Genomic DNA, 56,042 nt, shown 5'->3' on the forward strand with positions numbered 1-56,042 from the left:
CACCCGTTCGCCACTCGCCACCAGAGCAAGCTCCGTGCTGCCGTTCGACTTGCATGTGTAAGGCATGCCGCCAGCGTTCAATCTGAGCCAGGATCAAACTCTTCAGTTTAATCTCTGTTACTTTGCCCTTTTACAGGCACCATCATTGCTGATGGGTCGCTCACTCAAAAAACTGACAGGCCACTACTTTCGTAGCGCCTATTTCATTATTTCTTGTGAACATTTGATATTTTAAGTTAGACGCCAATCCGAAGATTGACGCTGCACTTACATCAAATGCCCACACTTATCGACTGTTAATTGTTAAAGAACTGTATTCGGTTACTGCTTTCGCGCTATCGACAAAGCGTTGTGTTTGTCAGCTGCGAAGAAGGAAGAGTATGAAGCATTTTGCTACGTCCGTCAACTCCTTCTTTTTTCTCACTTTACGCTGCATTTGCATGCGTCGTTCAGCGAGGGGGCGAATTATAGCCCTGCCCTGCGCACCCCGCAAGCGCTATTTTTCCACCCTCACCGCCCAGCAAGCATAGTCTTCACTTCAAGCGCCTTTTTGTGCAGCCTGTCGCAATCGGCTGGCGTAGTTCGTGGTCTTTAGGCACAGTGGCAACATCAGACTCTGACGCTACTCAACAAGGGGTTAAACTTGCCCGCTGCGTCGATTAACTCTTGTACTTGAAAGTGCCCTCATGCTTCCGATTTCCAGCCTGCCCCAATTGTTGAAAACCATCCTCGCTTGGTTGCAACGGGCATTCGACGCGACGACGACCTGGGTTACCCAACTGTCCTGGTGGAAATTCTTCCTGTTCGCTGCACTGGCACTGATCGCCGGCTCCATTTTGCAAGATGAGCTGTTCTCGTCCAGCCCGGACGAAGAAGTGGTCATCAAGTCGCATAAACGCAGCAGCAAGGGCTCGGGTGAAACCAATATCCTGATCGACGATACGGGCATTCACTTCAATCCCCGCAACAGCAAGAACCGCCGTAGCAGCTCGGCCGATCCAGCCGATGCGGCCGAGGCAGACGCACAAACCGGTGCCGTGCCGCCCGAACCGCCTGAACCACCGGCGGCCCCTGCCAAACCCAGCTATCCAGTAACGACGAATGCCTCGGGCGAAGAAGTCCATATTGAATTGCCGCCGCAAATCGGCGAAGAGTTGTCGAATGCTATTGAAGAAGCGGTCGATGATGCGGCAGAACAAAAAGTGTCGCGCTATCACCAGCAGGCATCGACCTGGTTCAAGAGCTTTGTGTCCTTGCTGGTATTGGCCCTGTTTGCCATGAAAGCCCTGGTTGGCGGCAAGAAACGTGCGGAAGCGGAAACTGTCACGGCAAACGAAGCAGCCGAGCGCGAATCCATGCAGCGCCAGCTCAGCGAAGCGAAGATGCAGATGATGCAGGCGCAAGTCGAGCCGCATTTCCTGTTCAACACACTGGCCTCCGTCGAACACCTGATCCAGGTCGATCCGCCGCGCGCGGCCAAGATGCAGCGCAGCCTGATCCAGTATCTGCGCGCCGTGCTGCCGCAAATGCGCGACAACGCCCTGATTACCAACCTGGGCCGTGAAGCGGATATGGTGCAAGCGTACTTGAACCTGCTGAAAATGCGCATGGAAGAACGCCTAACCGTCGATTTCCAGATTCCCGACGGCCTGCGCAGCGCCGCCTTCCCGCCCATGATGCTGCAATCGATGGTAGAGAATGCCATCAAACACGGCCTGGAAGTCAAACCGGAAGGCGGCACCCTGCGCATCGTGGCCGAAGTGGCGCACAGCAAGCTGCGCGTCACGGTGACCGATGACGGCCTCGGCTTTGGCGTAGTACCCAGCGATGGCACGGGACTCGGTTTGCCCACCATCCGCGAGCGCCTGAAGCTGCTGCATGGCGACCAGGGCAGCCTGACCATTACGCCAAATCAACCGTCCGGCGTATGCGCCGTGATCGAAGTGCCATATCAATTGTCCAAATAAGACAGAGTAGTTGATAAAAACGCTAAATCATTGAATAATCAATCTTCGCCCGTTCACACTTGAGACCTATGCCTACCGCTATTATTGCCGACGACGAAAGACTGATGCGCGACCAGCTGCGCCTGCGCCTGGGCCAAGCCTGGCCTGAACTGGAAATCATCGGCGAAGCCAAGAATGGCGACGAAGCGATCGAACTGGTGGAGCAACTCAAGCCGGACTTTGCTTTCCTCGATATCCGCATGCCGGGCAAGACAGGCATGGAAGCAGCGCAAGTGATTGGCGGCAAGACGCATATCGTCTTCGTCACGGCCTATGATACCCACGCCGTCGAAGCCTTCGAGCGGGGCGCCGTCGACTACGTGCTCAAGCCGCCCGAGCATGAGCGCTTGCTGGTCACGGTGGAGCGCCTGAAAACCCATTTGAACAAGCCGGCCCTGGACGTCAACAGCAGCGTCACGGCCATGCTGTCGCAACTGGCGGAAAAAATCACGGCCAAGCCCACGTATCTGCAATGGATACAGGCCAGCATCGGCCAGGACTTGCGCATGATCCCCGTGGAAGAGATTCTGTTCTTCCGTTCTGACGAGAAATACACCTGCGTGCAGACAGCCAAGTATGAGGCGCTGATCCGCAAGCCCGTGCGCGACCTGGCCGAAGAGCTCGATCCTTCGCTGTTCTGGCAAATCCACCGCGCCACACTGGTCAATGTGAATGCCATCGAAGGCGTGACGCGCGACATCCGCGGCCGCCACCTGGTGCTCATCAAAGGCAAGTCCGACAAGCTCGAAGTGAGCCGCAGCTTCCTGCACCTGTTCAAGCAAATGTAAGTCTCTCGCCGCCGCCCGGCCCAGGCCGGCGCGGCGCATCACTCCCTTCTTTCCCCGTCCTGCGCCACATCAAGCCGCGCCGTGCCAACAGGCATAGGCTAAAGTCCTGTCTGCCATTCCTGTCTTGCCTTCGTTCACGTTCGCAAGGAGAACCCCATGCCTGACCGAGGCAGTTCCACACTGCTGCGCATCCTGCCGCTGGGCATGGCGGCAGCGCTTTTGCTGTGCTTGTTTCCTCCCCTGAAAGCCCTCCGGCAACGGCAGGCGCGTGGCCAGGCCATCATCGATAGCGCCAGCGACGCCATCATCAGTATCGACAGCGGGCAAATCATCCTGCATGCGAACGCGGCGGCAGCCAGGTTGTTCGATGACACACCGGACGGCATGCGCGGCATGCGCCTGGGCCACTACATCCTGCGCGACTTGCGTACCCTTGACGGCCTGGGCAAGCACGATGGCGATCCGCCGTTTGGCGACATCAGCCAGGAGCTGCGCCTGACGGGCCGGCGTGCCACCGATTACACCTTGACAGGCCGGCGCAGCGATGGCGCCATGTTTCCCCTCGAAGGTTCGCTCTCGGCCATGCAGGAAGACGGCCATAGCGTGTTTACCATCATCGTGCGCGATATCAGTGCGCGCCAGCAAATGCATGAACAGCTGGCCCGCTCCTTTTCGCAACTGCGCGAATTGTCGAGCGCGCTGCAATCCATCCGCGAAGAGGAGCGCAAGCATATCGCACGCGAACTGCATGATGACCTGGGGCAGCTGCTGGCCACCTTGCGCGTCGACCTGACCCTGGTGCGCCAGCACACGGATACCACCGCATCCTTGCAAGCACTGCTGCACAGCATGGACGGCTTGCTGGTGACGGCCATCACCTCGCTGCGGCGCATCGCCAGCAACCTGCGTCCGCGCGCGCTCGATGAAGGGGGCTTATATTTTGCGCTACAAAAACTGCGGCACGACTTCCTGCTGCGCCGCGCCATCCATTTCGACTTGCTGGCCGACGAAGCCGACCTCGTGCTCGACGATGCGCGCAGCACGGCCATCTATCGCATCGTGCAGGAAGCGCTGACAAATATCGCGCGCCATGCCGAGGCCAGCCATATCACCATCGCTCTGCACCGCATCGACTCCTCGCTGGCCATCACCATCCAGGATGATGGCCGCGGCATTGCCGAACACGACCTGGAAAAAGCCACGGCCCTGGGCTTGCTGGGCATGCGCGAACGGGTGTGGGGCTTGAACGGCAGCATCCATATCGGCGCCGATAGCGAATTGGGCGGCACGCGCATCGACATCTCGCTGCCCATGCATGCGGAGGCGGCAGCAGCAGCGGCGATGCAATAAAAAAGGCGCCCGCAGGCGCCTTTCACTTCCTCACATCGAACGATGCTTAGAATTTGTGTGCCAGGCCGATCTGGTACGAAGTCAGCGATTTGACGCGCTCACGGCCAGCGTAAGCGTACACGTCGGTGCGCTTCGACAGGTGGTAGTCGTAGCCGACGCCGAATTCCTTGATGGTGTCCTGATCCTTGAACTTGTTGTTGCTTTGCTCTTGCTTGCCGTACGACACTTTGGCATCGCCGCCGCCAACCGTGTAGTTCAGGCCGATCAGGTAGGACTTGAATTCGCCGGTCGTGGCAACTTTGGTGTCGCCTTTCGAGTAGGCGGCCGTGATCTTGGCTGGGCCGAATTTATAGCCGCCACCGATGGACCACAGGTCAGGCTTGGCGGCCGTTGCCGTTGCTTGCACGGCTTTTTCGTAGCCGGCGTGCAAGCTGATCGGGCCATTGTCGTAGGTTGCCAGGCCGATCACGCCTGCGTCAGCGCTGTTGACTTCGCTCAGCACGTATTGCAGGCTGCCCACGAAACCTTCAAAGCTTGGGCTGTTGTAGGTCACGGCGTTGTTGACGCGCGATGTGCCGACGCCCGAACGCAGCAGGGTTTCATTGTTCTTGCCGACCACGCCGTAGGTGTTGAATGGATCGACGCGGGCGATGGTGCCATCGACCAGGTTCTTGGTGCGGCCCAGGATGGCGGTACCAAACGCGCCTTTCAAGCCCACGTAAGCTTGACGGTCGAACAACACGCCTTTTTGCGCGCCGGTATCGGCCAGGAATTCACTTTCCAGGTTGAAAATTGCGGACAGACCGCCACCCAGATCTTCCGTACCCTTGAAACCGAGGCGCGACGCATTGTTTTCGCGTTGTACCGTCGGCTGGCCAGTGGTCTTGGCAATACCGAGGTCAACCAGGCCGTACACGGTGACGTTCGATTGTGCTTGTGCCGTAGCTGCTGCGAAGGTGCCGATGATCAATGCTGCCAGAGTAATTTTTTTCACTTGAGATTCTCTACATTAGGTTGGACAAGAATGTTGCTGCTTAGCTGCTGAACCGAATCATGCCCACCAAATACTTCAACAATATGACATCGACAAGATGTTGTTTTTTGGCACAATGTCTTGTCAGATAAAAACAACAGGCGAAAAAAAACCGCCCGAGGGCGGCTTGTGGCGGCAGTCCGGCCTTACTTCAGGCGGCAGCTCAGCAGCCAGTAGTATTCCAGGCGCTTCATGCGGATTTCGCGGGCCGAATGGGCAAACTTCTTGCGCAGGTGGCTATCCGACGGGAAATTCTTCAGCACTTCATAGCGCTCGCCCCCATCCGTCGTGCGGAACTGGTGGGTATTGCCTTCCAGGTCGGTGCGCGCGATAACGGTGCTGCTGCCATCGACATAGGAATTGTCGATCAGTACCAGCAGGATGTCCTTGCCCAGCTTGCTGCGCAATTGCTTCAGGTATTTGTCCTGGTCTTCACGCTTGACGTGCGACCACCAGAAACCGGCAAACACGGCCGTGAACTTGCCCAGCAAGTCGTCCGGCAAGTTGAACGCATCGAGCTTGGCGAAGGTGACGTTGTCGGGCAAACCGCGCGCCTGGGCCAGCGCCAGCATTTCATCGTTGATATCGGTGGCCAGGACGGACTCGGCCGACTCGGCGACCACCTCCGTCCAATAGCCGGTACCGCAAGCCAGTTCCAGCACGGTGTGGCCTTCCAGCACGTCGGCGACCTTGTCGCGCAACACTTCCAGGTCTTCCTGGCGTTCGGGCTTGTCATAGACGCGCTCGTACTGCTGCGCGATGGTGGCGTAATATTTGGCAAGCTGATCGGTAATCATTATTTCTTCTCTTCTTAAATAATCTTGGCCAGGCACCTCGCCCGGCCGACTTCATGCATTGTTATAGTTCGTAGTGCTCTTTATCACCGCTCATCGCTTGCTCGATGAGCTTGCGGTTCAGGGTCGGCGTCAGCAACTCGATAAAGGTATAAATATAGCTGCGCAAATACGCGCCTTGCTTGACAGCCACGCGCGACACATTCATGCCGAACAGGTGGCCGACAGGGATGGCGCGCAAGCCTTTGTCGCGCTCGGCATCGAAGGCCATACCCGCTATGATACCAATCCCCATGCCCAACTCGACATAAGTCTTGATCACGTCCGCATCGATGGCTTCGAGCAAGATGTCAGGCTTCAGGCCGCGCAGCACGAAAGCGTGGTCGATCTTGTTGCGTCCGGCAAACGCGCTGTCATAGGTAATCAGGGGGAAGGCGGCGATTTCTTCCAGGGTCACGGACTTCGATTTGAGCAGCGGATGGTCGACCGGCACCACCACCACGTGCTCCCACTGATAGCAGGGCAAGGTGATCAAGCCATCGATAGCGGCGATCGATTCCGTGGCGATGGCCAGGTCGGCCTGGTCGCGCTGCACCATTTCGGCGATCTGACGCGGGTTACCTTGCAGCAAAGACAATCTTACCTTCGGAAACTTCAACATGAAGGCTTGCACCACCTTCGGCAAGGTGTAGCGCGCCTGCGTATGCGTGGTGGCAATGGTAAAGCTGCCGCTGTCCTGCGCCGCGAATTCCTTGCCGATGCGCTTCATGCTGTCGATTTCCTGCATGATCAGCTCGACGGACTCCAGCACCAGGCGGCCCGGCTCCGTCAAGCCGCGGATGCGCTTGCCGTGGCGCGTAAAAATATCCACGCCCAGCTCTTCCTCCAGCTCGATGATGGCTTTCGATACGCCCGGTTGCGACGTAAACAAGGCCTTGGCGGCGTCCGTCAGGTTGTAATTCTGCCGGACCGCTTCGCGCACGAAGCGCAATTGATGGAGATTCATTGCTGGTTTGCCCTAGATTGCCGTGATTTGCCGAGTTTCCGCCCCACCCATGATTTTACGTTCATGCATATACGCATATCGCATATAAGCAAATGCGTACTTAGTAGTTTGGAATAAACACTAAGTTTATTACTATTGCGGGTACTTTGGGGGTGCAAGCATGACTTTGTCTTATATAGTCTCAGGATTTGCCGTAGGATTACTCGTAGGAATGACCGGCGTGGGCGGCGGTTCGCTGATGACGCCGCTGTTAACCTTGCTGTTTGGCGTGCCGCCTTCCGTGGCGGTGGGCACCGACCTGGCGTTCGCCTCGATCACCAAGAGCGCCGGCACCCTGACGCACCGCCTGCGCGGCACCATCCGCTGGGATATCGTCAAGCGCCTGTGCATCGGCGCCCTGCCCGCCGCCGTCATCGCGACCCTGGCGCTGAAATCGTTCGGCACCCTGTCGCCGGAAATCGGCCAGATCATCCGTTACTCGATCGCCGGCTCCGTGCTGCTGACCGTCGTGGCGCTGATTTTCAAGGGCCGCATGCTGGCCTGGATCAATGCACACCCCGAGAAACAATTGCAAGGTAACAAGCTTGCCGCTGCGACCATTATTTCCGGCGCCGTGCTGGGCGTGCTGGTCACGGTGTCGTCGATCGGCGCCGGCGCCATCGGCGCGACCCTGCTGGTGATGCTGTATCCACGCATGAGCTCAGCCGAAGTGGCGGGCACCGATATCGCCTACGCCGTGCCCCTGACGGCCATCGCCGCCCTGGGCCACTGGTGGCTCGGCTCCATCCACTGGGAATTGCTGGCCTCCTTGCTGGTCGGCTCCCTGCCCGGCATCACGCTCGGTTCCTGGGTCGCCCGCTCCGTGCCGGAAAAGTTTTTACGAGTGCTGCTGGCGATGACCTTGACCGGCGTGGCAGTGAAGCTAATCTATTAATTACCGAACAAGTGACAAGAGCAGTATCAAGAACATAATCCCAGGCAATCTTCCAGCACCCCGGCTTTTTTAGGAATTGATATGTACCACTACGATCAGTACGACCACCTCATCATCAAAGAACGCATCGCCCAGTACCGAGACCAGGTTGCGCGCCGTATCGCCAATGAGCTGACGGAAGAGGAGTTCATTCCGCTCCGCCTGCAAAACGGCCTGTACATGCAACGCCACGCCTACATGCTGCGCATCGCCGTGCCGTACGGCTTGCTGTCGTCGAAGCAGATGCGCATGTTCGCGCACATCGCGCGCAAGTATGACCGCGGCTATGGCCACTTCACGACGCGCCAGAATATCCAGTTCAACTGGATCGAGCTGGAGCAAACCCCCGATATCCTGACGGACCTGGCATCGGTGGAAATGCACGCGATCCAGACTTCCGGCAACTGTATCCGTAATACAACATCGGACCCGTTCGCCGGCGTCGCCGCCGATGAAATCATCGATCCGCGCCCGTACGCGGAAGTGTTGCGCCAATGGAGTACCTTCCACCCCGAGTTCATCGCCCTGCCGCGTAAATTCAAGGTCGCCATCAATGGCGCCGAAGAAGACCGTGCCGCCATCGCCGTGCACGATATCGGCTTGACGGCCGTGCGCAACGAAGCTGGCGAAGTGGGCTTCAAGGTGATGGCCGGCGGCGGCATGGGCCGCACGCCGATCCTGGGCAGCGTCGTGCGCGAATTCTTGCCGTGGCAGCACTTGCTGACGTATATCCAGGCCATCATGCGCGTGTACAACCTGCACGGCCGCCGCGACAACAAATACAAGGCGCGCATCAAGATCCTGTTGAAAGCCATCGGCGTGGAAGAATTCACGCGCCAGGTGGAAGCAGAGTGGGTCGACTTGAAAGATGGTCCGGAAACCTTGACGGCCGAGGAAATGCAGCGCGTGGCGGACTTCTTCAATCCACCCGCCTACCTTGCCCTGCCGGAACTCGACTACAAGGCGGAGCACGCGGACAACAAGGCGTATGTGAACTGGCTGGCGCGCAACGTCAAGCCGCACCAGCGTCTCGGCTACGTGGCCGTGGTACTGTCGCTGAAGAAAACGGGGGTGCCGCCAGGCGATGCGACGGCCGAGCAGATCGACTTCGTGGCGGATCTGGCCGACCGCTACAGCTTTGGCGAACTGCGCGTGACCCACGAGCAAAACCTGGTGCTGGCCGACGTGGAGCAGTCGAAACTGTTCAAACTGTGGCAGGAAGCCAAGGCGCATGGCTTGGCCACGCCGAACATCGGCTTGCTGACGGACATGATCTGCTGCCCCGGCGGCGACTTCTGCTCGCTGGCCAACGCCAAGTCGCTGCCGATCGCGGCCGCCATTGCCGAACGCTTCGACAGCATCGACTTCCAGCACGACATCGGCGAGATCGAACTGAATATTTCCGGCTGCATCAATGCCTGCGGCCATCATCACGTGGGCAGCATCGGCATCCTCGGCGTCGACAAGGATGGCAGCGAATGGTATCAAGTGTCGATTGGCGGCGCGCAGGGCAACAACGCGGCCATCGGCAAGATCATCGGACCATCGTTCTCTTCCCTGCAGATGCCTGAAGTCATCGGCCGCCTGCTGCACGTCTATGTGCGCGACCGACACGAAGGCGAGCGCTTCGTCGATACGGCCCAGCGCCTGGGCGTGGCGCCGTTCAAGGAACACGTATATGCAACGCCGATCACGGTCGGCAACCTGGTGGGAGAGGACGAATATGTTTGAGGTACGCGAAGAAATCATCAAGAACGCCGCCGTGGTGCCAAATACCTGGGGCTTGCTGCGCCTCGATGAAAACGACACGCCGGAAACGGTCGTCGTGCCTGCAGGCAAGGTCATCGTGCCCCTGCTCGTATGGCAAGCCCAGCGCGAGACCCTGGCCGCCCGCCTGCCCGATATCGGCGTATGGCTGGCCAGCGACGAGCGCCCGGAAGAACTGGCGGCCGACGTGGCGCAACTGCCCGTGATCGGCGTGGACTTCCCGAAATTCACGGATGGCCGCGGCTATTCGATCGCCTTCAACCTGCGCGCCCGTCTGGGTTTCCAGGGTGAGTTGCGCGCCATCGGCGACGTGCTGCGCGATCAGCTGTTTTCCATGCACAGGGTAGGCTTTGACGCTTATGCCACCCGGCCCGACCGCAGCATCCACGACGCCCTGAAAGGTTTGTCGGTCTTTTCGGAAACCTACCAGGCCTCGTGGGATCAAAAATCACCGCTGTTCCGCCGCCACCAGCGCGAAGGCCAGAATCCTGACCTCGACAACGCGGCCGGCATCTGAGGGCCCATCATGAGCAATTTGACTTCTTTGATTGACGCCACCGAGCAAACGCTGACACGCATCGCCGCGGATTTTTCGCCGGCCGTGTTCGCGTCCAGCCTGGCAGCCGAAGACATGGTGCTGACCGACATGATTCTCAAGGCGAAGCTGCCCATCGGCATCTTTTCCCTGGAAACGGGCCGGCTGCACCAGGAAACCCTGGCCGTGCTCGACAAGGTCAAGACCCGTTACGACCACGACATCACCTTGTACCGCCCGCAGCCGGAAGCGGTGGCTGCCTACGTGGAACAGAACGGCCTGAACGCCTTTTATAACAGCGTCGAGATGCGCCGCGAATGCTGCCGCATCCGCAAGGTCGAACCGCTGGGGCGCGCGCTGGCCGGAAACAAGGCCTGGGTGACGGGACAACGCCGTGCGCAGTCCACCACGCGCGCCGAATTGCACGTGCAGGAAGACGACGCGGCGCACGCGATGACGAAATTCAATCCGCTGGCCGACTGGTCGGAAGAAGACGTGTGGGCATACATCCGCGCCAATGACGTGCCCTACAACGCGCTGCACGACCAGGGCTACCCGTCGATCGGCTGCGAACCCTGTACGCGGGCCGTCCAGCCGGGCGAAGATGTGCGCGCCGGACGCTGGTGGTGGGAAAACCCGGACTCCAAGGAATGCGGCCTGCACATGGTGGATGGCAAATTGATACGCATCAAATCCGTGGCAGCCTGAACAGACACAACAGACTCAGCAGAATAAGAAAGCACCCATATGAGCAATATTTTGAACCAGCGTCACCTCGACAGCCTTGAATCGGAAGCCATCCACATCATGCGTGAAGTGGCGGCCGAATCGGCCAGTCCTGCGCTGCTGTTTTCCGGTGGCAAGGATTCCGTCGTCCTCTTGCGTTTGGCTGAAAAAGCCTTCCGCCCGGGCAAGTTCCCATTTCCCCTCGTGCATATCGACACGGGCCACAACTTCCCGGAAGTCATTACTTTCCGTGATAAAAAGGTGGCGGAACTGGGCGAACGCCTGATCGTCGGCTCCGTGGAAGACTCGATCAAGCGCGGCACCGTGCGTCTGCGCAACCCGGCCACGGATTCGCGCAATGCGGCGCAAGCCGTGACCTTGCTGGAAACCATTGCCGAACACGGCTTTGACGCCTGCATCGGCGGCGCCCGCCGCGATGAAGAAAAGGCCCGCGCCAAGGAACGCATCTTCTCGTTCCGCGACGAATTCGGCGCCTGGGACCCGAAAGCCCAGCGTCCGGAACTGTGGGACCTGTATAACACCCGCGTGCATCCCGGTGAAAACATGCGCGTGTTTCCCATCTCGAACTGGACGGAGCTGGACGTGTGGCAATACATCGCCCGCGAGCAACTGGAACTGCCGCCGATCTACTTCGCGCACGAACGCCAGGTGATCCCGCGCAACGGCTTACTGGTGCCGCTGACGGATCTGACGCCGCCACGCGAAGGCGAAACGGTGGAAACGCAAGTCGTGCGCTTCCGCACGGTGGGCGATATCTCGTGCACCTGCCCTGTCTCCTCCGATGCGGCGACGGTCGACGCCATCATCGCCGAAACGGCAATCACGCAAATCACGGAACGGGGGGCCACCCGCATGGATGACCAGACTTCCGAAGCCTCGATGGAAAAACGCAAGAAAGCAGGGTATTTCTAATGAACGCAGCAATCCAGAACACCAACCTCACCGACAGCCTGGAGCGCGGCATGTTGCGCTTCATCACGGCCGGTTCCGTCGATGACGGCAAGAGCACCCTGATCGGCCGTTTGCTGTTCGACAGCAAGGGCATCTTCGCCGACCAGCTCGACGCCATGTCGCGCTCCAAGCACAAGCGCACGGTGGGCGACACGGTCGACCTGTCCCTGCTGACGGACGGCCTGGAAGCGGAACGCGAGCAAGGCATCACCATCGACGTGGCCTACCGTTACTTTGCTACGCCGAAACGCAAATTCATCATCGCCGACACCCCGGGCCACGAACAATACACGCGCAACATGGTCACGGGCGCTTCCACCGCCGATGCCGTCATCATCCTGATCGACGTGTCGAAGGTAAAACTGGGCGACGATGGCAGCGTGGAATTGTTGATCCAGACCAAGCGTCATTCGACCATCGCGCACTTGCTGCAGATCGAGCACGTGGTCGTGGCCGTCAACAAGATGGACCTCGTCGACTACGATGAAACGGTGTACAAGCGCATCGTGGCCGCCTACCGCGAATTTGCCCAGTCGCTGGGTTTGAAGGACATCACGCCGATTCCCCTGTCGGCACTCACTGGCGACAACGTCGTCGAACGTGGCGACAAGCTGGGCTGGTACACGGGCCCGACCCTGATCGAGCTGCTCGAATCGCTGTCCGTCTACGATGAATCGCACGACACGCCATTCCGCTTCCCGGTGCAGCTGGTGGCGCGCCACAATGGCCACGAAGCGAACGACTTCCGCGGCTACATGGGCCGCATCGAAGCGGGCAAGGTCAGCATCGGCGACACCCTGGTGGTGCAGCCATCGGGCCAGACGGCAACCGTCAAGGATATCGTCACCCTGGACGGTTCGCTGCCAACGGCCGTGGTAGGCCAGTCCGTGACCCTGCTGCTCAATGAATACCTCGATATCTCGCGCGGCGACTTGCTGGCAAGCAGCGAGCGTCCTGCCACCCTGCTGAAACAGGTGGTGGCCGACGTGTGCTGGCTGTCGGAAGACGCGCTGGATCTGCGCCGCAAGTACTGGATCAAGCACGGCACAAAGCAGACGGCAGCCAAGGTGACGGCGATCGAATCGATCCTCGACATCAATACGCAGCAGCGCCATCCGGCCGAAAGCTTGAAGCTCAACGATATCGCCCGCATCAGCCTGAATGTGCAACAGGCGCTGGCGGCCGACGCGTATGCCGATATCCGCGCCACCGGTGCCTTCATCCTGATCGATGAAGTCACCCACCAGACGGTCGCGGCCGGCATGGTTCGACTCTAACTCCACAGCGTCCAGGAAAGGCAGCCACATGAACAGCTCCCCATCTCTCCCCGGCAAGGTCTACCTGGTCGGCGCCGGCCCCGGCGCGCAAGACCTGATGACCTTGCGCGGCGCGCGCCTGCTGGCGCAAGCGGACGTCGTGCTGCACGACGCGCTGGTCACCGAGGAGATGCTGGAGCTGTGCCCGCAGGCGAAGAAAATCCTCGTAGGCAAGCGCTGCGGCCAGTTGTCGACGGCACAGGCCTTCATCAACAAGCAACTGGTCGACCATGCGCGCAAGCACGCCGTCGTCGTGCGCCTGAAAGGGGGCGACCCCATGCTGTTCGGGCGCGCCGACGAGGAATTGCGCGCGCTGGAAGAGGCGGGCATCGCGGTGGAAGTGGTGCCCGGCATTACCACGGCACTGGCGGCAGCGGCCGCCACACAGCAGCCGCTGACCAAGCGGGGCGTGTCGCGCAGCGTGGCCTTTTTCACGTCCAGCACGGCGCCGGGCGAACCGGACCAGACGCGCATTCCCGACTGCGACACCCTGGTGCAATACATGGGCGGCCGTGAAGCCATCGCCACGGCACAGCGCCTGCTGGCGCAGGGCCGCCGTGCCGACACCCCGGTGGTGGTGATTGAAAACTGCAGCCGCCCGGACCAGCGCATCGTGCGCCTTCCGCTGAGCGCCCTGGCGCATGGCCTGGGCGATACCCACGGCCCCGTGCTGGTGATGCTGGGCGACGCCATGGCCGCGCGCGCGCACCAGAGCACCGAAGAAGCCGCCGCCATGCTGGCCCGCCATGCTTGAATAAACACACCGTATTTTACCGACTTTAAAGTCAGTAATCGACGTCTTCAGAGGAAACATGATACGATGCGGACGCATCTTTTCTCGAGAAGTTGTTGTGTGATAGCAATAAATTCACGCTTCGCCCCGCCATAGCGCTTGCCATGCGGTCTCCCGGCTGACGGAACCACTGGCAACCTCCCCGAAAAAAGCTGCGCCCGCAGGCTGCAATACCGCGCCGCGCAACTTTAGCCTTACGACCACACATGAATTTCACCTCCATGCGCGAAGCCCTGACTTCGCTCAGCCGCAGCAATGTCGGCGTCGCCAGCGCTGTGCTGTTAAGCATGCTCGCCTCCATCGCCCTGTGGACGGTGTTCCCGAATATCGACGACGAAAACCATTTGCTGGAATGGCTGCAAGCGCTGTTCCTGGCCCTGGCTTGCACCGTGCACGGCGTGCGCGCCTGGCAAGAGACTGACCGCCAGTCGCTGCGCTTTCTCATGCATGCAGGCTTGTGTGCCCTGCTGTTCGGCTTCCTGCTGCGCGAACTCGATATCGACCAGTTCGGCACGGCGCCCGTCTGGGCCCAGCTGGAAAAAGCCCTGCGCGTGCTGGAATTGCTGATCCTGATACGCATCCTGATCTTTTTCGCGCCGCGCGCCGGCAAGGTGTTTGCCCATGCCGGCCTGATTTTCAGCATGCGCATCACCATCCTGACGGCCATCGGCGGCTTGCTGATGGTCGCCGGCTGGCCCTTCGACAAGAAGGTCTTCCATGGCATGCCGGACGCCTACGCGCTGCTGGGCGAGGAAGTCTTCGAACTGGGCGCCTATCTGCTGCTGTTCCTCGCTTCGCTGTCCGACAGTTCGGCCGCCGCCCGCATCAGCCTGGCGCCAAAGAAGAAATCGGCTTAACCGCCTTCAAATGAAGATGGCAGCGGCAGCAGCCGCTGCAAGGTCGCGGCCACGCGCAGCAGGCGCGGGTCGTCATCCTCGGCCTCGTCGCAGGTATCGTTGATACAGAAAAACGGCAAGCTGCCAAAACGCGCCGCCAGCTCTTCAAGCTGCTGCGGCGCCGCCACATCGCCGCTGGCGATATGCAGCGGGTCAAGCATGCGCGACCGCGCAATCCCCTGATGCACCATCCAGCGCGGCACCAGGTCGGGCAGCAACGCCGGCACCTGCCACGAGCGAAACACCGTCGCGCGCACGCCGGCAAACATGGCCGGCGCCAGCCCTTCCAGTGCATGCAGCGCGCTTTTCAGCATGGGCCGCGGCGCGTGCGCATACAGGCGCGGTTCATGCTGGTAAGCTGCATACTGCGCCGACAGCCATTGCCGCGACAAGGTGGCGCAATTGACAGGCGCCGCCACGTCGGCGCGCAAGCCCTGCATGTCTTCGTGCAGCGCACTCTCCGTGAAAACACTCAAACGCCCGTCCCCTTCCTCCCCAAACCAGAATGCGGGCTCGAACGGCGCGCCAAAAAATACGTCGTCGTTCAGATACAGGAAGCGCTCGGACAGGCCCGGAATATGGTGCAGATACGATTCGATATGGCCGGAGTCGAACACGGGCAAGGCGGCAGCGGGCATCAGGCTCGCATGGTCGATCACCGTCAGGCGCGGTGAGGCGCGCAGCCACTCCGGCACTTGCCGGTCCGTCAGCAGGTAGATATGGCCGTGGCCGGGGAAGAAGCGCTCGAGCGCGCGCAGGTTGTAGCGCAGCTCGCCGTTGTCGCGGTAGCGCCCCGCCACGTTGCCGTGCAGGGCCAGCTGGCCGGGATGCGCCCGCGCCCAGGCGGCATACGCGTGCTGCCAGCGCGCGCGCCAAGCGGGATCGGTGCCGTCGACCCACAGGTAGACGATGTCGATGCCGCTCAAGGGAGAGTGCTGGAGCCTGGCGCCGCCACGCAGTAATCGGCGATGGCGGCGAGCACGCTGGCGTTCTCGCCGACCGCCTCGACCACCTTCAGGCGCAGTGCCGGATGCCGCTGGCGCAATTCTTCCAGCAATAGCGGCAAGTCGCGCAGCACATGCCCGCCCTGCCCCAGGAACACGGGCACCACGGTGACGTCCAGAATGGCGCCGGCCGGCAGCTTGGCCAGCAGGCTTTGCACCAGCTCGGGCAGGCGTGGCGTCATCAGTTCAAGGAAAGCCAGGTGCACGCCGGTGCCGGGCATGCGCGCCTGGGTCAGGTCGCGCAGGCGCTCGAAGGGCGCGGCCCACGATGCGGCGCGCGCGCCATGGGCAAACAGGATCAGCGCCTGTTCCGCGTTCGTCTCCATCAGTGCCGCTCCACCCACCACAGGGCGCCCAGCGCCAGCAGCAGATACAGCGCGCTCGGCGCCACCGCCGTCAGGAAGGCCGGCCAGGTGCTGAGCAGCCCCAGATGCGAGAACAGGGTGTTGACCAGCATGAAGCTCACGCCGATCATGATGCCGATGAAAATCTTCAGGCTGATGCCGCCGCTGCGCGTATGCATGTAGGCGAACGGCAGCGCCAGCGCCATCAACACGAAAATGGCCAGCGGATCGATCAGCTTTTTCCAGAAGGCAATGCGGAAACGCTCGGTTTCCTGCTTGTTCTCGGCCAGGTGGCGCGTGTACACGGCCAGTTCGCTGGCCGACATGCGCTCGGGATCGGAAGCCGACACCGTCAGGATCTTCGGCGTCACTTCCGACGTCATGTCCTTGCTGGCGCTTTGCACCGTATGCACCAGGCTCGTTTCCTGTCCATAATAGTTCGACAGCTTCGGCTCGAAGCCGGGCGACGTGGCCGCGCTGTTCGAGAACGAGGTTTCCGTCACATCGGTCAGGCGCCAGATATTATTGCCCCGATACGTCGCGCCCTTGGCCACGGTCAGGGTGCGCAAACGCATATCGGTGTCGAATTCATACAGCTTGACGTTTTTCAGCTGGCCGTCCGGACGCGCTTCGCCGACATTGAAAAAGCGCGAACCGGTGACGGTGCCCGTCAGGCCATCGCTCTTGACCATGTCCTTGGTCCACAGGCCCGAGCGAAACTCGCTGGACACGGCCGCGCCGCGCGAGGTCAGCTTGAGGCGTTCGGCCAGCGGTTCCGTGCGCGGCGTGATCAACTCGCCGAAGATGAAGGTGATGACGACGAAGACGATACCGATGCGGAACAGGAAACCGGCCGCCATCGCCGTCGACATGCTCGATGCGCGCATGATGGTAAATTCGGAACTGGCGGCAAACTGCGCCATCGTGTAGATCGTGCCGATCAGCGCCGCGATCGGCATCACCTCGTACACGTGCCCCGGCACCAGCACCAGCACGTACAGGAAGGCATACTGGATGGTGTAGCCGTTGCGGCCCACCTTGGGCAGCTCGCCCGTCAGGTCGATGAAGGCTTGCAGTGCCAGGAAGGCCAGCAGCACGAACAGCACCGCCTGGAATATCGAGACCGCAAAATAGCGCTGTAAAATCTTCATTTCGATGCCGCTTTACTTGTATTGCCGGCGCGGCGCGCGCGCTTGAAAGCCGCCAGCAGGACCAGCGGATGATAGCGGTGGTTCACATTCAGGCGCCACGCAAACAGCGCCACCACGGCCAGCGCCGCCAGCAGGTGCAGCGGCCACCAGGCCAGGCCAAAGGTCAGGCGGCCCTGCTTCACGCTCGCTTCGATGACCTTGATCAGGTTGCTGTACGTAAAGAAAATCAGCAGGGCGATGATCAGGTTGGTCGAACTGCCGGCACGCGGATTGACAAAGCCCAGCGGAATGGCCAGCAGGATCAGCATCAGGCCGATCAGTGGCGCGCTGACCCGCCACAGCAATTCGGCCATGGTATACGGATTCGGATCGGCGATGAGCGCCATGGTGCTCATGGCGCGCACGCCCAGTTCCGCGCCCAGTTCCTGCTGCTTGCTCTCGATGCGCATGATGTACTGTTCGAACTCCATGGTCTGGAAGTCCGCCTGCGTCGGCACGCCCTGGTAGCGGCGGCCGCTCTTGAGCACCAGGAAGCGTTCACCCTTGGCGTCGGTATTGATCACGCCTTCCTTGGCGACGACGACGACGGCGCTGCCTTTTTCATCGACGGTATTGACGAAGACGTTTTGCACCACCGTCTTCTCGCCGCTGACGCCCTCGACGAAGAAGATGCGGTTGCTGCCGGCCGATTCGCGGAACTGGCCCGGCGTGACTTTCTGCAGGTCTTCGCGCTTTTCAAAGCGCGCCACATATTCATCGCTTTTCTTTTGCGCCCACGGCGTGGCGTACAGGCTCAGGATGCCGGTGGCCAGCACCAGCGGCAGGCCGAAGCTGAGCACCGGCCAGATCCAGCGCGACAGGCTCAGGCCGGAGGCGAACCACACCACCATCTCCGACTCCTTGTAGCTGCGGGTGACGACCATCAGCACCGAAATGAATCCGGTGAGGATGATGATGGTGGGCAGCTGCATCAGGGCGGAAAAGACCATCAGCGACATGACGTCGGACGACGCAATCTTGCCGCCCGCCGCCTTGCCGAGAATACCGATCAGCATCCAGGTGAGCAGGATGCTGAACAAAACTGTGAAGGTGGCCCCGGCGGCACTAGCCAATTCACGTCGAAGGGCGCGTTGAAAGATCATTCGGAGTTTATAATTCGGATCGGTTAGTTGAGTAACACGTTACTAGTAAATGAAAACGGAGAACCAAATGGACTTTAGCATAAAAGCATTCGATACCAAGAGCACCCTCGGCACGGCCAAAAGCGGATGCATCGCGGTTGCGGTATTCGAAAACAAAAAACTGTCGCCAGCGGCAAAATCGCTGGACAGCAAGGGTGCAATTTCGGCTGCGCTGAAGTCCGGCGACATCAGCGGCAAGCCTGGCAGCACCTTGCTGCTGCGCGCAGTCGATGGCGTCGCCGCCGAACGTGTTCTGCTGGTAGGCATGGGCAGCGATGACACTGTCAGCGAAAAAAGCTTCACGACCGGCGTACAAGCCGCACTGAAGGCCTTCGGCTCGCTGGGCGCTGCGGACGCCATTATCGCATTACCGCTGGCTGAAGTGAAAGAGCGCGACGTAAATTGGGCAATCCGTTGCGTGGTGCAAGCCGCACATGACAGCCAATACCGCTGCGACTCGCAAAAAAGCAAAAAAGATCCGGCGCCAGCAGGCGTGCGCAAGATCGTCCTGGCTGCTCCTGCAACGGCCGCCACGCGCGGCGCGCTGGCGCAAGCCATCGCCATCGCCAACGGTTCCGACCTGACGCGCAACCTGGGCGACCTGCCGGCAAACATCGCCAATCCGACCTACCTGGCCAACACGGCCAAGCAGCTGGCCAAGGATTACAAGTTCGAAGTCGAAGTGCTGGACCGCAAACAGCTCGAAGCGCTGAAAATGGGCAGCTTCCTGTCCGTCACCAACGGCAGCGAGCAGCCGCCGAAGTTCATCGTCCTGAAACACATGGGCGGCAAGGCCAAGGATGCGCCAGTCGTCCTGGTCGGCAAGGGTATCACCTTCGACACGGGCGGCATTTCGATCAAGGCCGGTCCTGGCATGGATGAAATGAAGTACGACATGTGCGGCGCCGCCTCCGTCCTGGGCACCTTCCGCGCCATCGGCGAAATGAACCTGAAGCTGAACGTCATCGGCATCATCGCCGCGTGCGAAAACATGCCGTCGGGCCGTGCCACCAAGCCGGGCGACATCGTCACTTCCATGAACGGCCTGACCATCGAAGTGCTGAACACGGACGCCGAAGGCCGTCTGGTGCTGTGCGACGCGCTGACCTACGCCGAACGCTTCAAGCCGGCAGCCGTGGTCGATATCGCCACCCTGACGGGCGCTTGCGTCGTGGCCCTGGGCCACCACAACAGCGGCCTGTTTACGCGCAGCGATGCGGCGCATGACCAGCTGGCCAATGAATTGCTGGCAGCGGGCAAACAGTCGAGCGACACGGCATGGCGCATGCCGATCGAAGAGGCGTACAACGAGCAGCTGAAGTCGAACTTCGCCGACCTGGCCAACATCGGCACGCCAGGCGGCGGTTCGGTGACGGCAGCGGCCTTCCTGGAAAACTTCACCAAGAAGTACACCTGGGCACATCTGGACATCGCCGGCACGGCATGGAAATCGGGCGGCGCAAAAGGCGCGACCGGCCGTCCGGTGCCTTTGCTCACCACGTTCCTGATCAACCGCGTGTAAGTTGACGCCTGCCGGTAGCGCGCCCTGCGCTATCGGCGTCGCGAAGCAGCCGCCACGGTCACTGACCCTGGCGGCTTTTTTATGTGTATTTGAATCAGTAGACGACGGGATTGGGCAAGGGCGACGGCGCCACCTTCGGCTGCACCACCGTTTCCGGCACGGCGGCCGGCTGCGGCTTCGCGGCGACGGGCGCGGGCGGCGGCGCCAGGCGCGCGGGGTCCTGCATGACGATGGTCAAAATGGATGGGTAGTCAAAGCCGGCGCCCGTGTTGCGGTCGACGAAATAGCCGACACCCAGGGTCAGGATGACATTGCCCCAGACGCTGCCATTGAGCTTGGGGTCGATGTGGTCGTCCGTCGCGATGGCGGGCGAACCGTGCTTGCGGCAGTCGACCTTCAACGGTTCCTGGCTCTTGCGGATGGTGATGCGCCCTGGCGTGGTGACGAACCACTTGCCCACGTCGTTGCTGAGGATGCAGCCGGCGCCCGTCAGTTCGCGGTTGTCCTGGATGGTTTGCACCAGCACCATCTGTTCGGTGTTGCCAGTCAGGGTGGCGCAGCCGCCCAGGCCAAACAGCAGCAGCGTCCTGGCGGCAAGGGCGGCAGACGATGGCACGCGCATGGGAAGCTCGCTTAACGGACGGGAATCGGCTGGTCGCCGGGCACGGCGACGGCGGTGACGCTGTTTTTCGGACTGCCGTCGATCAGGCGGTCGGAATACACGAGGTAGACCAGCGCATTGCGCTTGCTGTCGACCATGCGCACGACGCGCACATGCTTGAAGAAGATCGAGGCTCGCTCGGTAAACACTTCTTCCTGGCGTGGCAGCTTGCCCTTGAATTGCAGCGGCCCCACCTGGCGGCACGCCACGGCCGCATCGGCCTTGTCTTCGGCCAGGCCGACGGCGCCCTTGATGCCGCCCGTCTTGGCGCGCGACAGATAACAGCTGACGCCGGCGACGCGCGGGTCGTCATACGCTTCGACGACGATCTTGTGGTCAGGGCCGATCAGTTTGAACACCGTGTCGACCGAACCGATGGTTTCGGCGTGCGCCGCGGCGCAGGCAAAGCCCAGCACCAGAGCGGCAGGCAGCAATTTACGCATGAAGAGTATCCCGGGCACGCACGCAGGCGGCCATCAGTTGATGGGAGCGAAACGCTGGACCATGACGCCTTCGACTTCGATCAGTTGAAAGAACACGTCCTTCGGCCGGGTCCAGATGGAACCGTCGGCGGCGCGATAGACGATCATCGGCGTCAGATCCGCTTCCAGCGTGGCTTCGCACACCAGTTCGTAAATGCCGCCCTTGTAGTGCCGATAACGCATCGCCGTCCCCTCAAGCCGTTGAATCTTCGCTCTTGTCGTCGGCCAGCGCCTTCTGCTTCTGCTTCAGGCCCTGGATCACTTTCAGTATGCCTTCCATGCCGGCCGCGCCATCGGCGCCGCTGAAGGCGTCGAGCACTTCATTGAGCACCTTGTTGCGCACGGTCGCTTCATCGGAAGACATTTCCAGCGCGCGCTGGGCTTTCGCCGCCTTTTCGGCAGCGCTCACGCGCGGCTTGGCAGCCGTCTTGCCATGCGTCAGAGCAGCCTGCCAGATAACCCAGCGGCGCTGGGTCTCGAAAATCAGGTACTCATCCGGTTTGTCTTCTCTTCGCCGCACAATGTGGCCGTCACGCTGCGCCCACGCTTCAAATGCAGTTCGCATTTTCTTCCTTTGCAAATGCTACGCGCAAGTCTCACTATTAAAACTGCAACATTTCAAAATAGTACCATCTATTGATGTCGCAAAACAGTCTCATAGATATAGTACTGCAATTTATATAACAAGTCTGGCGGCGCCAGGGACGGAATTGACACTCCGTCCCCGGCACAGTGGTCATGTAATCGGAATAGCAATTACAACTAATTACAACTGCTTCCTGTCTGGTTGCCAACTTGGCCGTAACAAAGCTGTGTGACACAGTTGTTACACGGTGCCATTTTAGTAGTTTTTATCGCGTTTTAGCGAGAAACTTTACACCTTTGTCGCGTTAATCAGCGAGACGCATCCTGCCACGCCAGCCACTTATGCCAAATCAAACATAGGGGTTGATCAATGATACACAAAAACATAATATTCATGCGCCACGATTGGTTAAGTATAAATACTTTATTTGTACTCTTTTTCCCTGCCAGCAAATAAAGCTCCTACCCGGCAAGCGGCGCAAGACGTCATCGACACGCATGCGGTAAGATTCGCGCCTATCGATACCCATTCAAGCAAGGATTTTTCCCATGAAACTCGCCACCTGGAACGTCAACTCGCTCAAAGTGCGCCTGCCGCAAGTGCTGCAGTGGCTGACAGACAACCCGGTCGACATACTCTGCCTGCAAGAGACCAAACTGACGGACGACAAGTTCCCCGTCGCCGAGATCGAGGCGGCCGGCTACCAGGTGGTCTTCAGCGGCCAGAAAACGTATAACGGCGTGGCCATCCTGTCGAAGCTGCCGATCACCGACGTGGTGAAGAACAACCCGCGCTATGAAGATGCGCAGCAGCGCATCCTGGCCGCCACCATCGGTGGCGTGCGCGTCGTCTGCGCCTACGTGCCGAACGGCCAGAGCGTCGACTCGGACAAGTATGAATACAAGCTGGGCTGGCTGGCCGCCCTGCACGACTGGCTGGCCGAAGAAGCGCAGCAGCACCCGCAACTGGCCGTCGTCGGCGACTACAATATCGCGCCCGACGACCGCGACGTGCATGACCCTGTCGCCTGGGAAGGCCAGGTACTGGTGTCGGACAAGGAACGCGCCGCCCTGCAGCGCCTGTTCGACATCGGCCTGACGGATGCCTTCCGCCTGTTCGAGCAGGCGGACAAATCGTTCAGCTGGTGGGATTACCGCCAGCTGGGCTTCCGCCTGAACAAGGGCCTGCGCATCGACCACATCCTGCTCTCGCCCGCCCTCGCCGCCCGCTGCACGGCGTGCGTCATCGACCGCGTACCGCGCAAGTGGGAACAGCCGTCCGACCATGCGCCAGTCGTGGCGACGATTGACTAGCTAACGGCTATCCGCTCCAGCAAGGCCTGCGCGTTCACGGCAGGCACTGGCGCGGAAAACAGATAGCCCTGCGCATAGCGGCAGCCGTTCGCCTGCAGCAGGGCGAACTGCTCTTCCGTCTCCACGCCCTCGGCCACGGCCGACAATTGCAGGCTGTCGGCCAGCGCGATGATGGCCGCCACGATGGCGCGGTCTTCCCCGCTGTGCTCCAGATCCTTGATGAAGGCGCGATCGATCTTGACCTTCTTCACGGGGAAGCGCTTCAGGTAGGCCAGGCTGGAATAGCCGGTGCCGAAATCGTCGATCGACAGGCGCAAGCCCATGCCATTGATCTGGCGCAAAATCTCCAGCGTATGCTCGCCGTGCTGCATCAGCGCCGTCTCGGTGATCTCGAATTCCAGCAGCGCCGGGTCGATGCCCGTTTCCCGCACCACGGCGCCAATCGCCGCCACCAGGCCCTTGTGCATGAACTGGCGCGGCGACAGATTCACCGCCAAGGGCACGGGCTGCAAGCCCTGGCGCTGCCAGGCCATGCTTTGCTCGCAGGCCTGGCGCATCACCCATTCGCCCACCGGCACGATCAGGCCGTTTTCCTCCATGATGGGAATGAAGCGGTCCGGCAGCACCAGGCCGTGGCCCGGGCGGCGCCAGCGCAGCAGCACTTCCATGCCGTGCAGCCGGCGCGTGGCGATATCGATGACGGGCTGGTAAAACAGTTCGAACTGCTGCAGCGCCAACGCCGTGCGCAAGCTGCTTTCCAGGTCGAAGTGCAAGGCCGCCGCCTGGTTCATCGTCTGCGTGAAGAACTGGTAGTTATTACGGCCATTGCCCTTGGCGTGGTACATGGCCGCATCCGCATGGCGCATCAGGGCGTCGACGTCGCCGCCATCGTCCGGATACAGGCAGATGCCAATCGACGGCGTCACGTGCAGCACATGGCCGTCGAGCGGAAAGGCGGGTGTCAGCGCTTCGATGATCTTCTCGGCCACGCGCGCCGCTTCGTCGCTGCCGCGGATGCCCGGCACCAGCACGACGAATTCGTCGCCGCCCAGGCGCGCCACCGTGTCGCTGGCGCGCACGGCGCCGCACAGCCGGGCGGCCACTTCCTTGAGCAGCAGGTCGCCCGTCATGTGGCCCAGCGAATCGTTGATGGTCTTGAAGCGGTCCAGGTCGATGAACATCACGGCCAGCTTGCGCCCGGAACGCTGCGAGGCCAGCATGGCCCGTTCCAGCCTGTCCGACAGCAACGCGCGGTTCGGCAAGCCTGTCAGGTTGTCGTGATAGGCCATGTGGTGCACCCGCGCCTCGGCCTGGCGCCGCTCGACGATCTCGCCCTGTAACAGCAGGTTGGCGCCGGCCAGTTCGGCCGTGCGTTCCTGCACGCGCAATTCCAGCTCGTCGCGCGCGCGGCGCACCGCCTCGGCCGCCTCGCGGCGCGCCGTCACGTCGTCGACCAGCCACACGGAACGGCCATGCGCATGCGCCAGGTCGAACGGCCGGCCGGACAGGCGCGCCCAGAAGCGGCTGCCATCCTTGCGCACCAGCTGGTATTCCGACATGTGCACGCGTCCCGCATCGAAGTCGCGCGCCGTCTCGCCGCGCGCCACCTTCCACGCGGCCATGTCCGGATACAGGGCCTGCACCGACAGGCCGTTGATTTCACCCGGTCCATAGCCGAACAACTCTTCCATCTTGCTGTTGGCACGCAAATTGTAGCCGCCCTCTATCACCGAGATGCCCAGCACGGCGCTGTCCAGGATGGCCTGGTTTTCCAGCAGCGCGTTGCGCAGGGATTCTTCGGCGCGCTTGGCTTCCGTGCGGTCCTCGATGATCCAGATGGTGCCGGCGGCGGGATCGTCCGGATTGACGACATAGGCGATCAGCTGCGCCCACAAGGTGCTGCCGTCGCGGCGCATCATTTCCACTTCCGTCTGGAAGGGCTTGGCCACGGACAGGAAGGGGAAGGCCGCCGCGCCCAGCAGCTCGTACGATTGCTGCGACACGTACAGCGCGCGCCCGGGCAAGCCCAGCGCCTCGTCGCCGCTATAGCCGAACATCGCGGCAAAGCCCAGGTTATAGCGCGTGATCAGGCGGTTCTTGGTATACAGGATGCTCACCGAGGCATTCGTCATGATGGCCGCCACTTCCATCTGCGTCTGGCGGCTGGCCGTGATGTCTTCCAGTATCCAGATGGCGCCCTGCTCGCTGTGCGTCTGGTCGACGGCCTTGGCGCGGATGCGGCACCAGAACAGGCTGCCGTCGCGGCGGCGGAACAGCGATTCATCCTGCTCGTATGGCAAGCCCTGCCCCAGCAGCGGCGTGGCCTGTACGCCAAACTCCTCGTAGGCGGCGGGCGACGGAAACAGTTCGGCGGCGGGCAGGCCCGTCATCTCCTCCTGCGCGTAGCCGAACATTTCGGCGAAACGGGGATTGCAGCGAAGGATCAGGCGCGAACGGGAAAACAGGATGCCGACGGAGGCATTGTCGAGGATAGCCTGCTGCTCGAGCATCAGCTGGCGCGTCGCCTCCTCGGCCGCCTTCTGCGCGCTGCGGTCGTCGAACAGCCAGATCGTGTCGCGCAGCGCACGGTCGGACTGGCTCTCGGGATTCAGCACATAGCCATACGCCAGGGCCCAGAACGTGGAGCCGTCGCGGCGGCGCATCTCCATCTCGCCCTGGAACGGCAAGCCGCGCCGCAGCAGTGGTGCGGCCTGGCGCACGACATTGTCATACGCCGCGCGCGACGGATACAGGTCGGCGACGGCCAGGCCCACGCCGCTGTCGCCGTCAAAACCGAAGCATTCGGCGAAGCGCCGGTTGTAGCGCAGCACGCCCTTGTCGCGCTGAAAACCGATGGCCAGGGGCGCGTTATCCATCACCGCCTGCATTTCCAGCATGGCGCGCCGCAGCTGGTCTTCATCGCGCCGGTGGTCGCTGATGTCTTCGATGATCCAGACCGTGCCGTCATGCGTATTGAGGGGATCGACGGCACGCCCGTGCAGGCGGCTCCAGAACAGGGTGCCATCCTGACGCCGCAATTCCAGTTCCGTGCGGTACGGCTTGCCCTTCGACAGCAGCGGCGCCGCTTCCAGCCCCAGGGCGCGGCAATGCTCGGCGGAGCGGTACAGCACCGCGCCCGGCATGCCCGTCAGCTGGTGGCGCGCGTAGCCGAGCATCTCGGCGGCGCGGATATTGCACTCCTCGATGAAGCCGCCCTTGGAAAAGACGATGCCGACGGCCGCGCTTTCCAGGATCGCCTGCTGCTCGAGCAAGGTCTTGCGCAAGGCTTGCTGGTCGCGCTGCTGCACGCTGATGTCGGCAAACACGAGGGTCGCACCGGGCAGGCCATCGTCCACCAGCAGGGGCCGCGACCAGACCTGCACGGCGATAGCGCCCGCCTCCCCTTCCAGGCTGCTGTCCCAGTGCCGCTCGCGCCCGGCCGCGCCAAGCGCGCCGCGCAGCATGCTGGTGCTCGATGCGCGGTAAGCGTCCGTAAAGCAGTCGGCCAGCAGCCAACCCGCCATATCCCGCCCCAGCAGGGTCTGCAAGGCGCCATTCGCGGCCACCACCATGCCGCAGGCATCGCAGGCGCAGGCCGGCAAGGCGATCAGTTGCAAGGCATCGGCGATGAAATCGGGACTGGTCGGTACGCGGTTCATGGACACCATGGGATGGTTAAGGACAAGATAAACATGCGCCTGGGCAAATATTCTTCCAAGCATCATGGTGCTGCTAGATCATAAACCAGTTTCCCGGGGTTTTTTCATATTCCTTATTGGCAATATCTGAAACACCACAGACCACTTGCAACACGCCCGTTGCAACGCCGTTGCATGGCTGAAAAATGAAACAAATCGTTTAGAATAAAGCATGCGCCGCCCTCCCCAACCTCCGCTCGACCACCGCGACAAACCCGTCATCTGGACCGTCTCCGTCTCGCGCCTGTTCGACCTGTTCCGCGACATCACGCTCGAATACGACGACCTGGCGACGATCGAACCGATCAACCTGGGCTTCGACGACGCCGTGCGCCACATCCGCGAACGCATGGCCACGGAGCGCTGCGACGCCGTCATCGCGGCCGGTTCGAACGGCGCCTACCTGAAAGGCAGACTGTCGGTACCCGTCATCATCGCCAAGGCCAGCGGCTACGACGTGATGCAGGCGCTGGCGCGCGCGCGGCGCATCTCGCCGCACATCGGCGTCGTCACCTACCAGGACCCGATGCCGGAACTGGCCGAATTTGCCGCCACCTTCGGCTTCCAGATCTTTCAGCGCACCTATGCCACCGAGGAAGACGCGCGCGCGCAGATCAATGAACTGAAGGCGGCCGGGGTCAAAGCCGTCGTCGGCGCGGGCCTCGTCACCGACCTGGCCGAAGAGGCGGGACTGGCCGCCGTCTTCGTGTATTCGGCCACGGCCATCCGGCGCGCCTTCGACGATGCGCTGGAACTGGCGCGCCTGACCCAGATCGAATCGAACCGGGGACGCCGCACGGTAGTGGCCGACACCCTGCGCGCGCGGCACGGCCTGCACGATCTGCGCGGCGAGTCGGAAGCGATGGAAGCGCTGCGCCAGTCGGTGGTGCTGTATGCGCGCTCGCCGGCAACGGTGCTGATCCAGGGAGAAACGGGCAGCGGCAAGGAACTGGTGGCGCAGGCGATCCACCGCGAAAGCCCGCGCAGCCTGGGCGCGAACCGCCCCTTCATCGCCATCAACTGCGGCGCCATCGCCGAATCCCTGCTGGAATCGGAACTGTTCGGCCACGAGGATGGGGCCTTCACGGGCGCCCGCAGGGGCGGCCATGCGGGCCTGTTCGAGGCGGCCAACCACGGCACGCTGTTCCTCGACGAAATCGGCGAAATGCCGCTGGCCCTGCAAACGCGATTGCTGCGCGTGCTGGAAGAGCGCGAAGTGGTGCGCGTGGGCGGCACGCGGCCCATCGCCATCAATGTACGCATCATCAGCGCCACGCATTGCGACCTGGAACAGCGCATCCGCGAAGGACGCTTCCGCGCCGACCTGTTTTACCGCCTGGCCGTGCTGCGCCTGCATTTGCCCGCATTGCGCGAACGCGCCAGCGACATTCCCGGCCTGGCCGAGTGGTCGCTGAAAAACGCGCTGGCCGCGCTGGGCGCCCGTCCGCACCCCAACCTACATGCGGAAATCCAGGCTTGCGCGCCGCTGCTGCGCCGCTACGACTGGCCCGGCAACGTGCGCGAACTGCGCAACCTGGCCGAGCGCCTGGCCCTGTTCCTGGCCGCCGAGCCGCTGCAGGCGCTGACGCCCGCCTTCGTGCTGGGCGTGGCGCCGGAACTGGCCAATGCTGCCGGCACGCCGGCGCCGCTGCCGGCGCCGGCCGGCGCCATCGCGCCGCGCCCGGAAGACGAAAGCGCCAGCGCCGTGCTGGCGCGCTTTGGCGGACGCCGCGACGCCGCCGCCCACTACCTCGGCATCAGCCGCACCACCCTGTGGCGCCGCCTGCGCACCAGCTGATTTCTTCAACCAGACAAAAGACACCATGGACGACTGGCCTCACTTGCACGAATTATGGCAACGCTGCACGGGACACGGCGGCGCGGCCGGCAGCCAGGGACTGGCGCGCGACCACCGGGACATCAAGGCGCTGTATGCGCGCGGCATTTCCATGGAAGACGCCATGCAGTTCCTGTTCCAGCAACGCCCTACGCTGGAAGCCTTCCAGGCGTGGCTGGCCGGCCGCACGCGCGTCCGCCCGGCGCACGCCGCCAGCGCGCATCAGGACGTGCTGTCGGCCGCCGAACTGCGCCATTTCGATGAGCACGGCTACCTGGTGCTGCGCGGCGCCGTGCCGCGCGCGCAGTGCGTCGCCGCACAAACGGCGATATGGGAATACCTGGGCGCCAGCCCCGATGATGCGGCATCGTGGTACCGGCCGCACCCGGGCAAGCGGGGCCTGATGCTGCAGTTTTCCGACCATCCGGCCCTCGAGGAAAACCGCCACTGCGCGCACATACGCCACGCCTGTCAGCAGCTATATGACACCGGCATCGGCGCCGGCACCGGCATCTACGCCAGCATCGACAAGGTGAGCTTCAATCCGCCGGAAACGCCGCAGCACCGTTTCCTTGGCAGCGCCCTGCACTGGGACGTCAGCCTGCAACAGCCGGTTCCCTTCAAGCTGCAAGGCATGCTGTACCTGAGCGACTGTCCGGCGCAGCACGGCGCCTTTCACTGCGTGCCCGGCTTCCAGCACCACATGGCCGGCTGGCTGCGGCAAGTACCGCCGGGCCGCCAGCCGCGCGAATGGGCCGTCGAGGACTTGCGGCCCGTGCCCGTCGAAGGCATGGCCGGCGATTTCATCATCTGGCACCAGGCCCTGCCCCATTGCGCCACGCCCAACCGCGGCCCGGCGCCGCGCATGGTGCAGTACCTGACCTACCTCCCGGAGCACTGCCAGGATCAGGATGCGTGGATCTGAACCACTCATCCCGCCCTGGCGCCGCTCATCCCGCAGCGCTGGCAGCCGCGCCCCTGCGCCGCTAGCATGGTCGTCAAGGAGGAGTACCCCATGAAACGAACACTGCAAACATTGATCTTGCTCAGTACGGCGCTGCTGGCGGGCGCCAGCCAGGCCGCCGCGCCCGCGGCATTCAAGGTCGAGGTCACAGGACAAGGCCGTCCCCTGGTCCTGATTCCCGGCCTGGCGTCTTCCGGCGAAGTCTGGCAAGGCACGGTGGCGCGCCTGTGCGGCCCGCAAGCCGCACGCCAATGCCACGTGCTGACACTGGCCGGTTTTGCCGGCGTGGCGCCCATCGAGGGCGACCTGCTGGCGCAGGCCGAGCAACAACTGGCCGACTACATCGGCACCCAAAAACTGGGCCAGCCGGCCATCATCGGGCATAGCCTGGGCGGCTTCCTGGCGTTGAAAATGGCCATCGACCATCCTGACCAAACGGGCAAGCTGGTGATCGTCGACTCGCTGCCGGCGCTGGGCGCGACGCAGCTGCCCTCCATCACGCCGCCGCAGCTGCAAGCCATGGCTGCGCAGATGCAATCGGCCATGCGCGCGCAGGATGGCGCCACCTACGCCGCCAGCCAGCGCCGCACGGTAAGCAGCATGGCCAGCGCGCCGGCCGACGTGGAGCGCATCATCGGCTGGGGCCAGCGCTCGGACCGCGAGACGGTGATCAAGTCCATGGGCACCCTGGTAGCCAGCGACTTGCGCCAGGACGTGGCGAAAATAAAATCGCCAACCCTGGTGCTGGGTACCTGGATCGCCTACAAGGACTATGCGCCGCGCAGCGCCATCGAAGCGACCTTCCAGCAGCAGTATGCCCAGCTGCCCGGCGTAAAAGTCGCGCTGGCCGACACGGCGCGCCACTTCATCATGTACGACCAGCCGGACTGGATGCAGGCGCGCATCGAACAGTTCCTGGACTAGGCGATGAACGCGCCCTTGCATCGGCCGCCGCTGCTGGCCAGGATCAACTGGTACTGGACCTTCCAGCTGGCCGGCTGGGGCGCGCTCACCCTGTTCAACAGCGTGTATGGCGGCTCCACGCAGCTGCGCATCGTCGTGACGATTGCCAGCTGGGGCTCGCTGGGCGGGCTGCTGCTGTCGCACCTGTGGCATGGCGTCCTGCGCCGGCGCGGCTGGGCGGCGAACGGCTTGCGCTGGCAGCGCATCGTGCCGTCGCTGATCGTGCTGGCCGCCATCCAGACGGCCAGCGTGACGGCCGCCTTCCACGTCATGTATCCGCCGGACACCATCCGCGGCATCGCCTGGCTGCCCGGCGCGCTGCTGTTCTGGTTCGGGGTATTCCTGACCTGGACGGTGTTCTACTTCACCGCGCTGTCGCTGCGCCGCGCCAGCCGTTTCGAGGCCGAGGCGCTGCGCCTGGAAGTGCTGGCCAAGGATGCCCAGTTGCGTGCCCTGCAGGCGCAAGTCAATCCGCATTTTTTCTTCAACAGTCTCAATAGCGTGCGCGCGCTGATCTTCGAAGACCGCGAAGCGGCCGCGCACATGATCGACCAGCTGGCCAACCTGATGCGCCATGCGCTGCAGTCCAGCCAGCACGCCACCGTGCCGCTGGCGGCAGAACTGGAGGCCGTACGCGCCTACCTGGCCATCGAACAGAGTCGCTTCGAGGAACGCCTGCGCGTCAGCTTCGACATCCCCCCAGGCCTGGAGCTCGTGCGCGTGCCGCCCATGGCCCTGCAAACGCTGGTGGAAAATGCCGTCAAATATGGCGTCGAAGCGAGTGCCGATGGCGGCGACATCCGCATCGCGGCGCGGCGCGGCGCTGGCATGGATACGCTGCAGATCGAGGTCGCCAACACGGGCAGGCTGCGCAGCGCGTCCGGCTCCACCGGCATCGGCCTGCGCAATGCGCGCCAGCGCCTGCAGCTGGCCTGCGGCGAGCGCGCCAGCCTGGAACTGTGCGAACAGGCGGGCTGGGTACACGCCACCATCCACTTGCCGGAACTGGCATGAGCGGCCTGCCGCTCAAGATACTGCTGATCGATGACGAGCGCCTGGCGCGCGCCGAGCTGCGGCGCCTGTTGGCGCCGCATGTGCAGCAAGGTGCCGTGGAAATCGTGGGCGAGGCGGCCAGCGCGGCCGACGCCATCACGCAGATCGGCAAGCTGCGCCCCGACCTGCTGCTGCTCGACGTGCAGATGCCGGGCGGCTCCGGCTTCGACCTGCTGGCCGCGCTGGACGATGCGCCCGACGTCATCTTTTGCACGGCCTTCGACCAGTACGCGCTGCAGGCATTCGAGGTCAGCGCCCTCGACTACCTGCAAAAACCCGTGCAGGCGGCGCGCCTGGCCACGGCGCTGGCGCGTGCCGGAGCGCGGGCGCAAGCCGTGCCGCCGCCCGCGCCGCGCAAGGTCTTCATCAAGGATGGGGAACGCTGCTGGTTTGTGGCGTTTGACGATATCCGCCTGCTGGAATCGGAAGGCAACTACACGCGCGTGCATTTCGGCGAACAGCGTCCGCTGATGCTGCGCACCCTGAACCAGCTGGAAGAAAAACTCGATCCCGCCCTGTTCCTGCGCGCCAACCGGCGCCAGATCGTCAACCTGGCGCAGGTGGCGCAGCTGTCACCGAACGCCGCCGATGGCCTCGACCTGCACCTGCTGGACGGCAGCGTGGTCGAGGTGTCACGCCGCCGCGCGCAACAGTTCAAGGCCGCCTGCGGCCTGTAGCGGGGCTATTTCAGTGCGGGGATCGGCTGCGCCTGGAATGCGGGGCGCGGCTGCTCCTTGAGCTTTTTCGCCAGCATGTCGAGCGCCACTTCCAGCTGGCGGTCGGCGCCATTGAAGGTGGCGTGCGGCGGGTTTTCCACCTCCACGTCCGGCACCACGCCCACGCCTTCGATCAGCCACTGGCCATCGATGCCGAACTGGCCGTTTTCCGCCACGCGCGCCATGCCGTTATCCGCCAGACGCGTATTGTCGCTGAGCCAGACGCCGGCACCGGCCGTGCGCTTGCCCACCAGCGGCGCCAGGCCCAGGGCCTTGACGCCGGCGGCAAAGGTCTCGCCATCGGAATACGTGAGTTCATCGACCAGCACCACCAGGTGGCCGCGGAAGGTGTTCTGCATGTTCGACGATGGCTGCACGCCCGGCGGCGCCCAGTAGGCCCAGGCCTTGCGCAGCAGTTTTTCAATGATCCAGCTGTCGATATTGCCGCCGTTATTGCGCCGTACGTCGATGATCAAACCTTCGCGGTTGATGTTGGCGTAAAAATCGCGCGCGAACGAGGCGATGTCATTCGGGCCCATGGCGCGCAGGTGCAGGTAGCCGATGCGCCCCTGCGAAGCGGCCGCCACCTGCTCGGCGCAGCTCAATTCCCAGTCGCCATAGCGCAGCGCCGTCTGTTTCGCCATGTTGACGGGCGTGACGATGACGGCGCGCGGCGCGCCCTTGCCATTCCCTCGTTTGACCTGCAACAAGACCTGCTTGTCGGCCTGGTTCAGCAGCAGGTCGCTGATATCGCGCGCGGCCAGCACGTCCTTGCCGTTGACGGCCGTGATCACGTCGCCCGCCTTCACATCCACGTCGGGGCGCGACAGCGGCGCGCGCGCCGAGGGCAATTCCGCTTCGCTGCGGTAGACATGCTCGACCCGATAACCGTCGTTTGTCCGCGCCAGCACGGCGCCCAGGCCCGCAGGCGTGCCTTCCTGCTCCGTGCGGCGCAATTCGCCGGGACGGATCTGCGAATGCAGCGCGCCCACTTCGGCCACCATCATGCCGAGTAAATCATTGAGTTCGGCGCGGTCCGTGACCCGCTCGACCAGAGGCGCATATTTGTCGCGCGCCGCCTTCCAGTTCACGCCGCGCATCTTCGCGTCATACAGGAAGTCGCGGTGCAAGCGCCAGGCATCGTTGAACATCTGCTTCCATTCCAGGCGCGGATTCGACACAAACGTCCAGTCGTCAACCTTGACCTTGGCTTTCGACAGGTCGGACGGCAGCTTGGCGCCCGCCTCGATCACCAGCATCTCGCCCGGTCCCGTAGCTGCCGCCGTGCGGTAGTACAAATGCTTTTTATCCTGCGCCAGGTCGAATTCACGCACATTGGCCACCAGCAGTTCCGGCTTGGAACCGGTATTGCCAATCGCCAAAGTCTTCAGGCTGGACTTGTTCTCGCCGCTGTCCCGTTCAAGGAAATACAGGCGCTTGTCATCGGCGGCCAGCGCGCTGTAATTGCCCGCCGCCAGCGGCACTTCATACAGGCGCTCGGCCAGGCCCTGGCTGACGATGGCCGGCAAGGCGGCCGGCGCCTTTTTCACGGCCCCCTTGCCGCCGGCCTTTTCCAATGCCTTTTCCGCCGCCAGTTCGGCCGCCTTTTCATCATCCGTCTCGGCCGGCTTGACGCCAGGGCGGCTCAGTTCATCGTCGGGCTGAAACGGGAAACGGTTGCCCGGCTGCAGCGCCAGCGCATACACGCCGATGCGCTTGTCGAATACGGGGCCCATGTTGCGGTCGCCCCACGGCGAGCCGTTGGCCAGCTGGAAATTGCGCGCCGACATGAAGTACAACCATCGCCCGTCGGGCGAAAACACGGGGGAACCGGACGTATAGCGGTCGCTGGTGACGAACTGCAGCTGTTTCGACGCGAGGTTGTACAGGCCGATCTGCTCGCGTTGCTCATTGCTGGCCACGCGCACGATGGCCAGGTTGCGGCTGTCGGGCGACCATTGCACTTCGTCGTGCTTGTCCACGCCCGCCTTGCCCGCGTCGTCGATCAGCTGGTTGCCCCTGGTGGCCAGGTCGAGCAGCCAGAAGCGGCCCTTCTTGTCCGTGTGGGCCAGCCAGCGCCCGTCCGGCGACGGATACAGCTTCCAGCGGTGGTTATCTCCCTGCGTCGTCAGCTGCTCGCCCTTGCCCGAGCCATCGGCGGCGTACTTCCAGATTTCATTCTCTCCGCTCGTATCGACGATGGCGAAGACGGATTTTTCGTCGCTGGAAAAGACGGCGTCGCGCGCCCGCGCCCCTTCGGGAATAGCGATATCGACGCGGCGCATGCTGCCTGTGCCGGCGATGCTGACGCGTCCGCGAGCCGTCAGGATGATGCGCTCATCCTTGCCGGACAGCTGCACATTGCTCAAGGTATCCAGCGGCGAACGGATCTGGCGCGCGCGCTGCTGGTCGAAGTCGGATACGAGGCTGATCGGCAATGGCGATGAGTCCGTCCCTGCCGCCAGGTCCAGCACCTGCAGGTCCGCGCCCAATTGATACACAATCTTGCCATCGCCCAAGGAAGCATTACGCACGTCCCATTGCTTGTGCGTCGTCAATGTGCGGCGATCGGAGCCGTCCGGCAGCATGCTCCAGAGATTGTCGCTGCCGCCCGCGTCGCTAATATAGTAGACGCGGCCTTGCCACCACATGGGACGCTTGTTGTTGCCAGCCAATACGGCAGGTTCCGCATGCATGCGCACGGCCTCGCCCTCGCCGCCCAGCTCATAGCGCCACAGGGTGGCATGCGCGCCGCCCCGGTAATTGCGCACATTGTCGTTGGTCATGGCCAGGCCGAAACGCGTGAAAAACAGCGTCTTGCCCGCATCGTCAAGCACGGCGTCGTTGGCATCGGCCACGGGAAACACGCGGCGCGTCTGTTTCACGGGGTCGATGGCAGCGACGATGCGGCGCGAAGCGGGACCATCCGTGTTTTGCGTGCTGACCAGCACCTCGCCCTGCGCCGTCCAGCCCAGGACCAGCACGCCGCCGTTGTCATACGAAATACGCCGCGGCAAGCCGCCTGCCAGCGGCATCACATACGCTTCCTGCGCCCCTTCATAGGCGGCGGAAAAGGCAATCCATTGGCCATCGTGCGAAATCGCCGCGTTCGTTTCATAGCCGGGATGCGTGGTCAGGCGTTGCGCGGCGCCACCGCGCACGCTGCTTTTCCACAAGTCGCCTTCGGCGGTAAACACCACGGTATCGCCGCGCACGGCGGGAAAGCGGAAATAGCTGCTGGCGGGAGAAGAGGCAGCGGTGGCGTTGCCCAGCAGGCCGGCGGACAACAGGAGCAAGCTAAGATTGCGGGAAATTTTCATATGAGCATCCAGATAGCGGTCAGGTGGCATGGACATCATGTCGATACCGGACAGCAATTCTGGCATAACTATGACCAAAGAAAACCTTCTTAAAACCTTCTTTATTGCCCACAAAAACGTAAAAAAACCCGCGCCACTTGCGTGGGCGGGTTTTTATTGACAGCAGGAAGCTTATTCCACTTCCACCGTTTCCGGCGCAGCCGTCGGCGCCGCATCTGGCGGTTCCGGGAATTCCAGCAAGACCTGGTCCTTGTCGTCGAGGTCGACGGTGACCCGTCCACCCGTCACCAGGCGGCCGAACAAGAGTTCGTCGGCCAGGGCCTTGCGGATCATGTCCTGGATCAAACGCGCCATCGGACGCGCGCCCATGAGCGGATCGAAACCTTTCTTGCCGAGGAAGGCACGCAGCTTCTCAGTAAACACGGCTTCGACCTTTTTCTCGTGCAGCTGCTCTTCCAGCTGCATCAGGAACTTGTCGACCACGCGCAGGATGATTTCCTGGTCCAGCGCGCGGAAGCTGATGGTCGCGTCGATACGGTTGCGGAACTCCGGCGTAAACATGCGCTTGATGTCGGCCATCTCGTCGCCAGCCTGCTTCGAGTTGGTGAAGCCGATCGACGTCTTTTGCAAGCTTTCCGCGCCCGCATTCGTCGTCATGATGATGATCACGTTGCGGAAATCGGCTTTGCGGCCATTGTTGTCCGTCAAGGTGCCGTGATCCATCACTTGCAGCAGGATATTGAAAATGTCCGGATGGGCTTTTTCAATTTCATCGAGCAGCAAGACCGCATGCGGCTTCTTGGTGATCGCTTCCGTCAGCAAGCCGCCCTGGTCGAAACCAACATAGCCCGGTGGCGCGCCGATCAAACGGCTGACGGCGTGGCGTTCCATGTATTCCGACATGTCGAAACGGATCAGCTCGATACCGAGGATGAAGGCCAGCTGTTTCGCCACCTCGGTCTTGCCCACGCCGGTCGGACCGGAGAACAGGAAGGAACCGATCGGCTTGTCTGTCTTGCCCAGGCCGGCACGGGCCATCTTGATGGCCGACGCCAGCGCATCGATGGCGGGATCTTGCCCGAACACGACATTGCGCAAGTCGCGGTCGATCGTCTGCAGCTTGCTGCGGTCGTCCTGGTTGACCGTTTGCGGCGGAATGCGCGCGATCTTGGCGATGATGTCCTCGATCTCGGCCTTGCCGATGGTTTTCTTCTGTTTCGACTTCGGCAAGATGCGCTGTGCCGCGCCCGCTTCATCGATGACGTCGATCGCCTTGTCGGGCAGATGGCGGTCGTTGATGAAGCGCGCCGCCAGTTCGGCCGCCGTCGACAGGGCCGAGGCCGAGTATTTCACGCCATGGTGCTCTTCGAAGCGCGATTTCAAGCCGCGCAGGATCTGCACGGTTTGCTCGACGGTCGGCTCGTTGACATCCACTTTCTGGAAACGGCGGGAGAGCGCATGGTCTTTCTCGAACACGCCGCGGAATTCCGTGTACGTGGTCGCGCCGATGCACTTCAACTGACCGTTGGCCAGTGCCGGTTTCAGCAGGTTGGACGCGTCCAGCGTGCCGCCCGACGCCGAGCCCGCACCGATGATGGTGTGGATTTCGTCGATGAACAGGATGCCGTTCGGATTGTCCTTCAATTGCTTGAGCACGGCTTTCAGGCGCTGTTCGAAGTCACCGCGGTATTTGGTACCGGCCAGCAAGGCGCCCATATCCAGCGAATACACGACGGCATTCTGCAGGATTTCCGGCACATCGCTTTGCGTGATGCGGTAAGCGAGGCCTTCGGCGATGGCCGTCTTGCCCACGCCCGCCTCGCCGACCAGCAGCGGATTATTCTTGCGGCGGCGGCACAGGATCTGGATCACGCGGTCGACTTCTTCCTCGCGCCCGATCAGCGGGTCGATCTTGCCTTCGGCAGCGGCCTTGTTCAGGTTTTGCGTGAACTGGTCGAGCGGGCTTTCCTTCGGCTGGCCATCGACGGGCGCTTCTTCCACCCCTTCGGAGGCTTTCGCGCTTTCCGTCGACTGGTCCTTGCGCACGCCGTGCGAGATGAAATTGACCACGTCCAGGCGCGTCACGCCCTGCTGGTGCAGGTAGTAGACCGCATGCGAATCCTTTTCGCCGAAGATGGCCACCAGCACATTGGCGCCCGTGACTTCCTTCTTGCCATTCGAGGCGGACTGGACATGCATGATGGCGCGCTGGATCACGCGCTGGAAACCAAGCGTCGGCTGGGTGTCGACTTCGCCCGTGCCAGGCACGGTCGGCGTGTTATCGCCGATGAAATTGGTGAGGGTCTTGCGCAGGTCTTCTATATTGACCGCGCAGGCACGCAACACCTCGGCAGCGGAGGGATTGTCCAGCAGTGCCAGCAGTAAATGCTCAACCGTGATGAATTCGTGCCGTGCCTGCCGAGCTTCGACAAACGCCATGTGCAAACTTACTTCTAATTCCTGCGCAATCATACTTCCTCCATCACGCACTGCAGGGGATGCCCCGCCTTGCGCGCATGCGTTAAAACGAACTCCACTTTGGTACACGCTATATCTTTAGAGAACACGCCGCACACTCCTTTGCCGTAGCGATGAACACTGAGCATGATTTGCGTCGCCGTTTCACGGTCCTTGTTGAAATACTCCTGAATGATGGCCACCACAAATTCCATCGGGGTGTAGTCGTCATTGAGCAAGGCTACCTGGTAGAGCGGTGGCGGCTTCAGCACTTGCCGCTCCAGCAGGGTTTCTGTGTCGTGCTTGGTTGCCATACGCTTATTCTAATGCTTTCACAGTGGTTGTCATGCGCAATATCTACGCCTTTCCAATTGTTTTCAATCTTACGCGTTTTCTTAATACTGCGCAGATGGCGACCTTGCCGTCAAAATCAAGAGTTGCTTTTTTGGTTGTCGTGAAGAATTTGGCAATATCGATGGAAAAGCGCTTGACTTCATTATTTATTCCGCCAACAATGCTGTATCGACTGTTGCAGTAATGTACAGCTTGATAAGAAGTGAGACGTCGAGGAGGGGGCAAGAAGCTTCTTGCTTTTATGGCTCGTGTGATTTGTTTTAATTTTGAAAGTTCTTTTTATGGCAACAGGTACAGTTAAGTGGTTCAATGATTCCAAAGGTTTTGGCTTCATCACTCCAGATGATGGCGGCGAAGATTTGTTTGCTCATTTCTCCGCAATCAACATGAACGGTTTCAAGACCCTCAAAGAAGGTCAAAAAGTTCAATTCGAAGTCACGCAAGGCCCTAAAGGCAAGCAAGCTTCCAACATCCAAGCAGCCTAAGCATCGCCGGCCCTCAGATGTGAAAAACCCCGTCTCCTGACGGGGTTTTTTTTCGTCCGCAGGGTGCGCGGCACCCTGCCCCTCCAGTTACATGTGCTCGATCATCACTTCGCCGAAGCCGGAGCACGACACTTGCGTGGCGCCTTCCATCAGGCGGGCAAAGTCATAGGTGACGCGTTTCGAGGCGATCGATTTTTGCATCGAAGAAATCACCAGGTCGGCCGCTTCCAGCCAGCCCATGTGGCGCAGCATCATTTCCGCCGACAAAATCAACGAACCGGGGTTCACGTAATCCTTGCCCGCATACTTGGGCGCCGTGCCGTGCGTCGCTTCGAACATGGCGACGGAATCGGACAGGTTGGCGCCCGGCGCGATGCCGATGCCGCCCACTTGCGCCGCCAGCGCGTCGGAAATGTAATCGCCGTTCAAATTCAGAGTGGCGATGACGCTGTATTCGGCCGGACGCAGCAAGATCTGTTGCAGGAACGCGTCAGCGATGGAGTCCTTGACGATGATGTCGCGGCCCGTCTTCGGATTCTTGAACTTGCACCATGGGCCGCCATCGATCAGCTCGGCGCCAAATTCCTTTTGCGCCAGCGCATACGCCCAGTCGCGGAAGCCGCCTTCCGTGTACTTCATGATGTTGCCTTTATGCACAATCGTCACGGATGGCTTGTCATTGTCGATCGCATACTGAATGGCCTTGCGCACCAGGCGCTGCGTGCCTTCGATGGACACGGGCTTGATGCCCAGGCCCGACGTGGCCGGGAAGCGGATTTTCGTCACGCCCATTTCATTGACGAGGAAATCCATCAATTTCTTGGCCTCAGGGGAGCCTTGCTGGTATTCGATGCCGGCGTAGATATCTTCCGAGTTTTCGCGGAAAATCACCATGTCCGTCTTTTCCGGCTCTTTCACGGGCGATGGCACGCCCGTGAAGTAGCGCACGGGGCGCAGGCAGACGTACAGATCGAGCTGCTGGCGCAGGGCCACGTTCAGCGAGCGGATGCCGCCGCCGACGGGCGTGGTCAGCGGGCCCTTGATGGAGACCACGTAATCTTTCAGCACTTGCAAGGTTTCTTCCGGCAGCCACACGTCGGGGCCGTACACATTCGTCGATTTTTCGCCCGCATAGATTTCCATCCAGCTGATCTTGCGCGCGCCGTCATAGGCCTTGGCCACGGCGGCATCGATCACCCTGATCATGACCGGGCTGATATCGATGCCCGTGCCATCGCCTTCAATGAAGGGAACGATGGGATTATCTGGTACATTCAGCGAAAAATCGGCGTTGACGGTGATTTTTTGGCCGTCAGCAGGTACAGTGATATGTTGATACATCGTGATCTCCGAAGTGGGACACACCGCTGGCGGGCAACGCAGGCCGGCGACGCGCTCTGCGGTTGCAGAGTTTACAAAAACAAGTGCGAACATGGCGGCAACAACGCACTTTAGCAGGGAAAGAACACCCGGGCCATCTGCGGCGCCAAAGAATCTCATTGCCATACCGTCCATGTCTTCTATAAGACATAAGACTAACATCCATATTATGCACCAGTATCCTACAGGGCGCCACGCTTTTGCGGCGCCAACCAGCAGCCACCATCGCTTACATCAATTCTTCTACCAGCATGCCACTCATCCTCTTCAATAAACCATTCCAGGTCCTGTGCCAGTTTTCGCCGCAGGATGGCCGCGCCACCCTGGCCGACCATCTGACCATCCCCGGCATCTACCCGGCCGGCCGGCTCGACGCCGACAGCGAAGGCTTGCTGCTGCTGACGGACGACGGCCGCCTGCAGCACGAAATCAGCCACCCGGACCGCAAGGAAGCGAAAACCTACCTGGTGCAGGTCGATGGCGTGCCCGATGCGGCCAGCCTGGCGCGCCTGCAGGCGCCGCTGGACCTGGGCGACTTCATCACCAAGCCATGCAAGGCCGTGCGCATCGCCGAGCCGGACTGGCTGTGGCCGCGCAATCCGCCCATCCGCGCACGCGCCGACAAGCCGACCTCATGGCTGGCAATCACCTTGAAAGAAGGAAAAAACCGGCAAGTGCGGCGCATGACGGCTGCCGTCGGCCTGCCCACCCTGCGCCTGGTGCGCAGCGCCATCGGCCCATTCTCGCTGGCCAGCCATCCCTTGCTGCCCGGAGAATGGTGCGAGGTGCCGGCCGAGAACATTGGGAAAACGTGAGCGGACAAGAAAAAACGCCTTCCGTACCGAATTTTGCCAATAAGCACTATTTATTTTTAGATAATGCATTAAAATCATCTGACCTCAACATGACCGAAAAGGAAAGATGATGACAAAAGTAATACTGGCCCTGGCCGCCTCCCTGCTTGCCGGCGCCGCAATGGCGCAATCGGGCGCCCAGGTGCACGCTTCCGCCGCGACCGATGCCGTCAAGCCGCCGCCCGCATCGGCTGCCAGCCATGCCTCGGCCGCCACCGACGCCGCCAAGCCGGTGCCGCCGGCATCGGCCACCGTCAACGCTTCGGCCGCGACGGATGCGGCCCGCTCAGGTGCATCGACCAAGGCCTCGGCGGCAACGGATGCGCCGCGCCTGATTCCCCAGGCGCGCAAGACCAAGCAGCCGGCCGCTGAAGGCAAGCCCGTGAAATAAACGCGGTTCCCGGGGTTACGGCAGCATGTTGCTGTAACCCCACGCTTTCGGCGCGGCCAGGCAGCACGCTTGACCAGGCGGCCATCAGCATGGCTTAATCGCCGCTTCGCAGCCACCGTCCCGCCCCATGAAAAATTCCCTACGCCGTCTCAGCCTGTCGATCGCCCTGCTGGCGTGCGCCAGCATTGCTCAAGCGCAGACAAAGAGCTTGCAACTGTCGGCTGGCATGCATTTGATCCAGGCGGAAGTGGCCGCCACGGAAGAGCAGCGCGAACAGGGTTTGATGTACCGTGAAAAGATGCCGGCCAATGCGGGCATGCTGTTCGTCTTTGGCAACCCATCGACGCAATGCATGTGGATGAAGAACACACCGCTGCCCCTGTCCGTGGCCTTTATCGATGCCGGCGGCAAGATCGTCAATATCGAAGACATGCAGCCGCACACGCTCGACAGCCATTGCTCGACCAGGACAGTACCCGTGCGCTATGCGCTGGAAATGCACCTGGGCTGGTTCAAGCAAAGAAACATCAAGCCGGGCATGAACATCGGCAACTTGCCGGCGGCACGCTAGGCCGGCGCAGCCGCGGTCTGCCGCTGGCGGGCGCGGCCGCAAAAAAGGTGAAAAAACGCGAAAAAACCCGCCAGAATGAATCTGCGGGTTTTTGCTTTTCAACCAGTGCCAGCGTACCGGCACAGGCAAGGCCACCATGGTGGCTTGCCTGTTGGCGAATATTAAGCGGACAGTGCTTTCAAAGCAGCTGCCAGACGGCTCTTATGGCGAGCTGCCTTGTTTTTGTGGATGATCTTCTTGTCAGCGATACGGTCGATGGTCGACACGGATGCTTGGAAGATTGCAGCAGCAGCTGCCTTGTCGCCGCCCTGGATCGCTTTGCGAGCAGCTTTGATAGCCGTGCGCAAGGTCGAACGTTGGGACGAATTGTGTGCGTTTTGCTTAACTGCTTGACGAGCGCGTTTGCGCGCTTGTGCGGTATTTGCCATGGAATTTCCTAAAACAGGGTCAAAGTGCGTTTGCAAACATTAGTGTTTGCCAACCGGTGCGTTCTGTGCGTCTGCCGAACCATGTGTGCCAAACCAGTGCCTGTCAAACATTAGTGTCTGCGTAACAGAATTCTGTACAGCCTTCGATTATAGCGATATTTTCAAGCGGGGGCAAATCAAAAAACCGGGTATCGCGGTAAAAACACCTGAAAATGGGCCTGGCAAGGGCGAATCGGCGGCGCTTGTTACCCGCTTGTTACCATATTTTAACCGTTTGCCAGTACCGCGCCCGGCTATAATCTGGCCCCATGAACTTGCTTAAAACCCTCGCCGCCATTTCCAGCATGACCATGCTGTCCCGTGTAACCGGATTATTGCGCGAAAGCCTGTTCGCGCGCGCCTTTGGCGCCGGCGCCTACACGGACGCCTTCATTGTTGCCTTCCGCATCCCCAACCTGTTGCGCCGCCTGTTTGCCGAGGGAGCCTTCTCGCAAGCCTTCGTGCCGATCTTGTCTGAATACAAGAACCAGCATGGCCAGGAAGCCAGCAAGCAATTGGCCGACCATGTGGCCACCACCCTCGTCTGGGCCACCCTGCTGGTGTCCGCCATCGGCATCGTCGGCGCGCCGTGGTTCGTCTACGCCATCGCCACCGGCCTGTCCAAGGACCCGGGCGCTTTTGACGCGGCCGTGTGGATGACGCGCTTGATGTTCCCTTATATTACTTGCATGTCCTTCGTGGCCCTGGCCGGCGGCATTCTGAATACCTGGCGCGAATTCAAGATTCCCGCGTTCACGCCGGTGCTGCTGAACCTGTCGTTCATCGCCGCCTCGCTATTCCTCGCGCCCCATCTGGAGCAGCCGATCTACGCCATGGCCATTGCCGTGTTCGCCGGCGGCCTGCTGCAGGTGGCCATCCAGATCCCTGCGCTGATCAAGATCGGCATGCTGCCGCGCCTGTCGATCAACCCCGCCATCGGCCTGTCCGACGGCGGCGTGCGCCGCGTGCTGAAAAAGATGGGACCAGCCGTGTTTGCCGTCTCGGCAGCGCAGATCAGCCTGATGATCAACACGAGCATCGCCTCGCGCCTGGCCGAGGGCAGCATTTCCTGGCTATCCTATGCGGACCGCCTGATGGAGTTCCCCACCGCCATGCTGGGCGTGGCCCTGGGCACCATCTTGCTGCCCAGCCTGTCGAAGGCGAATGTGGATGGCGACAAGACGGAATACTCGGCCCTGCTGGACTGGGGCTTGCGCCTGACTTTCCTGCTGGCTCTGCCCGCCGCCGTCGGCATGGCGACCCTGGCCACGCCGCTGATCGCCACCCTCTTCCACTACGGCAAGTTCACGGCCGAATCCGTGACCATGTCGACGCAGCCGCTGGTGGCCTACAGCCTGGGCCTGATCGGCATCATCCTCGTGAAAACCCTGGCGCCCGCCTTCTATGCGCGCCAGGACATCCGCACGCCCGTGAAAATCGCCATCGGCGTGCTGATCGCCACGCAACTGATGAATCTGCTGTTCGTGCCCTACATCGCCGTGGCCGGCCTGGCCCTGTCGATCGGCCTGGGTGCCTGCCTGAACGCCAGTTTCCTGTACTGGGGCTTGCGCAAGCGCGGCATCTACCAGCCGAAGCCGGGCTGGGCCAAGTTTTTCCTGCGCCTGCTGCCTGCACTCATCGTGATGGGCGGCGTCGCGTATGTTGGCGCCATGCGCATCGACTGGATCGCCATGCAAGCCCATCCGCTGCTGCGGGCCGGCGCGCTGGCCCTGGTGGTGGCCGTGTGCGGCGTGGCGTACTTTGCCACTTTGTTCCTGGTTGGCTTCCGCTTCCGCGATTTCAAGCGCCACGCGTGACAAGCTGTGCAGGACGTTGTTGCCGGCGTCTCGCCGTACTAGCGTACTGTCTTCGACTTGGCGCCTAGTCCTGCGCAGCTTGTCCGGATTGCGCAGGACGTGGTTGCGGCATCTCGCCATACTGACGAAAGACGAAAAAAAACCCGCCGAAGCGGGTTTTTTTTCATTGCAGCGAAAGCTTAAGCAGCTTTCTTGGCGCGGCGGCGGGCCACGGCGCCAACCAGTGCCAGGCCGCCCAGCAGCATGCCATAGGTTTCTGGCTCTGGTACTGGCAGGGCCGACACGGAACCCAGGTAAGCGGCATTTTTCAGACCCGTCAGGCCCGTCACATGCACCGTGTACGAACCGGCGGCCAGCTGGCCATCCCAGCTCAGGCTCTGGATACCAGCGGCGCTGGTGTTGGTCAGGTTGCCGTAACCCAGCAAAGTGGCCGAGAAATCCTTGATCGCGCCTTCAACCACGGAGAACGTTTGCAGTGCGCCAAACGACGTCGACGATGGGGTGACCAGCTTGAAGGTCCAGAAGTCGTCAACTGCCGAGTTAGCGGCAAACTTGGTGGTAATGGCCGACAGGGTATCGGAACCGGTTGGGTCCAGGATGCCCAGGTCGTACGTTGCTGCCGATGCGCTGAACGATGCTGCTGCCAGAATGCCTGCAGCGATAAATTTCAATTTCATAGTTTATCCCTTAAAAAGTAATTTATGGCTGCAATGCGCAGGCCACCAATAGTTTTAGTACCGGAAGTACTAGACAGGATGGTAGCATAATCACATCAAATTACTTATAAATATTTTATCGAAGTTTCATCTAGGATAACTATTTTCGAAATGAACTATTTGCCACTATCTATGAATTTCTATGGAAAAATAGTTACCGGGGCATACATCTAATTTTTCCCATGTTTAACGGTGAAAACGCCTATTCGGCAGGGTTTTCAACGGGACTTTGCGGTTCAGGCGGCTCAACTGGCTCTGGTGGCGCCTGTTCTTGCGATGGAGTAACAGGGCGGGAAAACAACGGTGGCGGCGGCAAGGCGGGCATGATGCCGGCCTCATCACCCGCAGGAACAGTTGCCGGTCCCGCAGGCGGCACGGATGACAGCCGTGCATCGACCATGAAGTGCCACTCCGAGAAATGCGCCCTGCCTTCGAAGCCCGCAAACCGGGCGTCGAAATTGCCAACCTTTAATGGCGCCGCCTGCGACAGGCTGTGTACGCCGATGATGCCCTGGCTGCCGGGCTGGTACAGCAAGCCCCACTCGGCGCGTCCCGTGATGGGGTCCACATACAGCTTGCGCAAATGGCGGCGCAGTTGCGGAAAGCGGGGGTCGCGCAGCAAGGCCGCCAGGGTCGGAGGCTGCTGCGGCTGGCCGGCCGGCGTGGCGGCCGCATAGCTGTAGAGGGCATCTGAAAACTGCGCGCCGATGTCGAGCAACTCCTGCTCGGTCGCCTGGCGCTGCAACAAGGAACCCATCTTCAGTCCGGCCGCCCCCACGAGGCCCAGGATAGCCACCAGGATGATCAGGCCCAGGTAGGTAAAACCACGCTGGCGGCGCGCAGGACGGTGCATGGCCGCTACCAGTCGGCAAACGGCGTGCCGCTGCGGTCCTTGCCGGGCGCGCCGCTTTTCACGTCATACACCTGGCCCGGCGTGTCGTCGGGCGGCGGCACGATGAGCCAGCTGCTGTCGCTATCGGTGATGGGATCGATGGGCATGGCCCGCAAATATTTCTTTTCCACCAGCTGCTCCAGCGTATCGGGATAGCGCCCCGTATCACCGTGGAACTGGTCGATGGTCGCGCGCAGGTTGCGCAAGTTGTCCGCCAACACGGTTTCCTTCGCCTTGTCCAGGCTGGGAAAGTAGCGGGGCACGGCCAAGGTCAGCAGCAGCGCCACGATGCCGAGCACCACCAGCAACTCGATCAGGGTAAAGCCGCGCCTGCGGTGTGGGATATTTTCAGCAGCCATGGTTCACCATAGACGGTAAGGCACGTTGTTCAAGCCCGTCTTGCCGGACGTACAATACACATCGTAGACATCGTCGCCCTCGCGTGGTTCGGCCGCTTCGCTGGCGTAGCTGCGCTTGCCCCACGTTTGCGCATCGCTCAGGCCAGCGTCCGCGTTGAACGGGTCGCGCGGCACGCGGCGCAGGAAAAACAGCTTGCTGCGCTTCGGGTTGCGCTGGTCAGGCACGCCCTCGACCAGCAGTTCCAGGCTTTTCGGATAGCCGCTGGCGTCTGGCGCGCGCAGGATACGGCCCTCGTCGCCGGCCCGTTTATAGGCATCGAGCCCCTGGCGGATCTCGCGCAGCGCGCGCCGCAATTCCTGCTCCTGGCGCCGCTGCACCGTCACCTGCGTGACGGGGATCACCAGGGTGGCCAGCACGCCCAGGATGGCCAGGGTCACCAGCAGCTCGATCAGGGTGAAGCCGCCCTGCCCACCCTGCGCATGCGCCAGTCTCATTTGACGGGCGGCGGCGGCACCACCGGCACCGGCTGGCTCGATGACAGCGGCAAGGGCGCCGCCTGCAGCGGCACGGGTTGGCCCGACGATATCGGCAAGGGCGAGGCGGCCGGTTCGGGCGATGGCGCCACTTCCGGCGCCGGAACGCTCTGCGGCAAGGCCGATGGCACCTGGCCGGGCACCATCAGCGGCTGCGCCGGCGCCGGCTGCATGCCGACGGCCGACGGGCCGGAACGCACGATCACCGTGCCCGGCATCTGCGTGGGCGCCTTGGCCGCCATGTCGGGCCGGCGGCGGAAGCTGCCTTCCGTGCCGGCCGAGAATTCCGATTCCTTCGCTTCCGGACGCTGCACCGTGCGCACGAGGTGCGGCGTGATCGACAGCACGATTTCCGTCTTCTGGCTGTCGTCCTTGCTGCTGCCGAACAGGCGCCCCAGCACGGGTATGTCGCCCAGGCCAGGCACCTTGTTGCCCGAACTGCGCTCTTCATTGTTGATCAGGCCCGCCAGCACCTGGTTTTCGCCATCCTTCAGTTGCAGCATGGTCGACGCCTGGCGCGTGCCGATCTGGTACAGGGTCGAGCCGCTGCGGGTGGTGGTGGCCGCGCCCAGGTTGCTCACTTCGAGCGAGATGCGGATGCCCACTTCATTGTTCAAATAAATGGTCGGCTCGGCATTCACCGTCAGGCCCACGTCCAGGTAACTGATGGACTCGGAAGCGAAGCCGCCCGTGCCGGGCGAAATGGTGGTGGTCACCACGGGCACCCTGTCGCCGATGACGAACTTCGCCTTTTCCCGGTTGCGCACGCGGATGCGCGGATTGGCCAGGATGTTCGCGTCGCCGTCCGTCTTCTTGGCGTTCGCCGTCACGGACAGGTCGCTCACGCCGATGGTGCGCTGGTTCAGCCTATTCAGGTCACTGATGGTCAGCCCCGCGCCGCCCGAGGTGGAAAGCGGCGTCAGGGTCAGGCTCGATGGCCAGACCACGCCCAGTTCCATCAGGCGGCTGCGCTTGACTTCGAGGATTTCCAGTTCCAGCACGACCTCGGCCTCCGGCACGTCCTGCAGCGCGATCAGGCGCTCGGCCAGGCGGATCGCCTCCGGCGTGTCGCGCACGATGACGAGGTTGAGTTTTTCATCGGCCACCACGTCGCGCGTCTTCAAGATGGTCTTGAGGGTGTTGGCCACCTGCTTGGCGTCCGCATTCGCCAGGAAGAAGGTTTTCACCAGCACTTCCTGGTACTCCTTCAATTTTGCCGCCACGTTCGGGTAGATCAAGATCGTGTTTGCATCCATCACCTGCTGTTCCAGCTGGTTCGTCACCAGCAGGAAGTAGACGGCCGATTCCACCGTGCTGTTTTTCAGGAAGATCGAGGTTTTCGCATCCGCCTTGACGTCCTTGTCGAAGACGAAATTGAGGCCGGAACGGCGCGCGATCAGCTCGAACACCTGTTTTAATGGCGCTTCGCGAAACTCGATGGTGATCGGCTGCTTGTACGATTTGGCCAGGCCCGATTCGACGACGGGCGGCGCCGTTTTGTCATCGACCTCGCGCAGCAGCGCGCGCGCGCCGGCGTGATTCGGCTGCTCGGTCAGGATCGCGTTCAGGCGCTGGCGCGCCGGGTCGTAGCGCTTGGCCTCGATATCTTTCTGCGCTTCGGCCTGCAGCTTGCCCTGGCGCTGCTCGCGCTCGAGCGCGCGCAAGCCGCTGTTGGCCCGTTCGTTCTGTGCATCGATTTCCAGCACGCCCATGAACGAGGCGCGCGCCAGCTCGCCCTGCCCCGCCTGCGCCTGGCGCTCGGCCTGCTGCAAGCGGCTGCCAGTCGCCCGTTCGCGCGCCTGCAGATAGGCGCTGCGGTATTGCGCATTGCCGGGGTCCTGCTGCAGCGCCTCCTGCAGTTTTTGCAGGCCGGCCGGGATTTGATCTTGCGCAATCAGCTCGCGCCCGTCGCGGTAGGCTTGCTGCCCTGCGCAGCCGGACAGCAGCAAGAGCAGCAGCGCCGATGAAAAGGAACGAGACATCACTCGGAAACTCCAATGTTGAGCTGCTGAACCTGGTTCAACGGCAGATAAGTGAGCGTCATGACGGGCGGCGCAATCGTCACGACCTTGTAGGCGCCATCGATGACGGTATTGGCGCGCACGATATACGTCTTGTCGGCGCGCGACAAAAACACTTCCCAGGCGCCATCGGCGGCCGCCTTGCCCAGGTAGACGAAGGGCAGCGGCGGCGCCATCGGCGGTGGCGGCGGCGGTGGCGCGACGGCTACCATTTTCGGCGGCGGCGGATTCCAGTTCTGGCTCTGGAAGACAGCGCCGGCGCCGGCAAAGGTATCGCCATCCTCGCCCGCCACTTCGCTGCGCGGCAGCAGGGCCAGGATGGCCGGCTGCGCGGCTGGCGGCTTGGCGGCCGCATGGCGCGCGGGCGCGACGGCCCGCTCCACCGCTTCGGCCACCTCGGCCACGGGCTGGCGCTCGCCGAACAGCAGCAAGCCGCCCGCGCCCAGCACGCCGGCCAGCATGAGCCAATGGCGCGGGGTCATGGCGCCTCTCCCGCATCGCCAGGCGTATCGGTCAGATAAAAGGTGAGGCGCAAGCGCGCTTCGAGTTCCGTATCGGCGATCTGCTCGCGGCGAAAACTCAGTTCGTCGAGCGAGGCGAAGGGGACGGCGCGCAGCGCTTGCAGCGCGAACTGCCACACGGCCGCATAACTGCCCTTCAGCGGCAAGGTCACCTGATAGCTGGCAACCCTGCTGGCCTTGTCGTAGCCGCTCTTGTATTCGCCCTGCGCCAGCAGCAAGCCGTTTTTCGCGGCCAGGTCGAACAGCTGCTTGACTTGCTGCTCCGCGTGGCGCTGCTGCCCCAGGGCGGCATAAAAGCGCGCCAGGTTCTCGCTGGATGTCGCCGGCGGCGCCGCGATGACTGCGGCCAACGATGGCTGCGGCAAGGGCCGCGCTTCCAGCTGCGCCGCCACCGCGCGCTGCTGCCAGGCCCACGCCCAGGCTGCCGTGCCCAGCGCTAGCAATGCCAAAGCCAGGCAGGCAGGCGCGCCCAGGCGGCGCAGCAGCAGTTGCGCGCGCAGGCGCACGCTATTGATGTCGATGGCCATCATGGCGTGCCCCAGCGCGCTTCAAGCTGGAAGCGCAAGGGTTTGTTCGGATCGAGCGCGTTGATTTCATGGCGCAGCAGCTGCACGCGGGTGCCGAACAGCTCCTGCTGCTTCAGTTGCGCCACATACGCGACCATGGCGTCGCTACTGGTCGTCTCGGCCGTGATCTTCAGCACGCGCTTGCGCGCATCCGGTTCCAGAGCCAGCAGCGCGATGGCGGGTGGCGTGGCGCTGGCCAGCGCATCCTGCACGTCGCGCCACGGCAGATTCAGTTGCAGGATGGCCGCATTCACGGCCGCCGCCTGCGCCGGCGCGATGGGTGTTTGCGGTGCAGCCACCGGTCCCTGCGTGGCGGCCATGACGCGCTGCTGCGCCAGCCGCCAATGTGCCTCGCTTGCCTGCTGCCGCTGCAGCGCGGCGCTGCCGCTGTACGCCGCCGTGGCGATCAGCGCCGCACCCAGGGCGCCGATGCACCACGCCCACGCGGGCACGCGGTGCAGGCTGCGGCGCCAGTTGGGCGGCGCGAAATCGATGTCGAGGCGCGTCATGCCACGCCCCCGCTGCGGGCCAGCCGGGCGGCCGGCGACAAGCTACCGTCGCCGTCCGGCGTGGAAAAAATCTGGCAGTGGAACTCTTTCGTCTGTGGCAGCCATGCGGGCGGCGGCGCGCCGCACAGCTGCAGCAGCGCCGGTGCGGGCACGCCTTGCAGCAGCGCCTCGCGCGCCAAGGTCTGCGCCAGCCAGGCATGGCCGGCGTCCGGGGGCACGGGCAGCGCGCGCACGGCGCGCAGGCGGCCATCGTGCCGCACGCCCAGGGTCAGGACGTTCTCCTGCAACTGGCCAAACCAGGCGCCTGGCTTCAACGCGCCGTGCCAGCGGTTCCAGTGGCGCGCGAATTGCGGTGCGATAAAAATCAGGGCCAGCTTGCGTGCGTCGGCCACGCGCGTCAGCTGCGCCAGCAGCGCACGGGGCACGGCGCAAAAGAACGGCGCGCGCGCATCCCAGGCGCTGCTGCTGTGCCACAGGCCGGGCGCATCGCCATACAGCGACTGAAAGCGCAGCGCGGCGGCAGCCTCGATATCGGCCAGGCGCGCGGCGCCTTGCGGCATGTCCACTTGCCACAGGCGCGCCAATCCATCGTCGAGCACCACGGACAGGGGCCAGCCGGCGTATTGGCTGGCTGGCAGAATCTGTTCCAACGCCTGGCCCAGGGCGGCAAAGTCGCCATGCAGCGTGTCGTCCGGCACATACGCGGCTTCACCCAGCAATATCCATGCAGGGGCGCGCCAGCGGCTGCTGCGCCACAGGCTCACCTTGCCCGCCGCCACGCCCAGGCGCAAACCTTGTCCAAAACCTCTACGCATGCAGGGTGACCCTCTTGATTTCCGTGATGGTGGTGGCGCCCCGCTTGACCAGCTCCAGCGCCGCCAGGCGCAGGCTGCGCGTGCCGTTCGCATACGCGGCCGCCTTGATCTGCCGGATCGGTTTCTTGTCGACGATCAGTTCGCGGATTTCATCGGTCAGCACGAGAATCTCGGCGATCGAGCGGCGCCCCTTGTAGCCCGTGCCGCGGCAGTCGCCGCAGCCCTTGCCCTGCTTGAATTGATACTGCGCCACGTCGGCGCGCGCCAGGCCCACGCTGGCCAGCTCACCATCGTCGGGCGTGTAGTCGGTGGCGCAATGGGGGCAGTTGGTGCGGATCAGCCGTTGCGCCCAGATGCCGTTCAGGGCCGAGACGAACGCATACGGATCGATGCCCATGTGGGTAAACCGGCCGAACACGTCGAAGACATTATTCGCATGCACGGTGGTGAGCACCAGATGGCCCGTGAGGGCCGACTGCACGGCGATTTCCGCCGTTTCGCGGTCGCGGATCTCGCCCACCATGATCTTGTCGGGGTCGTGGCGCAGGATGGAGCGCAAGCCCTTGGCAAACGTCAGCCCCTTCTTTTCATTGACTGGTATCTGCAGAATGCCGGGCAGCTGGTATTCGACGGGGTCTTCGATGGTGATGATCTTTTCGCGCCCGTTGTGGATTTCCGTCAGCGCCGCATACAGGGTCGTCGTCTTGCCGGAGCCGGTCGGTCCCGTCACGAGCAGCATGCCGTAGGCTTCCTGCGCCAGCGCGCGCAACGCTTCCAGCGACGGCGCGTCAAAGCCCAGCGCTTCCAGGGTCAGGGCGCCATACGCCTCGATCATGGCGCGCTTGTCGAGGATACGGATGACCGCATCCTCGCCATGGATGCTGGGCATGATGGAGACGCGCAGATCGATTTCGCGTCCGCCCGATTCGACGCGGAAGCTGCCATCCTGCGGCACGCGGCGCTCGGCGATATCGAGTTCGGCCAGCACTTTCAGGCGCGAGATGATGTGCTCGGCCACTTCGATGCCGTTGACGGACGTGGCGTGATCGAGCACGCCGTCGACGCGGTACTTGACGGCCAGGCCGCCGGCCGTGCTTTCCAGGTGGATGTCGGAAGCGCCCGCCTTCAGCGCGTCATATAAGGTCGAGTTGACCAGCTTGACGGCGGGACTGGCCGCTTCCGACACGCTGGCGAACGACAGCACTGCCGCCGTCTTGCCGTCGCGCCGCGCGTCCGTGGCGGCGCCGGGCAGCAGGCTGTCGACGGCGCGCGCCGATTCTTCCTGCTTCGACAGATAGGCGCCGATGTCGGCCTGCAGCGCTAGACGCACGTGCAAGGCCCCCTGCCCGGCGCGCGCACTCAGCCAGGTTTGCAGATCGAGATCGAACGGGTCGGCAATCACGCCTACCAGCTGGCCGTCGGCGGCGCGCAGCAGCACGCTGTGGCGCGCCAGCGCCTGCGACAGGGGCAGCACATCGAAGGCGGGAGAAAACGCCAGCATGTCGGCCGTTTCCAGCACGTCCAGGCCGAACGGGCGCGCCAGTTCGCGCACCACGGCGCGCGCCTCGATGCCGCTCAGTTCCTGCAATTCCTCGACCAGGCTGCGCTTCGATTGGCGGCTCAGGACGCGGGCGCGCTGCAGCAGGGCGGCGTCGATGGCGACGCTGGCCAGGGTGGATTCGGCAGCGGTCTGCATCATGAAATATCGCCGGCAAGGTCAAAGATGGGCATGTACAGCAGGATCACGATGGCGCCCACGACCAGGCCGATGCCAGCCATCAGCAAGGGTTCGAAAGTACGCGTAAAGCGGTCGATCCAGCGGCTGATTTCACCGTCGTAGAAGGCGGCCGACTGCGTCAGCATGGGCCCCATGTCGCCCGTGCGCTCGCCCACGCGCAGCATGCGCAGGGAAATCGGCGTCGTCAATTGATGCTGCTCGAAGGCGGACGACAGGGGCTGGCCCGCCTCGATGGCGCCGCGCGCGCCCTGCAAGGATGCCTGCATGCCCGGCGAGACCATCGCTTGCACGGTGGAAATCGCCTGCACGATGGTGATGCCGCCTTCGGCCAGCATGCCCAGGGTCAGGTACAGGCGCGACAGTTCATAGATGCGCACGCGCTCGCCGATGCCGGGCAGTTTCGCCAGCAGGCGCGCCACGCCGCCATGGCGCAGCACGCGCCGCACGGCCGTGTACACGACGCCGCCGGTGATCAGCAGCCCGAGCAACAGCAGCACGCCATGCTGCGTGACGAACTGGCCCCAGCTGAGCATGACTTGCGACATCCACGGCAGGTTGCGCCCTGCGCCCTGGTAGACCTCGGCGAAACGGGGCACCACATAGCTGATCAGGAAAGCGCTGACGCCGCCGCCCACGGCCAGCAGGATGGTGGGATAGATGGCGGCGCTGACGATCTTGCCACGCACCGTATCGATGCGCTGCTGGTAGTCGATGTAGCGCGACAGCGCGCGCGGCAAGTCGCTCGTGCCCTCGGCCGCCTTGACGATGCCGATATACAAAGGGGGGAACAGTTCCGCCTGCTCTGCCAGCACGGCGGAAAAGCGCTTGCCTTCGCGCAAGCCTTCCAGCAGGCGCGTGAGCACGCTGCGCGTGGCAGGCGACGCTTCCTTTTCCAGCAAGGCTTCCAGCGCTTCGACGATGCCCAGGCCCGCTTGCAGCAGCGCCAGCAATTCCTGGCTGAACAGCAGCAGTGGCAAGGCCCGCGCCCGCTGGCGCCCGGCCGCGCTGAACGGCGTGGCCCGCAACGGGCGGATGGCGCTGACAAACAGGCCGCGCGCTTCGGCCTGGCGGCGCGCGTCGGCTTCGTCGCGGCCGTCGATCACGCACGTATGCAAGGTTGCTCCGGCCTGGTCCGTGGAAAGCGCGCGTACTTCGAACTGCATGATGGCTTGTCCGTAGGAAAAAGAATGGCGCTGGCGTTATTGCGAGCTGATGTCGGCGTTCTCGCCGCTGCCGCCCGGCTGGCCATCCTTGCCCATCGAGACGATGTCGTACTCGCCCTTGCTGCCGGGCGCGCGGTATTGGTAGGCATGGCCCCACGGGTCGAGCGGCACGGCCTTTTTCAGGTAGGGGCCATTCCAGCGCGTGCCGGCGGCGGGCGGCGCGGCCAGCAGCGCGGCCAGGCCTTCTTCCGTGGTGGGATAGCGCCCCACGTCGAGGCGGTAGGTGTCGAGCGATTTTTCAAACGCCTCGATCTGCGCCTTGGCCACCGTCACTTCGGATTTGCCCAGCTGGGCGAAATACTTGGGGCCGACATACGCCGCCAGCAAGCCGATGATCACGATGACGACCAGCAATTCGAGCAAGGTAAAGCCGCGCGCATGGCGCGTTGCCGCGAGGTTCTGCCTGTGTACTGCATGCATCCGGTAACTCCTTATTGCCTACCTTCAATACATTGCGTCGCTGCGCGCGGCGGATGGCCACGCACAGGCGACACGCGCTTGCCTGATGCTTATCAGCCTACCATGCCGGTTATGGTTCATACAATCTTTTCTTTGCACTGTGAACAACAAATTCCGGCGGAAACCATCCAGTGTGCGCGAAACCGCCACGGCGACGCGCGCGCTTGACTGGCTGGTCAATCACTCAACTATTTTCAATGCGGAAATTATCTACTACTGGTTACCAATTCATAGTAAGTGATGAATTTTATTCATTCATTATTTGTAACTTTCAAATTAAATTTGCAAGAATATCAAACAATGGAATTGCCTCTTTTGCTATAGTAAAAATCAATTTTCTACGTATTGGTCTTATCCGTCCACGCAGGAAAGAGCATCCCAGACGCAAAACATATTGCATCCTACATAATCACCAAGGGAAAATTCATGACTCGTATTGTGCATTCGAAGGCAGCTTCCGCAGCAAGTCCTTTCTCGGCCAAGCAGTGGACCGGCGCCGCCATCCTGGCCCTGTCCGCCGCCTGGGCCCCCGCCGCCATCGCGGACGTGATCAACTTTGACAATCTGGATAGCCAGTTCGTCGGCCACGGCGACTCCCTGGAATTCGGCAAATTCCTGCTGACGGGTGCTTCGAATGCCGCCGGCGCCAGTTATGGCGACCTGGTCGGCGCCGTGTTCGACGGCACGGATCCGGCCGCCTGCGGCATGGCGTGCCCGACCAACAATACGAGCAATTACTATGCCTCGCTCAACGACGGCATCATCTACCTGGACCCGCTGAATCCGGGCGGCAGCGTCAGCCTGCAGGGCTTCGACGCCAGCTTCATCGGCTACGCCCAGGGCGTCACTTATCCGGCGGTAGCCGGCCTGCTGCGCGTGCAAGGTTTCTACGCGGACGGCTCTTCCATGTATGAAACATACCAGCTGGGCGGCCCCATCGGCGGCAACTTCCAGTTCCAACACTACAACACCAGCGCCAGCTTCGGCAGCCAGCAATTCGCCTCGCTGGCCTTCTTCGGCTTCACTTGCAACACGGCCGGCAATTGCAACGCCTTCAGCACCAACAAGGGCCAGTTTGCGCTCGACAATATCGTCGCCTCGGTACCGGAGCCATCGACCTACGCGATGATGCTGCTGGGCCTGGCAGGCATCGGTTTCGCGGC

Annotated in this window: 53 protein-coding genes and 1 rRNA gene (1 of these 54 running past the window's edge); 24 read left to right on the plus strand and 30 right to left on the minus strand. The window is 62.4% G+C overall.

What is annotated here, in order from left to right; translation table 11 throughout:
• A 16S ribosomal RNA gene (locus CSQ91_RS19330) occupies positions 1–109 on the minus strand; the annotation flags it as partial.
• Between the two features lie 577 nt (positions 110–686).
• Between CSQ91_RS19330 and CSQ91_RS19335 the strand changes: the two genes are divergently transcribed.
• From CSQ91_RS19335 to CSQ91_RS19345, 3 genes are all read left to right on the plus strand, one after another.
• A complete protein-coding gene (locus CSQ91_RS19335) occupies positions 687–1,967 on the plus strand; it encodes a sensor histidine kinase (RefSeq protein WP_099389330.1) in 1,281 nt (426 codons plus the stop codon).
• A 68-nt stretch (positions 1,968–2,035) separates the two neighbouring features.
• Positions 2,036–2,794 carry a LytR/AlgR family response regulator transcription factor gene (locus tag CSQ91_RS19340; RefSeq protein ID WP_034782231.1) on the plus strand — a complete coding sequence of 253 codons (759 nt, stop codon included), beginning with the start codon at positions 2,036–2,038 and terminating at the stop codon, positions 2,792–2,794.
• A gap of 156 nt (positions 2,795–2,950) precedes the next feature.
• Positions 2,951–4,144 (plus strand): PAS domain-containing sensor histidine kinase, encoded by a 1,194-nt coding sequence (locus CSQ91_RS19345; RefSeq protein ID WP_099389331.1) that lies wholly within the window; start codon positions 2,951–2,953, stop codon positions 4,142–4,144.
• 46 nt (positions 4,145–4,190) lie between these two features.
• On the opposite strand, the gene CSQ91_RS19350 is transcribed toward CSQ91_RS19345, so the two are convergent.
• From CSQ91_RS19350 to CSQ91_RS19360, 3 genes are all read right to left on the minus strand, one after another.
• A complete protein-coding gene (locus CSQ91_RS19350) occupies positions 4,191–5,138 on the minus strand; it encodes a porin (protein WP_052140115.1) in 948 nt (315 codons plus the stop codon).
• Between the two features lie 185 nt (positions 5,139–5,323).
• Positions 5,324–5,974: a class I SAM-dependent methyltransferase gene (locus tag CSQ91_RS19355; protein ID WP_034782226.1), complete on the minus strand. Its 651-nt coding sequence runs from the start codon at positions 5,972–5,974 to the stop codon at positions 5,324–5,326.
• Between the two features lie 61 nt (positions 5,975–6,035).
• Positions 6,036–6,977, minus strand: a complete 942-nt coding sequence (locus CSQ91_RS19360) for a CysB family HTH-type transcriptional regulator (protein ID WP_034751505.1) — start codon at positions 6,975–6,977, stop codon at positions 6,036–6,038.
• 160 nt (positions 6,978–7,137) lie between these two features.
• On the opposite strand from CSQ91_RS19360, the gene CSQ91_RS19365 reads away from it, so the two are divergent.
• The 8 genes from CSQ91_RS19365 to CSQ91_RS19400 all read left to right on the plus strand — a co-directional run bounded on the left by CSQ91_RS19365 (position 7,138) and on the right by CSQ91_RS19400 (position 14,916).
• A complete protein-coding gene (locus tag CSQ91_RS19365; RefSeq protein ID WP_034782225.1) occupies positions 7,138–7,911 on the plus strand; it encodes a sulfite exporter TauE/SafE family protein in 774 nt (257 codons plus the stop codon).
• Between the two features lie 81 nt (positions 7,912–7,992).
• On the plus strand, positions 7,993–9,681 hold the full coding sequence (locus CSQ91_RS19370) for a nitrite/sulfite reductase (protein ID WP_099389332.1): 1,689 nt from the start codon (positions 7,993–7,995) through the stop codon (positions 9,679–9,681).
• Positions 9,674–10,234 carry a DUF934 domain-containing protein gene (locus CSQ91_RS19375; RefSeq protein WP_034782220.1) on the plus strand — a complete coding sequence of 187 codons (561 nt, stop codon included), beginning with the start codon at positions 9,674–9,676 and terminating at the stop codon, positions 10,232–10,234. The genes CSQ91_RS19370 and CSQ91_RS19375 overlap by 8 nt, the downstream gene beginning before the upstream one ends.
• A gap of 9 nt (positions 10,235–10,243) precedes the next feature.
• On the plus strand, positions 10,244–10,960 hold the full coding sequence (locus tag CSQ91_RS19380; RefSeq protein ID WP_070282804.1) for a phosphoadenylyl-sulfate reductase: 717 nt from the start codon (positions 10,244–10,246) through the stop codon (positions 10,958–10,960).
• A 39-nt stretch (positions 10,961–10,999) separates the two neighbouring features.
• Complete coding sequence (gene cysD, locus CSQ91_RS19385) at positions 11,000–11,911, plus strand: sulfate adenylyltransferase subunit CysD (RefSeq protein WP_099389333.1); 912 nt, start codon at positions 11,000–11,002, stop codon at positions 11,909–11,911.
• Positions 11,911–13,227 (plus strand): sulfate adenylyltransferase subunit 1, encoded by a 1,317-nt coding sequence (locus CSQ91_RS19390; protein ID WP_099389334.1) that lies wholly within the window; start codon positions 11,911–11,913, stop codon positions 13,225–13,227. The genes cysD and CSQ91_RS19390 overlap by 1 nt, the downstream gene beginning before the upstream one ends.
• A 28-nt stretch (positions 13,228–13,255) precedes the next feature.
• Positions 13,256–14,020 (plus strand): uroporphyrinogen-III C-methyltransferase, encoded by a 765-nt coding sequence (cobA, locus tag CSQ91_RS19395; protein WP_099389335.1) that lies wholly within the window; start codon positions 13,256–13,258, stop codon positions 14,018–14,020.
• Positions 14,021–14,265: 245 nt separating this feature from the next.
• On the plus strand, positions 14,266–14,916 hold the full coding sequence (locus CSQ91_RS19400) for a hypothetical protein (protein ID WP_099389336.1): 651 nt from the start codon (positions 14,266–14,268) through the stop codon (positions 14,914–14,916).
• On the opposite strand, the gene CSQ91_RS19405 is transcribed toward CSQ91_RS19400, so the two are convergent.
• From CSQ91_RS19405 to lptF, 4 genes are read right to left on the minus strand one after another with little or no spacing between them, the layout of a single operon-like run.
• Positions 14,913–15,881 carry a Stealth CR1 domain-containing protein gene (locus CSQ91_RS19405; RefSeq protein WP_099389337.1) on the minus strand — a complete coding sequence of 323 codons (969 nt, stop codon included), beginning with the start codon at positions 15,879–15,881 and terminating at the stop codon, positions 14,913–14,915. The two genes, CSQ91_RS19400 and CSQ91_RS19405, sit on opposite strands and share 4 nt — an antisense overlap.
• Positions 15,878–16,285: a sirohydrochlorin chelatase gene (locus tag CSQ91_RS19410; protein WP_034782209.1), complete on the minus strand. Its 408-nt coding sequence runs from the start codon at positions 16,283–16,285 to the stop codon at positions 15,878–15,880. Before CSQ91_RS19410 ends, CSQ91_RS19405 begins: the two co-directional genes overlap by 4 nt.
• Positions 16,285–17,454, minus strand: a complete 1,170-nt coding sequence (lptG, locus tag CSQ91_RS19415; RefSeq protein ID WP_034782207.1) for an LPS export ABC transporter permease LptG — start codon at positions 17,452–17,454, stop codon at positions 16,285–16,287. Before lptG ends, CSQ91_RS19410 begins: the two co-directional genes overlap by 1 nt.
• Positions 17,451–18,596: an LPS export ABC transporter permease LptF gene (lptF, locus tag CSQ91_RS19420; protein WP_034782206.1), complete on the minus strand. Its 1,146-nt coding sequence runs from the start codon at positions 18,594–18,596 to the stop codon at positions 17,451–17,453. The genes lptG and lptF overlap by 4 nt, the downstream gene beginning before the upstream one ends.
• A gap of 67 nt (positions 18,597–18,663) precedes the next feature.
• Between lptF and CSQ91_RS19425 the strand changes: the two genes are divergently transcribed.
• Positions 18,664–20,157, plus strand: a complete 1,494-nt coding sequence (locus CSQ91_RS19425; protein WP_034782204.1) for a leucyl aminopeptidase — start codon at positions 18,664–18,666, stop codon at positions 20,155–20,157.
• 94 nt (positions 20,158–20,251) lie between these two features.
• On the opposite strand, the gene CSQ91_RS19430 is transcribed toward CSQ91_RS19425, so the two are convergent.
• From CSQ91_RS19430 to CSQ91_RS19445, 4 genes are read right to left on the minus strand one after another with little or no spacing between them, the layout of a single operon-like run.
• Positions 20,252–20,779, minus strand: a complete 528-nt coding sequence (locus CSQ91_RS19430; protein ID WP_070282795.1) for a hypothetical protein — start codon at positions 20,777–20,779, stop codon at positions 20,252–20,254.
• 11 nt (positions 20,780–20,790) lie between these two features.
• Entirely contained in the window at positions 20,791–21,261 is a 471-nt protein-coding gene (locus CSQ91_RS19435; RefSeq protein ID WP_058049645.1) for a CreA family protein, read from the minus strand.
• A 33-nt stretch (positions 21,262–21,294) separates the two neighbouring features.
• Positions 21,295–21,483 (minus strand): DUF1653 domain-containing protein, encoded by a 189-nt coding sequence (locus CSQ91_RS19440; protein ID WP_034782199.1) that lies wholly within the window; start codon positions 21,481–21,483, stop codon positions 21,295–21,297.
• Between the two features lie 10 nt (positions 21,484–21,493).
• On the minus strand, positions 21,494–21,865 hold the full coding sequence (locus tag CSQ91_RS19445; protein WP_034751548.1) for a hypothetical protein: 372 nt from the start codon (positions 21,863–21,865) through the stop codon (positions 21,494–21,496).
• Between the two features lie 569 nt (positions 21,866–22,434).
• Between CSQ91_RS19445 and xth the strand changes: the two genes are divergently transcribed.
• Positions 22,435–23,199 carry an exodeoxyribonuclease III gene (gene xth, locus CSQ91_RS19450; RefSeq protein ID WP_034782197.1) on the plus strand — a complete coding sequence of 255 codons (765 nt, stop codon included), beginning with the start codon at positions 22,435–22,437 and terminating at the stop codon, positions 23,197–23,199.
• On the opposite strand, the gene CSQ91_RS19455 is transcribed toward xth, so the two are convergent.
• Positions 23,196–26,858: a sensor domain-containing protein gene (locus CSQ91_RS19455; RefSeq protein ID WP_099389609.1), complete on the minus strand. Its 3,663-nt coding sequence runs from the start codon at positions 26,856–26,858 to the stop codon at positions 23,196–23,198. The genes xth and CSQ91_RS19455 overlap by 4 nt on opposite strands.
• Positions 26,859–27,069: 211 nt before the next feature.
• On the opposite strand from CSQ91_RS19455, the gene prpR reads away from it, so the two are divergent.
• From prpR to CSQ91_RS19480, 5 genes are all read left to right on the plus strand, one after another.
• Positions 27,070–28,695 carry a propionate catabolism operon regulatory protein PrpR gene (prpR, locus tag CSQ91_RS19460; protein ID WP_099389338.1) on the plus strand — a complete coding sequence of 542 codons (1,626 nt, stop codon included), beginning with the start codon at positions 27,070–27,072 and terminating at the stop codon, positions 28,693–28,695.
• 25 nt (positions 28,696–28,720) lie between these two features.
• Positions 28,721–29,659: a phytanoyl-CoA dioxygenase family protein gene (locus tag CSQ91_RS19465; protein ID WP_099389339.1), complete on the plus strand. Its 939-nt coding sequence runs from the start codon at positions 28,721–28,723 to the stop codon at positions 29,657–29,659.
• A 90-nt stretch (positions 29,660–29,749) separates the two neighbouring features.
• On the plus strand, positions 29,750–30,622 hold the full coding sequence (locus CSQ91_RS19470; RefSeq protein WP_099389340.1) for an alpha/beta fold hydrolase: 873 nt from the start codon (positions 29,750–29,752) through the stop codon (positions 30,620–30,622).
• Between the two features lie 3 nt (positions 30,623–30,625).
• Positions 30,626–31,675 carry a sensor histidine kinase gene (locus CSQ91_RS19475; RefSeq protein WP_099389341.1) on the plus strand — a complete coding sequence of 350 codons (1,050 nt, stop codon included), beginning with the start codon at positions 30,626–30,628 and terminating at the stop codon, positions 31,673–31,675.
• Positions 31,672–32,391 (plus strand): LytR/AlgR family response regulator transcription factor, encoded by a 720-nt coding sequence (locus CSQ91_RS19480; protein WP_099389342.1) that lies wholly within the window; start codon positions 31,672–31,674, stop codon positions 32,389–32,391. Before CSQ91_RS19475 ends, CSQ91_RS19480 begins: the two co-directional genes overlap by 4 nt.
• Positions 32,392–32,396: 5 nt before the next feature.
• Here CSQ91_RS19480 and CSQ91_RS19485 read toward each other — a convergent pair whose 3' ends face one another.
• The 3 genes from CSQ91_RS19485 to clpS all read right to left on the minus strand — a co-directional run bounded on the left by CSQ91_RS19485 (position 32,397) and on the right by clpS (position 38,521).
• Positions 32,397–35,750: a S41 family peptidase gene (locus CSQ91_RS19485; protein WP_257217410.1), complete on the minus strand. Its 3,354-nt coding sequence runs from the start codon at positions 35,748–35,750 to the stop codon at positions 32,397–32,399.
• 171 nt (positions 35,751–35,921) lie between these two features.
• Positions 35,922–38,222: an ATP-dependent Clp protease ATP-binding subunit ClpA gene (gene clpA, locus CSQ91_RS19490; protein ID WP_034751575.1), complete on the minus strand. Its 2,301-nt coding sequence runs from the start codon at positions 38,220–38,222 to the stop codon at positions 35,922–35,924.
• Positions 38,219–38,521 carry an ATP-dependent Clp protease adapter ClpS gene (gene clpS / locus CSQ91_RS19495; RefSeq protein ID WP_034751577.1) on the minus strand — a complete coding sequence of 101 codons (303 nt, stop codon included), beginning with the start codon at positions 38,519–38,521 and terminating at the stop codon, positions 38,219–38,221. Before clpS ends, clpA begins: the two co-directional genes overlap by 4 nt.
• Positions 38,522–38,842: 321 nt before the next feature.
• Here clpS and cspE point away from each other — a divergent pair, with 321 nt between their 5' ends.
• Complete coding sequence (gene cspE / locus CSQ91_RS19500; RefSeq protein WP_010395943.1) at positions 38,843–39,046, plus strand: transcription antiterminator/RNA stability regulator CspE; 204 nt, start codon at positions 38,843–38,845, stop codon at positions 39,044–39,046.
• An 87-nt stretch (positions 39,047–39,133) separates the two neighbouring features.
• Here cspE and icd read toward each other — a convergent pair whose 3' ends face one another.
• Positions 39,134–40,387, minus strand: a complete 1,254-nt coding sequence (gene icd / locus CSQ91_RS19505; protein WP_099389344.1) for an NADP-dependent isocitrate dehydrogenase — start codon at positions 40,385–40,387, stop codon at positions 39,134–39,136.
• A 290-nt stretch (positions 40,388–40,677) separates the two neighbouring features.
• On the opposite strand from icd, the gene CSQ91_RS19510 reads away from it, so the two are divergent.
• The 3 genes from CSQ91_RS19510 (at position 40,678) to CSQ91_RS19520 (ending at position 42,242) form a co-directional block, all read left to right on the plus strand.
• Positions 40,678–41,241 (plus strand): pseudouridine synthase, encoded by a 564-nt coding sequence (locus tag CSQ91_RS19510; RefSeq protein ID WP_099389610.1) that lies wholly within the window; start codon positions 40,678–40,680, stop codon positions 41,239–41,241.
• A 109-nt stretch (positions 41,242–41,350) separates the two neighbouring features.
• Positions 41,351–41,671, plus strand: coding sequence for a hypothetical protein (locus tag CSQ91_RS19515; RefSeq protein ID WP_257217411.1), 321 nt, complete (start codon positions 41,351–41,353; stop codon positions 41,669–41,671).
• 127 nt (positions 41,672–41,798) lie between these two features.
• Positions 41,799–42,242, plus strand: coding sequence for a DUF192 domain-containing protein (locus CSQ91_RS19520; RefSeq protein WP_070253569.1), 444 nt, complete (start codon positions 41,799–41,801; stop codon positions 42,240–42,242).
• 161 nt (positions 42,243–42,403) lie between these two features.
• On the opposite strand, the gene rpsT is transcribed toward CSQ91_RS19520, so the two are convergent.
• On the minus strand, positions 42,404–42,670 hold the full coding sequence (gene rpsT, locus CSQ91_RS19525; RefSeq protein ID WP_010395935.1) for a 30S ribosomal protein S20: 267 nt from the start codon (positions 42,668–42,670) through the stop codon (positions 42,404–42,406).
• A 308-nt stretch (positions 42,671–42,978) separates the two neighbouring features.
• Here rpsT and murJ point away from each other — a divergent pair, with 308 nt between their 5' ends.
• Positions 42,979–44,526 (plus strand): murein biosynthesis integral membrane protein MurJ, encoded by a 1,548-nt coding sequence (gene murJ / locus CSQ91_RS19530; RefSeq protein WP_034782184.1) that lies wholly within the window; start codon positions 42,979–42,981, stop codon positions 44,524–44,526.
• A 179-nt stretch (positions 44,527–44,705) separates the two neighbouring features.
• Here the strand turns inward: murJ and CSQ91_RS19535 are convergent, their stop codons facing one another.
• From CSQ91_RS19535 to gspG, 12 genes are all read right to left on the minus strand, one after another.
• Entirely contained in the window at positions 44,706–45,203 is a 498-nt protein-coding gene (locus CSQ91_RS19535) for an FxDxF family PEP-CTERM protein (RefSeq protein WP_052140113.1), read from the minus strand.
• A 241-nt stretch (positions 45,204–45,444) separates the two neighbouring features.
• Positions 45,445–46,095 (minus strand): type II secretion system protein, encoded by a 651-nt coding sequence (locus tag CSQ91_RS19540; protein ID WP_099389345.1) that lies wholly within the window; start codon positions 46,093–46,095, stop codon positions 45,445–45,447.
• 5 nt (positions 46,096–46,100) lie between these two features.
• Positions 46,101–46,493 (minus strand): type II secretion system protein, encoded by a 393-nt coding sequence (locus CSQ91_RS19545; protein ID WP_034782179.1) that lies wholly within the window; start codon positions 46,491–46,493, stop codon positions 46,101–46,103.
• A 3-nt stretch (positions 46,494–46,496) separates the two neighbouring features.
• Positions 46,497–46,988 carry a type II secretion system protein gene (locus CSQ91_RS19550; protein WP_034782178.1) on the minus strand — a complete coding sequence of 164 codons (492 nt, stop codon included), beginning with the start codon at positions 46,986–46,988 and terminating at the stop codon, positions 46,497–46,499.
• Positions 46,985–49,009, minus strand: a complete 2,025-nt coding sequence (locus CSQ91_RS19555; RefSeq protein ID WP_099389346.1) for a secretin N-terminal domain-containing protein — start codon at positions 49,007–49,009, stop codon at positions 46,985–46,987. The genes CSQ91_RS19550 and CSQ91_RS19555 overlap by 4 nt, the downstream gene beginning before the upstream one ends.
• Entirely contained in the window at positions 49,009–49,530 is a 522-nt protein-coding gene (locus tag CSQ91_RS19560; RefSeq protein WP_034782174.1) for a hypothetical protein, read from the minus strand. Before CSQ91_RS19560 ends, CSQ91_RS19555 begins: the two co-directional genes overlap by 1 nt.
• Positions 49,527–50,099 carry a hypothetical protein gene (locus tag CSQ91_RS19565; protein WP_099389347.1) on the minus strand — a complete coding sequence of 191 codons (573 nt, stop codon included), beginning with the start codon at positions 50,097–50,099 and terminating at the stop codon, positions 49,527–49,529. The genes CSQ91_RS19560 and CSQ91_RS19565 overlap by 4 nt, the downstream gene beginning before the upstream one ends.
• On the minus strand, positions 50,096–50,644 hold the full coding sequence (locus CSQ91_RS19570; RefSeq protein ID WP_099389348.1) for a hypothetical protein: 549 nt from the start codon (positions 50,642–50,644) through the stop codon (positions 50,096–50,098). Before CSQ91_RS19570 ends, CSQ91_RS19565 begins: the two co-directional genes overlap by 4 nt.
• Positions 50,641–51,459 carry a hypothetical protein gene (locus tag CSQ91_RS19575; protein WP_143451060.1) on the minus strand — a complete coding sequence of 273 codons (819 nt, stop codon included), beginning with the start codon at positions 51,457–51,459 and terminating at the stop codon, positions 50,641–50,643. Before CSQ91_RS19575 ends, CSQ91_RS19570 begins: the two co-directional genes overlap by 4 nt.
• On the minus strand, positions 51,452–53,158 hold the full coding sequence (locus CSQ91_RS19580) for a GspE/PulE family protein (protein ID WP_180278468.1): 1,707 nt from the start codon (positions 53,156–53,158) through the stop codon (positions 51,452–51,454). Before CSQ91_RS19580 ends, CSQ91_RS19575 begins: the two co-directional genes overlap by 8 nt.
• Positions 53,155–54,360 (minus strand): type II secretion system F family protein, encoded by a 1,206-nt coding sequence (locus tag CSQ91_RS19585; RefSeq protein WP_099389350.1) that lies wholly within the window; start codon positions 54,358–54,360, stop codon positions 53,155–53,157. Before CSQ91_RS19585 ends, CSQ91_RS19580 begins: the two co-directional genes overlap by 4 nt.
• A 36-nt stretch (positions 54,361–54,396) precedes the next feature.
• A complete protein-coding gene (gene gspG, locus CSQ91_RS19590) occupies positions 54,397–54,840 on the minus strand; it encodes a type II secretion system major pseudopilin GspG (RefSeq protein WP_099389351.1) in 444 nt (147 codons plus the stop codon).
• Positions 54,841–55,305: 465 nt separating this feature from the next.
• Between gspG and CSQ91_RS19595 the strand changes: the two genes are divergently transcribed.
• Positions 55,306–56,042: the 5' portion of an NF038120 family PEP-CTERM protein gene (locus CSQ91_RS19595; RefSeq protein WP_099389352.1), read on the plus strand. 22 nt of this gene lie beyond the right edge of the window; the window shows 737 of its 759 coding nt (coding positions 1–737); the start codon lies at positions 55,306–55,308; its stop codon lies off the right edge, out of view.

The organism is Janthinobacterium sp. BJB301, from assembly GCF_002735685.1.
Taxonomy (GTDB): Bacteria; Pseudomonadota; Gammaproteobacteria; order Burkholderiales; family Burkholderiaceae_D; genus Janthinobacterium; species Janthinobacterium lividum.

Excerpts from the sequence above, each read along its gene's own strand:
- CSQ91_RS19565 (WP_099389347.1), bottom strand. The coding sequence starts at position 50,099 with ATGATGGCCATCGACATCAATAGCGTGCGCCTGCGCGCGCAACTGCTG.
- CSQ91_RS19440 (WP_034782199.1), bottom strand. The coding sequence starts at position 21,483 with ATGCGTTATCGGCACTACAAGGGCGGCATTTACGAACTGGTGTGCGAA.
- gspG (WP_099389351.1), bottom strand. The coding sequence starts at position 54,840 with ATGCATGCAGTACACAGGCAGAACCTCGCGGCAACGCGCCATGCGCGC.
- CSQ91_RS19355 (WP_034782226.1), bottom strand. The coding sequence starts at position 5,974 with ATGATTACCGATCAGCTTGCCAAATATTACGCCACCATCGCGCAGCAG.
- CSQ91_RS19375 (WP_034782220.1), top strand. The coding sequence starts at position 9,674 with ATGTTTGAGGTACGCGAAGAAATCATCAAGAACGCCGCCGTGGTGCCA.
- clpA (WP_034751575.1), bottom strand. The coding sequence starts at position 38,222 with ATGATTGCGCAGGAATTAGAAGTAAGTTTGCACATGGCGTTTGTCGAA.
- CSQ91_RS19365 (WP_034782225.1), top strand. The coding sequence starts at position 7,138 with ATGACTTTGTCTTATATAGTCTCAGGATTTGCCGTAGGATTACTCGTA.
- cspE (WP_010395943.1), top strand. The coding sequence starts at position 38,843 with ATGGCAACAGGTACAGTTAAGTGGTTCAATGATTCCAAAGGTTTTGGC.
- CSQ91_RS19435 (WP_058049645.1), bottom strand. The coding sequence starts at position 21,261 with ATGCGTAAATTGCTGCCTGCCGCTCTGGTGCTGGGCTTTGCCTGCGCC.
- CSQ91_RS19560 (WP_034782174.1), bottom strand. The coding sequence starts at position 49,530 with ATGACCCCGCGCCATTGGCTCATGCTGGCCGGCGTGCTGGGCGCGGGC.
- CSQ91_RS19535 (WP_052140113.1), bottom strand. The coding sequence starts at position 45,203 with ATGAAATTGAAATTTATCGCTGCAGGCATTCTGGCAGCAGCATCGTTC.
- CSQ91_RS19345 (WP_099389331.1), top strand. The coding sequence starts at position 2,951 with ATGCCTGACCGAGGCAGTTCCACACTGCTGCGCATCCTGCCGCTGGGC.
- CSQ91_RS19515 (WP_257217411.1), top strand. The coding sequence starts at position 41,351 with ATGACAAAAGTAATACTGGCCCTGGCCGCCTCCCTGCTTGCCGGCGCC.
- lptF (WP_034782206.1), bottom strand. The coding sequence starts at position 18,596 with ATGATCTTTCAACGCGCCCTTCGACGTGAATTGGCTAGTGCCGCCGGG.
- CSQ91_RS19555 (WP_099389346.1), bottom strand. The coding sequence starts at position 49,009 with ATGTCTCGTTCCTTTTCATCGGCGCTGCTGCTCTTGCTGCTGTCCGGC.
- xth (WP_034782197.1), top strand. The coding sequence starts at position 22,435 with ATGAAACTCGCCACCTGGAACGTCAACTCGCTCAAAGTGCGCCTGCCG.
- CSQ91_RS19545 (WP_034782179.1), bottom strand. The coding sequence starts at position 46,493 with ATGGCTGCTGAAAATATCCCACACCGCAGGCGCGGCTTTACCCTGATC.
- CSQ91_RS19570 (WP_099389348.1), bottom strand. The coding sequence starts at position 50,644 with ATGACGCGCCTCGACATCGATTTCGCGCCGCCCAACTGGCGCCGCAGC.
- CSQ91_RS19510 (WP_099389610.1), top strand. The coding sequence starts at position 40,678 with ATGCCACTCATCCTCTTCAATAAACCATTCCAGGTCCTGTGCCAGTTT.
- CSQ91_RS19370 (WP_099389332.1), top strand. The coding sequence starts at position 7,993 with ATGTACCACTACGATCAGTACGACCACCTCATCATCAAAGAACGCATC.
- CSQ91_RS19455 (WP_099389609.1), bottom strand. The coding sequence starts at position 26,858 with ATGAACCGCGTACCGACCAGTCCCGATTTCATCGCCGATGCCTTGCAA.
- CSQ91_RS19445 (WP_034751548.1), bottom strand. The coding sequence starts at position 21,865 with ATGCGAACTGCATTTGAAGCGTGGGCGCAGCGTGACGGCCACATTGTG.
- CSQ91_RS19360 (WP_034751505.1), bottom strand. The coding sequence starts at position 6,977 with ATGAATCTCCATCAATTGCGCTTCGTGCGCGAAGCGGTCCGGCAGAAT.
- murJ (WP_034782184.1), top strand. The coding sequence starts at position 42,979 with ATGAACTTGCTTAAAACCCTCGCCGCCATTTCCAGCATGACCATGCTG.
- CSQ91_RS19580 (WP_180278468.1), bottom strand. The coding sequence starts at position 53,158 with ATGATGCAGACCGCTGCCGAATCCACCCTGGCCAGCGTCGCCATCGAC.
- CSQ91_RS19340 (WP_034782231.1), top strand. The coding sequence starts at position 2,036 with ATGCCTACCGCTATTATTGCCGACGACGAAAGACTGATGCGCGACCAG.
- CSQ91_RS19480 (WP_099389342.1), top strand. The coding sequence starts at position 31,672 with ATGAGCGGCCTGCCGCTCAAGATACTGCTGATCGATGACGAGCGCCTG.
- CSQ91_RS19400 (WP_099389336.1), top strand. The coding sequence starts at position 14,266 with ATGAATTTCACCTCCATGCGCGAAGCCCTGACTTCGCTCAGCCGCAGC.
- CSQ91_RS19550 (WP_034782178.1), bottom strand. The coding sequence starts at position 46,988 with ATGAGACTGGCGCATGCGCAGGGTGGGCAGGGCGGCTTCACCCTGATC.
- rpsT (WP_010395935.1), bottom strand. The coding sequence starts at position 42,670 with ATGGCAAATACCGCACAAGCGCGCAAACGCGCTCGTCAAGCAGTTAAG.
- cysD (WP_099389333.1), top strand. The coding sequence starts at position 11,000 with ATGAGCAATATTTTGAACCAGCGTCACCTCGACAGCCTTGAATCGGAA.
- icd (WP_099389344.1), bottom strand. The coding sequence starts at position 40,387 with ATGTATCAACATATCACTGTACCTGCTGACGGCCAAAAAATCACCGTC.
- CSQ91_RS19585 (WP_099389350.1), bottom strand. The coding sequence starts at position 54,360 with ATGCAGTTCGAAGTACGCGCGCTTTCCACGGACCAGGCCGGAGCAACC.
- clpS (WP_034751577.1), bottom strand. The coding sequence starts at position 38,521 with ATGGCAACCAAGCACGACACAGAAACCCTGCTGGAGCGGCAAGTGCTG.
- CSQ91_RS19335 (WP_099389330.1), top strand. The coding sequence starts at position 687 with ATGCTTCCGATTTCCAGCCTGCCCCAATTGTTGAAAACCATCCTCGCT.
- CSQ91_RS19575 (WP_143451060.1), bottom strand. The coding sequence starts at position 51,459 with ATGCGTAGAGGTTTTGGACAAGGTTTGCGCCTGGGCGTGGCGGCGGGC.
- lptG (WP_034782207.1), bottom strand. The coding sequence starts at position 17,454 with ATGAAGATTTTACAGCGCTATTTTGCGGTCTCGATATTCCAGGCGGTG.
- CSQ91_RS19465 (WP_099389339.1), top strand. The coding sequence starts at position 28,721 with ATGGACGACTGGCCTCACTTGCACGAATTATGGCAACGCTGCACGGGA.
- CSQ91_RS19390 (WP_099389334.1), top strand. The coding sequence starts at position 11,911 with ATGAACGCAGCAATCCAGAACACCAACCTCACCGACAGCCTGGAGCGC.
- CSQ91_RS19380 (WP_070282804.1), top strand. The coding sequence starts at position 10,244 with ATGAGCAATTTGACTTCTTTGATTGACGCCACCGAGCAAACGCTGACA.
- CSQ91_RS19470 (WP_099389340.1), top strand. The coding sequence starts at position 29,750 with ATGAAACGAACACTGCAAACATTGATCTTGCTCAGTACGGCGCTGCTG.
- prpR (WP_099389338.1), top strand. The coding sequence starts at position 27,070 with ATGCGCCGCCCTCCCCAACCTCCGCTCGACCACCGCGACAAACCCGTC.
- CSQ91_RS19425 (WP_034782204.1), top strand. The coding sequence starts at position 18,664 with ATGGACTTTAGCATAAAAGCATTCGATACCAAGAGCACCCTCGGCACG.
- cobA (WP_099389335.1), top strand. The coding sequence starts at position 13,256 with ATGAACAGCTCCCCATCTCTCCCCGGCAAGGTCTACCTGGTCGGCGCC.
- CSQ91_RS19485 (WP_257217410.1), bottom strand. The coding sequence starts at position 35,750 with ATGAAAATTTCCCGCAATCTTAGCTTGCTCCTGTTGTCCGCCGGCCTG.
- CSQ91_RS19430 (WP_070282795.1), bottom strand. The coding sequence starts at position 20,779 with ATGCGCGTGCCATCGTCTGCCGCCCTTGCCGCCAGGACGCTGCTGCTG.
- CSQ91_RS19475 (WP_099389341.1), top strand. The coding sequence starts at position 30,626 with ATGAACGCGCCCTTGCATCGGCCGCCGCTGCTGGCCAGGATCAACTGG.
- CSQ91_RS19410 (WP_034782209.1), bottom strand. The coding sequence starts at position 16,285 with ATGGAGACGAACGCGGAACAGGCGCTGATCCTGTTTGCCCATGGCGCG.
- CSQ91_RS19540 (WP_099389345.1), bottom strand. The coding sequence starts at position 46,095 with ATGCACCGTCCTGCGCGCCGCCAGCGTGGTTTTACCTACCTGGGCCTG.
- CSQ91_RS19520 (WP_070253569.1), top strand. The coding sequence starts at position 41,799 with ATGAAAAATTCCCTACGCCGTCTCAGCCTGTCGATCGCCCTGCTGGCG.